General features: G+C 70.4%; 46 protein-coding genes and 3 pseudogenes. 37 read left to right on the forward strand and 12 right to left on the reverse strand.

Annotated elements, in window-relative coordinates; all coding sequences use genetic code 11:
• The first annotated feature begins 378 nt into the window (after positions 1 to 378).
• The 20 genes and pseudogenes from ACFVT1_RS07460 to ACFVT1_RS07555 all read left to right on the forward strand — a co-directional run bounded on the left by ACFVT1_RS07460 (position 379) and on the right by ACFVT1_RS07555 (position 21,738).
• Positions 379 to 1,670, forward strand: a pseudogene (locus tag ACFVT1_RS07460) (hydrolytic protein).
• A 727-nt stretch (positions 1,671 to 2,397) separates the two neighbouring features.
• Complete coding sequence (locus tag ACFVT1_RS07465) at positions 2,398 to 3,927, forward strand: phage tail sheath family protein (RefSeq protein WP_389793420.1); 1,530 nt, start codon at positions 2,398 to 2,400, stop codon at positions 3,925 to 3,927.
• Positions 3,928 to 3,966: 39 nt separating this feature from the next.
• Complete coding sequence (locus tag ACFVT1_RS07470; RefSeq protein ID WP_124720830.1) at positions 3,967 to 4,407, forward strand: phage tail protein; 441 nt, start codon at positions 3,967 to 3,969, stop codon at positions 4,405 to 4,407.
• Positions 4,404 to 4,904: a hypothetical protein gene (locus tag ACFVT1_RS07475; RefSeq protein WP_389793421.1), complete on the forward strand. Its 501-nt coding sequence runs from the start codon at positions 4,404 to 4,406 to the stop codon at positions 4,902 to 4,904. The genes ACFVT1_RS07470 and ACFVT1_RS07475 overlap by 4 nt, the downstream gene beginning before the upstream one ends.
• Entirely contained in the window at positions 4,901 to 5,059 is a 159-nt protein-coding gene (locus ACFVT1_RS07480) for a DUF6760 family protein (protein WP_003966147.1), read from the forward strand. The genes ACFVT1_RS07475 and ACFVT1_RS07480 overlap by 4 nt, the downstream gene beginning before the upstream one ends.
• A gap of 2,593 nt (positions 5,060 to 7,652) precedes the next feature.
• A complete protein-coding gene (locus ACFVT1_RS07485) occupies positions 7,653 to 8,090 on the forward strand; it encodes a hypothetical protein (RefSeq protein WP_389793422.1) in 438 nt (145 codons plus the stop codon).
• 53 nt (positions 8,091 to 8,143) lie between these two features.
• The gene (locus ACFVT1_RS07490; protein WP_362206970.1) at positions 8,144 to 8,569 is read left to right on the forward strand and encodes a phage tail protein; all 426 of its coding nucleotides are present in this window, start codon (positions 8,144 to 8,146) and stop codon (positions 8,567 to 8,569) included.
• Between the two features lie 60 nt (positions 8,570 to 8,629).
• Complete coding sequence (locus tag ACFVT1_RS07495) at positions 8,630 to 9,352, forward strand: LysM peptidoglycan-binding domain-containing protein (protein WP_389793423.1); 723 nt, start codon at positions 8,630 to 8,632, stop codon at positions 9,350 to 9,352.
• Positions 9,349 to 11,115, forward strand: coding sequence for a VgrG-related protein (locus ACFVT1_RS07500; protein ID WP_389793424.1), 1,767 nt, complete (start codon positions 9,349 to 9,351; stop codon positions 11,113 to 11,115). The genes ACFVT1_RS07495 and ACFVT1_RS07500 overlap by 4 nt, the downstream gene beginning before the upstream one ends.
• 58 nt (positions 11,116 to 11,173) lie before the next feature.
• Entirely contained in the window at positions 11,174 to 11,491 is a 318-nt protein-coding gene (locus ACFVT1_RS07505; RefSeq protein ID WP_389793425.1) for a PAAR domain-containing protein, read from the forward strand.
• Positions 11,488 to 11,913: a GPW/gp25 family protein gene (locus tag ACFVT1_RS07510; protein WP_389793426.1), complete on the forward strand. Its 426-nt coding sequence runs from the start codon at positions 11,488 to 11,490 to the stop codon at positions 11,911 to 11,913. The genes ACFVT1_RS07505 and ACFVT1_RS07510 overlap by 4 nt, the downstream gene beginning before the upstream one ends.
• A complete protein-coding gene (locus ACFVT1_RS07515; protein WP_389793427.1) occupies positions 11,913 to 13,874 on the forward strand; it encodes a putative baseplate assembly protein in 1,962 nt (653 codons plus the stop codon). Before ACFVT1_RS07510 ends, ACFVT1_RS07515 begins: the two co-directional genes overlap by 1 nt.
• Positions 13,871 to 14,434, forward strand: coding sequence for a phage tail protein (locus ACFVT1_RS07520; RefSeq protein WP_389793428.1), 564 nt, complete (start codon positions 13,871 to 13,873; stop codon positions 14,432 to 14,434). The genes ACFVT1_RS07515 and ACFVT1_RS07520 overlap by 4 nt, the downstream gene beginning before the upstream one ends.
• A gap of 4 nt (positions 14,435 to 14,438) precedes the next feature.
• Positions 14,439 to 14,498 (forward strand): annotated as a pseudogene (locus tag ACFVT1_RS07525) (zinc ribbon domain-containing protein); the annotation flags it as partial.
• Positions 14,499 to 14,825: 327 nt separating this feature from the next.
• The gene (locus ACFVT1_RS07530) at positions 14,826 to 15,599 is read left to right on the forward strand and encodes an NADase-type glycan-binding domain-containing protein (protein WP_389794047.1); all 774 of its coding nucleotides are present in this window, start codon (positions 14,826 to 14,828) and stop codon (positions 15,597 to 15,599) included.
• Positions 15,600 to 15,800: 201 nt separating this feature from the next.
• Positions 15,801 to 17,720, forward strand: a complete 1,920-nt coding sequence (locus tag ACFVT1_RS07535) for a DUF4157 domain-containing protein (RefSeq protein ID WP_389793429.1) — start codon at positions 15,801 to 15,803, stop codon at positions 17,718 to 17,720.
• A 227-nt stretch (positions 17,721 to 17,947) separates the two neighbouring features.
• The gene (locus ACFVT1_RS07540) at positions 17,948 to 18,112 is read left to right on the forward strand and encodes a hypothetical protein (RefSeq protein WP_389793430.1); all 165 of its coding nucleotides are present in this window, start codon (positions 17,948 to 17,950) and stop codon (positions 18,110 to 18,112) included.
• Between the two features lie 57 nt (positions 18,113 to 18,169).
• Positions 18,170 to 18,625 carry a PaaI family thioesterase gene (locus ACFVT1_RS07545; RefSeq protein WP_389793431.1) on the forward strand — a complete coding sequence of 152 codons (456 nt, stop codon included), beginning with the start codon at positions 18,170 to 18,172 and terminating at the stop codon, positions 18,623 to 18,625.
• A complete protein-coding gene (locus ACFVT1_RS07550; RefSeq protein ID WP_389793432.1) occupies positions 18,622 to 19,599 on the forward strand; it encodes an MBL fold metallo-hydrolase in 978 nt (325 codons plus the stop codon). Before ACFVT1_RS07545 ends, ACFVT1_RS07550 begins: the two co-directional genes overlap by 4 nt.
• Positions 19,600 to 20,475: 876 nt before the next feature.
• Positions 20,476 to 21,738 carry a ricin-type beta-trefoil lectin domain protein gene (locus ACFVT1_RS07555; RefSeq protein ID WP_389793433.1) on the forward strand — a complete coding sequence of 421 codons (1,263 nt, stop codon included), beginning with the start codon at positions 20,476 to 20,478 and terminating at the stop codon, positions 21,736 to 21,738.
• Positions 21,739 to 22,343: 605 nt separating this feature from the next.
• On the opposite strand, the gene ACFVT1_RS07560 is transcribed toward ACFVT1_RS07555, so the two are convergent.
• Positions 22,344 to 23,756, reverse strand: coding sequence for an aminopeptidase P family protein (locus ACFVT1_RS07560; protein ID WP_389793434.1), 1,413 nt, complete (start codon positions 23,754 to 23,756; stop codon positions 22,344 to 22,346).
• Between the two features lie 217 nt (positions 23,757 to 23,973).
• Between ACFVT1_RS07560 and ACFVT1_RS07565 the strand changes: the two genes are divergently transcribed.
• The 6 genes and pseudogenes from ACFVT1_RS07565 to ACFVT1_RS07590 all read left to right on the forward strand — a co-directional run bounded on the left by ACFVT1_RS07565 (position 23,974) and on the right by ACFVT1_RS07590 (position 32,016).
• Positions 23,974 to 24,957, forward strand: a complete 984-nt coding sequence (locus tag ACFVT1_RS07565) for a LuxR family transcriptional regulator (RefSeq protein WP_389793435.1) — start codon at positions 23,974 to 23,976, stop codon at positions 24,955 to 24,957.
• Between the two features lie 256 nt (positions 24,958 to 25,213).
• Positions 25,214 to 25,847: pseudogene (locus ACFVT1_RS07570) on the forward strand (IS5 family transposase); the annotation flags it as partial.
• A gap of 263 nt (positions 25,848 to 26,110) precedes the next feature.
• The gene (locus tag ACFVT1_RS07575; protein ID WP_389793436.1) at positions 26,111 to 26,614 is read left to right on the forward strand and encodes a hypothetical protein; all 504 of its coding nucleotides are present in this window, start codon (positions 26,111 to 26,113) and stop codon (positions 26,612 to 26,614) included.
• Positions 26,615 to 26,741: 127 nt separating this feature from the next.
• On the forward strand, positions 26,742 to 26,942 hold the full coding sequence (locus ACFVT1_RS07580; RefSeq protein WP_389793437.1) for a hypothetical protein: 201 nt from the start codon (positions 26,742 to 26,744) through the stop codon (positions 26,940 to 26,942).
• A gap of 222 nt (positions 26,943 to 27,164) precedes the next feature.
• Positions 27,165 to 28,193 (forward strand): helix-turn-helix domain-containing protein, encoded by a 1,029-nt coding sequence (locus ACFVT1_RS07585; RefSeq protein ID WP_389793438.1) that lies wholly within the window; start codon positions 27,165 to 27,167, stop codon positions 28,191 to 28,193.
• A gap of 439 nt (positions 28,194 to 28,632) precedes the next feature.
• Positions 28,633 to 32,016, forward strand: a complete 3,384-nt coding sequence (locus tag ACFVT1_RS07590) for a S8 family serine peptidase (protein WP_389793439.1) — start codon at positions 28,633 to 28,635, stop codon at positions 32,014 to 32,016.
• Here ACFVT1_RS07590 and ACFVT1_RS07595 read toward each other — a convergent pair.
• Positions 32,001 to 32,606, reverse strand: a complete 606-nt coding sequence (locus ACFVT1_RS07595) for a BTAD domain-containing putative transcriptional regulator (RefSeq protein ID WP_389793441.1) — start codon at positions 32,604 to 32,606, stop codon at positions 32,001 to 32,003. The two genes, ACFVT1_RS07590 and ACFVT1_RS07595, sit on opposite strands and share 16 nt — an antisense overlap.
• A gap of 677 nt (positions 32,607 to 33,283) precedes the next feature.
• Between ACFVT1_RS07595 and ACFVT1_RS07600 the strand changes: the two genes are divergently transcribed.
• Genes ACFVT1_RS07600 through ACFVT1_RS07620 form a run of 5 tightly spaced genes read left to right on the forward strand, consistent with a single transcriptional unit; the run spans position 33,284 to position 38,388 of the window.
• Positions 33,284 to 34,168, forward strand: a complete 885-nt coding sequence (locus ACFVT1_RS07600) for an ABC transporter substrate-binding protein (protein WP_389793442.1) — start codon at positions 33,284 to 33,286, stop codon at positions 34,166 to 34,168.
• An 8-nt stretch (positions 34,169 to 34,176) separates the two neighbouring features.
• Positions 34,177 to 35,151 carry an amino acid ABC transporter permease gene (locus ACFVT1_RS07605; protein WP_389793443.1) on the forward strand — a complete coding sequence of 325 codons (975 nt, stop codon included), beginning with the start codon at positions 34,177 to 34,179 and terminating at the stop codon, positions 35,149 to 35,151.
• Complete coding sequence (locus ACFVT1_RS07610) at positions 35,148 to 35,921, forward strand: amino acid ABC transporter ATP-binding protein (RefSeq protein ID WP_389793444.1); 774 nt, start codon at positions 35,148 to 35,150, stop codon at positions 35,919 to 35,921. Before ACFVT1_RS07605 ends, ACFVT1_RS07610 begins: the two co-directional genes overlap by 4 nt.
• Complete coding sequence (locus ACFVT1_RS07615) at positions 35,921 to 37,546, forward strand: amidohydrolase family protein (protein ID WP_389793445.1); 1,626 nt, start codon at positions 35,921 to 35,923, stop codon at positions 37,544 to 37,546. Before ACFVT1_RS07610 ends, ACFVT1_RS07615 begins: the two co-directional genes overlap by 1 nt.
• Positions 37,543 to 38,388 (forward strand): serine hydrolase, encoded by an 846-nt coding sequence (locus tag ACFVT1_RS07620; protein ID WP_389793446.1) that lies wholly within the window; start codon positions 37,543 to 37,545, stop codon positions 38,386 to 38,388. Before ACFVT1_RS07615 ends, ACFVT1_RS07620 begins: the two co-directional genes overlap by 4 nt.
• A gap of 185 nt (positions 38,389 to 38,573) precedes the next feature.
• On the opposite strand, the gene ACFVT1_RS07625 is transcribed toward ACFVT1_RS07620, so the two are convergent.
• The 3 genes from ACFVT1_RS07625 to ACFVT1_RS07635 form a co-directional block, all read right to left on the reverse strand.
• Entirely contained in the window at positions 38,574 to 39,497 is a 924-nt protein-coding gene (locus ACFVT1_RS07625) for a LysR family transcriptional regulator (protein ID WP_389793447.1), read from the reverse strand.
• Positions 39,498 to 39,669: 172 nt separating this feature from the next.
• Entirely contained in the window at positions 39,670 to 40,989 is a 1,320-nt protein-coding gene (gene lysA / locus ACFVT1_RS07630) for a diaminopimelate decarboxylase (RefSeq protein WP_389793448.1), read from the reverse strand.
• A 398-nt stretch (positions 40,990 to 41,387) separates the two neighbouring features.
• On the reverse strand, positions 41,388 to 41,840 hold the full coding sequence (locus ACFVT1_RS07635; RefSeq protein WP_389794049.1) for a pyridoxamine 5'-phosphate oxidase family protein: 453 nt from the start codon (positions 41,838 to 41,840) through the stop codon (positions 41,388 to 41,390).
• 297 nt (positions 41,841 to 42,137) lie between these two features.
• Here ACFVT1_RS07635 and ACFVT1_RS07640 point away from each other — a divergent pair, with 297 nt between their 5' ends.
• Both ACFVT1_RS07640 and ACFVT1_RS07645 read left to right on the forward strand, forming a co-directional pair.
• Positions 42,138 to 42,617, forward strand: a complete 480-nt coding sequence (locus ACFVT1_RS07640) for a hypothetical protein (RefSeq protein WP_389794050.1) — start codon at positions 42,138 to 42,140, stop codon at positions 42,615 to 42,617.
• Positions 42,614 to 43,294, forward strand: a complete 681-nt coding sequence (locus ACFVT1_RS07645; protein WP_389793449.1) for a vitamin K epoxide reductase family protein — start codon at positions 42,614 to 42,616, stop codon at positions 43,292 to 43,294. Before ACFVT1_RS07640 ends, ACFVT1_RS07645 begins: the two co-directional genes overlap by 4 nt.
• Here the strand turns inward: ACFVT1_RS07645 and ACFVT1_RS07650 are convergent.
• A complete protein-coding gene (locus tag ACFVT1_RS07650; RefSeq protein ID WP_389793450.1) occupies positions 43,245 to 44,579 on the reverse strand; it encodes a globin domain-containing protein in 1,335 nt (444 codons plus the stop codon). The two genes, ACFVT1_RS07645 and ACFVT1_RS07650, sit on opposite strands and share 50 nt — an antisense overlap.
• A gap of 157 nt (positions 44,580 to 44,736) precedes the next feature.
• Between ACFVT1_RS07650 and ACFVT1_RS07655 the strand changes: the two genes are divergently transcribed.
• Positions 44,737 to 45,570, forward strand: a complete 834-nt coding sequence (locus ACFVT1_RS07655) for a response regulator (protein ID WP_389793451.1) — start codon at positions 44,737 to 44,739, stop codon at positions 45,568 to 45,570.
• 13 nt (positions 45,571 to 45,583) lie between these two features.
• Here ACFVT1_RS07655 and ACFVT1_RS07660 read toward each other — a convergent pair whose 3' ends face one another.
• The gene (locus ACFVT1_RS07660) at positions 45,584 to 47,278 is read right to left on the reverse strand and encodes a GAF domain-containing protein (RefSeq protein ID WP_389793452.1); all 1,695 of its coding nucleotides are present in this window, start codon (positions 47,276 to 47,278) and stop codon (positions 45,584 to 45,586) included.
• Positions 47,279 to 47,808: 530 nt separating this feature from the next.
• Here ACFVT1_RS07660 and ctaD point away from each other — a divergent pair.
• Entirely contained in the window at positions 47,809 to 49,602 is a 1,794-nt protein-coding gene (gene ctaD / locus ACFVT1_RS07665) for a cytochrome c oxidase subunit I (protein ID WP_389793453.1), read from the forward strand.
• A gap of 47 nt (positions 49,603 to 49,649) precedes the next feature.
• Positions 49,650 to 50,012, forward strand: a complete 363-nt coding sequence (locus ACFVT1_RS07670; protein ID WP_389793454.1) for a hypothetical protein — start codon at positions 49,650 to 49,652, stop codon at positions 50,010 to 50,012.
• Positions 50,013 to 50,123: 111 nt separating this feature from the next.
• On the opposite strand, the gene ACFVT1_RS07675 is transcribed toward ACFVT1_RS07670, so the two are convergent.
• From ACFVT1_RS07675 to ACFVT1_RS07695, 5 genes are all read right to left on the reverse strand, one after another.
• Positions 50,124 to 50,672: an FABP family protein gene (locus ACFVT1_RS07675; RefSeq protein WP_389793455.1), complete on the reverse strand. Its 549-nt coding sequence runs from the start codon at positions 50,670 to 50,672 to the stop codon at positions 50,124 to 50,126.
• Positions 50,673 to 51,377: 705 nt separating this feature from the next.
• Positions 51,378 to 51,743, reverse strand: coding sequence for a hypothetical protein (locus tag ACFVT1_RS07680; RefSeq protein ID WP_389793456.1), 366 nt, complete (start codon positions 51,741 to 51,743; stop codon positions 51,378 to 51,380).
• Positions 51,744 to 51,856: 113 nt separating this feature from the next.
• A complete protein-coding gene (locus ACFVT1_RS07685) occupies positions 51,857 to 53,314 on the reverse strand; it encodes a helix-turn-helix domain-containing protein (RefSeq protein ID WP_389793457.1) in 1,458 nt (485 codons plus the stop codon).
• A gap of 348 nt (positions 53,315 to 53,662) precedes the next feature.
• Positions 53,663 to 54,595: a CPBP family intramembrane glutamic endopeptidase gene (locus ACFVT1_RS07690; protein ID WP_389793458.1), complete on the reverse strand. Its 933-nt coding sequence runs from the start codon at positions 54,593 to 54,595 to the stop codon at positions 53,663 to 53,665.
• A 642-nt stretch (positions 54,596 to 55,237) separates the two neighbouring features.
• Positions 55,238 to 56,449, reverse strand: coding sequence for a hypothetical protein (locus ACFVT1_RS07695; protein ID WP_389793459.1), 1,212 nt, complete (start codon positions 56,447 to 56,449; stop codon positions 55,238 to 55,240).
• A 691-nt stretch (positions 56,450 to 57,140) separates the two neighbouring features.
• On the opposite strand from ACFVT1_RS07695, the gene ACFVT1_RS07700 reads away from it, so the two are divergent.
• Complete coding sequence (locus ACFVT1_RS07700; protein ID WP_389793460.1) at positions 57,141 to 57,605, forward strand: GNAT family N-acetyltransferase; 465 nt, start codon at positions 57,141 to 57,143, stop codon at positions 57,603 to 57,605.
• Positions 57,606 to 57,671 lie beyond the last annotated feature (66 nt).

Here is a 57,671-nt window from a genome sequence, read left to right on the forward strand (position 1 = left end):
CCTTCACTCCGCACCGCTTCCCGCCCGCCGCCCCCGTACGTCAGGAGCAGCCCGCCAGGGCCGGCCCCCCCCGCCCGCCCCGCCCCGCGGGCGCGGCCCGGCGGTACTGGCCGCGTTCCACTGCGTTGTTCTTCATGTCTGTCGTCGTCATCGTTCCGCGCTCGTCTTCCTCAGGTGCGTCCGTCCGGTATGCCTCTTGTCCACTCTTGATCACACCGGCCTCCGGCACGGGGACCGGGCCCGGGGAGGGGGCTCGGGGAGACCGTGCGGTTGTGCCGTCGGGGCACCGGCCCTGCCCGCTCGTTGCCCTCGCGTCTCTGCTGCGGAACCGCAGGGGCGGCTTAACGTCGCATCGTGACCACATCTGCCGAACTCGAAATGTCCACGGTGACGGTGTCGCCCGGCGCTGAAGCGACGACGTCCCTGACCGTGCGCAACGACGGCGACATCGTCGAGGCCTACACGCTCGAAGTGGTCGGCGACTGTGCCGCGTGGAGCACCGTGGAGCCGGCACGCGTCTCCCTCTACCCGGGCACCTCCGAGGTGGTGACCGTGCGGCTCGCGCCGCCCCGGTCGCACGAGGTCCGGGCCGGCGAGATACCCCTGGGCGTCCGCGTTCTGCCCGCGGAGCGGCCCGAGTCGGTGGCGGTCCCCGAGGCCACGGTGGTCGTGGAGCCCTTTCACGAGCTCCGGGCGGAGCTGCACCCGCGCCGGCGTCGCGGTTGGCTGGGCGCCCGGTTCGGGGCCTCGGTGCAGAACAGGGGGAACACCCCGGTCGGCATCGGCCTCACCGGGAAGCAGGCCGGGGAGGAACTCCGCCTGTCCTTCGCTCCCGACCGACGGCACCTGGAACCGGGCGAGTCCGCCGAGGCACGCCTGCGGGTACGGATCCGGAAGCCGATCTGGTTCGGCAAGCCGGTCACCTGGCCGTTCGAGGTCGAGGCCGCCGAAAGTGCCGAACGGGACGCGGGCGGCGAGCAGCCCGGCCGGCCCGAGGTTCTGCAGGGCGAGTTCGCGCAACTGCCGATACTGCCCAAGTGGTTGCTGATCGTCCTGGCCGCGCTGATCGCGCTGCTGCTCGCATGGTTCGCGCTGGTCCGGCCCGCGGTGCGCAGCACCGCGAAGCAGGCGGCGGAGGCCGCGCAGAAGGAGACGGCCCGCAAAGAGCAGCAGGGAACGGCAGCCGGGGGCGGATCGGGTGACCCGGCCGGTGGTCAGGGGCAGGACAAGGGCCAGGGGCAGGGGCCCGTCCGGGCAAGTCGGCCGCACCCGGCGGCTCCGGCTCGACAACGGGCGGGGGCACCGGAAGCACCCAGCAGAGCTCGGCGACGATCGACGTGCAGACCGGGTCCGGGGCCGAGAAGGTGGGCAAGTACCGGGTTCCGGAAGGGAAGGTGTTCGGCATCACGGACGCCGTGGTGGCGAACTTCCAGGGCGACGAAGGAGTGCTGACCATCTCCTTCGGAGACCGGAAGATCACCACTATCGCTCTGGAGACCTTCCGCAACCAGGACTACCACTGGGTCACCCCCATCCAGATTCCGGAGAACGCCACCGTCACCGCTTCTGTGACCTGCGCCAAACCCGGCACTCCGGCTACCGGAACTCAAGCTTCCAAGTGCCATCAGGTACTCAACGTCAGCGGCATACTGAGCGATCTCGCACCGTAGGAACAACAGTGCCGGGCCTCCCGCTTCCCGTCGCGAGGGATGAGAACAGCAGAAATGCCGACTGGGGGAAACCCGGCTCGCCGGTCGTTGGCGGATCCCTTCCCTTGCGCACAGCAAAGGACCAGACCTCCGGAATCCCCGTGGGGCTGGAAGCAAGTGAAGAAAATCCGGACACTCGGATACGAACCGAACCGTCCAGAGCCGCCCCCATCGCCTTCGAGACGGACCACCAGGAGATTGATCAAGAAGGTCAAGGGCTTGTTCCGGACGCGGGAACCCGGCCGGGCGGTCAACCACACGCGGTGAATTCTGGCTGATATTCGTCGCCCCCGCACCGGTTTCTCCGACTGCCGCAGACATTCTTTCTCCGACTGCCGCGGACATTCGCGGCCTTTCCCCGCATCCCCCGGGCCGAGGAGATCACGCACGCCCGCATGCACGGGATCCGGGCATCCATGTCTGCGGCGAATCCTCCGTCCGCGGACCGGCGGACGCCTTCCGTGAACCCGGAGTCCACCGCGCCCTCATACGACCGGGCCGGGGATTACGTCGAGCCGAAGAATGCGATGACAACCGCGACCGGTCCGCGCGGGGAAGTATTTCCTGCTGTCAAGGTGCCTGGGAAGGCAGTGGGCTTGCCCCGTGTCCAGGACTTTGAGGCCTACTGCCCGCCACGCCGGCCGGGCAAGACTGAGCCGCGAGCGAATGACCACCCGAAGGAGCGAGCATGCCGTCGTACCTCACCCCCGGTGTATACGTGGAGGAGGTGCAGTCCGGAGCGCGGCCCATCGAGGGAGTCGGCACCGCGGTCGCAGCCTTCGTCGGTTTCGCGGAGGCCGGTCCCTTCCACCAGCCGATGCTGGTGACGAACTGGGACCAGTACGTCCAGACCTTCGGCACCTTCACCGCCGACACCTATCTGGCGCTCGCGGTCCACGGCTACTTCGCCAACGGCGGCGGCACGGCCTACATCGTGCGCATCGGCGGCCCCGCACAGGACTCGGCTCAGGGATCTGCGCCCGAAGCGGCCCCGCCCGTCGCCATCGGAGGGTTCCTGGTCTCCGCGCGGACCGGCGCGAACGGAGACCTCTCCGTGGAGATCGCCGACGCCGAGGGCGAGAACCCTCCGGAGGACCGGTTCCGGCTCCTGGTGCGGCAGGCCGGCAAAGTGGTGGAGACCCACGACGTCTCCACCCGCAAGAACGTCAAGGGCTATCTGGTCACCCAGGCCCGCCAGTCCAAGCTCATCGATGTCACCGAGCAGCCTGGCGCGGCCCAGAGCCGCCCCGAGAATCAGAGCTTGACCCTCTCGCCCGCAGCTGCGGCCCCGGGGACCGGCGTCGCACGGATCGACCCGGCCGAATATGTCGGCGACGCCGCGGCCCGCACGGGGTTCGCGGGCCTCGAAGCCATCGACGAGATCACCATGGTCGCCGTTCCGGACCTGATGAGCGCCCACCAGCGCGGGGACATCGATGCCGAGGGCGTCAAAGCCGTACAGCTGGCGGTGATTTCGCACTGCGAGCAGATGGGCGACCGGGTCGCCGTCCTGGACACACCGCCGGGCATGAACGCCCAGCGAGTCCGCACCTGGCGCAACGACGACGCCGCGTTCGACTCGCGCTACGCGACCGTGTACTACCCGTGGCTCAAGGTCTTCGACCCGGCGACCGGCCGCAACTCCATGGTGCCGCCGAGCGGTCACGTCGCGGGCGTCTGGGCGCGCAGCGACGGGGAGCGCGGTGTGCACAAGGCCCCCGCCAACGAGGTCATCCGCGGTGCGCTGGACCTGGAGCTCCGTCTCAGCAAGGGCGAGCAGGACCTGCTCAACCCGATCGGCGTCAACTGCGTGCGCGCCTTCCCCGGGCGCGGCATCCGGATCTGGGGCGCGCGCACACTCTCGTCCGACCCGGCCTGGCGCTACCTCAACGTACGCCGCCTCTTCAACTACCTGGAGGAGTCGATCCTCCTGGGCACCCAGTGGGTGGTGTTCGAGCCGAACGACGACCGCCTGTGGTCGAGCATCCGGCGCAACGTCACCGCCTTCCTCACCGAGGAGTGGCGCCGGGGCGCTCTCTTCGGCCGCACGGCCGAGGAGGCGTTCTACGTCAAGTGCGACCGCGACAACAATCCGCAGGAGTCGATCGATCTCGGTCAGGTCGTGTGCGAGATCGGCGTGGCTCCGGTGAAGCCCGCGGAGTTCGTGATCTTCCGCCTCGCGCAGTTCTCCGACAGCACCAGCCTCGTCAACGAGTGACCCAGCAGGGTCCGCAAACGGAACAGGTGACACAGAGTCATGGCAGAGGGCGACGCTCTTTCCACCCACGTCTTCGGCGTGCAGCTCGGCGGCTATCTCGTCGAGTCGATCCAAGAGATCAGCGGCCTGACCGTCGAGGAGGAAGTCGTCGAGGTCCGTCAAGTGACGGCCGAGGGAAAGCAGATCATCCGCAAGCAGCCCGGCGCACGTCAGGCGGGCGAGGTGACGATCACCCGCGGACTCGACAAGAGCAGCGAGTTCACCAAATGGATCAAGGAGACGCTCAACAACGGGGCGGTCGACACCGCGCGCCAGAACCTCACCATCGAGATCAAGGACTCGAAGGGTGAGACGGTCCGGCGCATCCAACTGATGCAGGGGTGGGCCAGCAAGTGGGAGGGCCCCTCGCTGAAGGCCGGCGAGTCCAGCGCCGCCACCGAGACGGTGACCATCACCTTCGAGGAGATCGTGGTCGAATGAGGCGCAGGACCGTTACGTCGGGCGGACTCGACGAAGTCCTCGACAGCCTCGCGTCCGCCCCGCCCGCCGCACCCGAGAAGGCTTCCGCGCCGTCTCCGGCCCGGGAGCGGGAGCCGGACCGCGAGCGGCTGCGTACGGAGTTCGATTTCGAGCTCCCGCGCGGCTACGTCGACGACGAGGGCCAGGTGCACCGGCGCGGCTCGATGCGGCTCGCGACGGCACGGGACGAGCTGCGCCCGCAGATCGACCTGCGCGTGAAGGAGAACCCGGCGTACCTGAGCGTGGTGCTGCTGAGCCAGGTGATCACCCAGCTCGGCACCATCACCGATGTGCACGCCGGGGTCGTCGAGCGGATGTACGCCACGGATGTGGCGTTCCTCCAGGACTTCTACCGCCGGATCAACAGCGAGGGCCACACACACGCCGCGGTGACGTGCCCGCTGTGCCACGGATCGTTCGAGGTGGACCTCTCGGGTGGGCGCCTGGGGGAATCGTGACGTACGCGCTTCCCCGGTTGCGGGAGGAGATCGCGTACGTCGCCTACCACTTCCATTGGCAGCGTGAGGACATTCTCGATCTCACCCACGGCGAGCGTCAGCAGTGGGTGCGGGAGATAGCGCGGATCAACACCCGCGTCAACGAAGGCGGTTGATCGTATGGGGATCGGGGACTGGTTCCGCCGAGGGGACCGGCAGCAGCCCGGCACGCCCTCCCTTGCCGGAGCCGGAGACCGTACCGGAAGCGGTCCGGTACCGGGGACCGACCGCAGCGACGGCCCGGCCGGCCAGGGGGACGGCAGCTGGGACGGCGGCTGGCGACAGGTGGCGCCGCCGACGGTGACCGTCGCCCGGTCCTCGATCGGCGTGAGCGACGGACTGCGGTTCAGGTCCGGCCTCGCCTCGTGGCAGAACATCGCATACGGCGGCGAACTCGGCCATGCCGTACTGCCGTCCGCACCGGTGGGGCTCATCCACGGCGTCGCCCGTCCGGGCGGCGCGCGTTCCGCGTCTCCCGGTGGGCCACTGCTCCTGCGTGCCGCCCGGACCGGTGCGGACGGGGAGGCGGAGCCCGCGACGGGCCCGGCACCTGCCGCGGCGGGCGACGCGGTCGGCAGCGGTGCCACGGGCGGGCAACCGGTCTCCGCGACCGTCCGCCGGACGAGCCGTACGACGCCGCACAGCGCTTCCGGGCGCCGGGCTCCGAGCCCGCGGGCCCGCGGGGGCGGAGCCACCGCTCCGGAAGCCACCGCTCCGGAAGCCACGGCACCGGCGGCACCGGCGAAGGGCGCGGCGTCGGCCGCGGTTCCGGGACCGGTTGCGGCACCGGCTGCCGCGCCGGCCCCACAGCATCCGGCGAACACCGGACCGCCACCGACCGGGCCGCAGCGGACCCGGCCGGCCGCCGTGTCCCTGCGGCGGACCGCCCCGCCCCTGATCGTTGCCCGGCGTCCGGCGATGGCCCTGCGGCACATCGCCGGGATCCCACCGTCCGCGGCCTCCGCACCGGCCGCTCCTGCCACCACCACCGCTGTGCCGCAGACCGCGTCCGACCGGCCGGGCAGCTCCGGCCGGGCGATCCCCGCCGCCCCGCCTGGCGCCGTACCTCCGCCGGACCGCACCACCGGCCGTCCCGCCACCGCGGTGGTACGCCCCGCCCTGGGCAAGCCCCTGCGGGAGCTGCCCGCCGGAGCCGTACCCTCCGGCCCGGCAACGCGGGGCGGGGTCGTACCGTCCGGCCCGGCGGAGCAGCAGGAAGCGGGCATGCCCGTTCTTCAACGGCAGGCATCGGACCCGGCGGCCCCTGCGGCCACCGCGCATTCGCCGGAGGCGACGAAGCCGTCGGTGCGTCAGCAGCCGTCTGCGGAGGCTCGGTCCTCGCAATCGGCCCGGACGCCCCGGCTCGCCCTGCCGGTCCAGCCGGCTCCGGCTCCGGCTCCGGGACAGTCGTCGCCGTCCAAGCCGGATCGGGGGCAACACCCCGGCGGGCACGAGCCGCCGAAGCCTTCGGGCCCCCTCGTTCCCCCACGGCCGCCGCAGTCCGAGGGGTCCGGCTCGCAGGCTCGTACCCGCAGCGGGATCGGCACCCCCCTTCCCTCGCTTCCGTCGACAGCCAGGCTCCAGAACGACACTCCCCTGCTCGGTGACCGCCATCGGGCACAGCCGGGAGCCATGAGCCCGCGACAGGGCACGACGCCGACGGGGGTGCCTGCCGCACCGCCGCCCTCCGCACCGGCCAGGCCCACGCCGGCGTCGACGCCACTGAACCCGTCCTCCGAGATGCCGGTGCGCTCGTCCCCCGTGCCCGCTCAACCCGCCGCGTCCGCACCGGAAGCCGCATCCGTCCAGCGCGCCGTGCACACCATGGGTACGCGTAGGAGCGCGCTCGTCACCGCCCCTTCCCTCTCTGCTCCCGCCGCGCCGGTACGTGTCCGGAGGACCGCCCCGGCGCGGGAGGCGGGACAGGCCGTCGGACCTGCCGCCGGTACCGACGAGCGGTCGCCCCGCGTCCAGCGGTCGCGGAGCCTGCTCGCGGGCAGGGCCCTGAAGGTGAGCACGGGCTCCGGTGAGGGATTTTCGGCGCCGCCGGCAGTCGGCACAGCCCGGCCGGTCGTGGCGGCCACCTGGCGTCGTGAGGGACAGCAACCGGGGTCAGATGTGCGGTCGCCGGGGTCCGATGTGCCGTCGCCGGGATACGGACGTTCGCGGACCGGGGAGCAGCGGAGCCCGTCGGGCGCGGCACCCCGGCAGACGGTTCCTCACACGCACCCCCGGCCCGCCGGACCCGCGTCGCCGCACCGGACCCGTGCGACCGGCTCGGAACCGGCGCCCGGCGGGCCGGGGCCCGGCGGCACCGTCCAGCGCTCCGTGCCCGGAAACCCGACGCCGGGCCCCGTCCGGAGCGGGGCGCGCTCGGATCGGGCGGCCGATGGCGGCCCCGGTCGCGTGCCGGGGGCCGGGGCCGACCGGAGGGGGCGCGGGACGACGGTCGGCGGCTCCCTCCTGCGACTCGTGCAGCGTTCGGCACGCGGCAGCGCGACAACGCCGCCGTCCCGGCTCGGCACCCGTCCGTCGGAGCAGGGGCCCGCAGAGTCGCACTCCGACCGCCTGTCCGGACCGCCGTCCCCGGCACCACGCCGCCCCGTGCCGTCCGCCCCGTACGCGTCCCCCTCCGTGCCGTCCGCCGCTCAGCCGGTTCCGGTCGTACGCCCGCATCCGCCCGCCCCGGACCGGCCCGGACCATCCCCCGTGCCCGTTCAGCGAATGGCCATGCCGGTGGTGCCCGAATCCGCCGGTCCCGCCACCACCGGACCGGCGGCCGGAGACGGAGCTCCACCGCCCGCCGGACCGCCGCGCCTTTCGGTACGGGTTCCGCAACGCGCGCCCGCTCCGGCCGTCGGAGCAGGCAGCTCCGGGACCACGGCTCAGGCGCTTCAGCGCGCGGCGGCCGACGCCGGAGTCGTCGGCGTTCCGGTGCGGGCGGCCCCGGTGAAGCCCGCCCAGTCGCCGGGAAGGACCGGATCGGACGGATCGGCCGGATCGGAAGCTCCGGCCGCGAACCGCGTCACCGGGGCGGACATCGAGGAGCTGGCCCGTCGTCTGCTCGATCCGGTGAGCCGGCTGATCCGCGCGGACATGCGCAGAGGGCGGGAGCGTACGGGGCGGTTGTACGACGGCCGCCGCTGACGACGTCCCGCCCGGCACAGCACCTGGGAAACGGCAGAGAAGAAGAGAAGCACATGACGGACAACATCTTCGCGACGAGCGTGTTCTTCAAGCTCGCCATCGGCGGCAGCGACCTGGGGGCCTTCCACACCTGCTCGGGTCTGGGCGCCGAGGTGGAGTTGGAGCAGTACGCAGAAGGCGGCAACAACGGCTTCACGTGGCAGTTGCCGGGGCGGATCACCTGGACCAACATCACGTTGACCCGCCCCGTGACCGCCGACACGCTCAAGATCGCACGGTGGCTGAACGAGACGATCCAGCGGGTCGAGCCCAAGGACGGCGAGATCGTCGCGCTCCGTCCGGACCTCAGCCGCATCATCAGCTGGCAGGTGCACGGCATCGTGCCGGTCCGCTGGCAGGGACCGTCCTTCGACCCCGCCAGTTCCCAGGCTGCGATCGAGACGCTGGAGATCGCGCACGAGGGCCTGGAACCTTCCTGATGCTTCGTCATATCCCTTGACAGGTACAGGTAGCAGAGAAGATCGGGAGGGAGGAGCGCCATGTCACCCGCTGTCCGTACGAGCCGTGCTCGCGCCCAGCTGACCATCATGGAGCCGCCGGCGACGGTCGGCGCCAAACCGGGCGGGAACCTCGCCCGGCTCACCTTGCAGTTCAACCCCGCGAAGCTGTCGCTGAGTAAGAGCACCGAGTGGCGGCGGACGCCGTCCCGGATGGCCGGGCAGTCCGCGCTGCCCGAATTCGTGGGCAGCGGGCCCCGGGCGCTGTCCCTGGAGGTCTTCCTGGACTCCACCGCCACCCACGACAACTCGGTGGAGAAAGCGGTGGAGCAGCTGATGCTGGCGTGTGTCCCCACCCCGAGCAGCCTGGCCCGCAAGACGCCGGCGAGCCCCTGGGTCCGCTTCGACTGGGGCACGTCGAAGACGACCTCGTTCGACGGCGTGCTGTCCAACCTCTCCGTCTCGTACACCCTCTTCGACGTCGACGGGAAGCCGCTGCGCGCCACCTGCGCCCTGTCGATCGAGGAGGCGAGCGTGGATCCGGCCGGCCAGAACCCCACGTCCGGCTCGCGCGAGGCACGTCGTACGCACCGGGTCGTCGCCGGAGACAGCCTGCCGCTGCTCGCCTGGCGCGAGTACGGCGACGCCACCGCGTGGCGCACGATCGCGGAGGCCAACGACGTGGACGACCCGATGCAGTTGGTCCCCGGTATGGAGCTGGTCGTTCCCGGACTGGAAGATCACGCTCCGGAGGGCGGCCGATGACCGCCCCCGGCCGCTCCTTCGCCGCGGATCCGATCGTCGAGGCCCCTGGTGAGCTGCCACCGGCCTGGGCGGCCCAGCTGGTGAGCTGCGTGGTGGACGAGAACGTCGGTCTGCCGGACACCGCCGTGCTGACGTACCGGGACCCCGATCACACACTGCTCACCGCCACCGGGCTGACCATCGGCACCCCGCTGAAGATATCCGTGGTCACCGTGCAGGAGCGGGTGCGCGAGCGGCTGTTCACCGGTGAGGTCACGGCGGTCGAGCTGGACAGCGACACCACCGGTTCGTTCACGGTGGTCCGCGCCTTCTCCAAGGCCCACCGGCTCCAGCGCGGACGGAAGGTGGTGGCGTTCCGCAACATGAAGACCGCCGACATCGTCCGCAAGGTCGCCGCGGGCGCCGGGCTGGCCTGCGGAAGGATCGAGGCCGCACCCATCATGTACAAGCAGCTGACCCAGCCCAATGTCTCGGACTGGGAGTTCCTCCAATACCTCGCGGGCGAGAGCGGGGCGCACGTGCGGGTGGACGACAAGGGCCTGCTGCAGTTCGTGAAGCCGAAGCCCGCCGCGTCGGCGCCCTCGCCCGCCACCTCCGCCGCCCGGCACCCGATGGTCCTGGAGTACGGGCGCAATCTGCTGGCCCTGCGGGCCGTGCTGACCGGTGCGGACGGGGCGGACAGTGTGGAGGTGCGCGGCTGGAACGTCGACACCAAGACTCGGCTGGTGGCCCGCGAGCAGTCCATTCGCAGCGACACGGTGTCCCCCGGGATGAGCCCGTCGCTGGCAGCCGGGGCGTTCGGCCCGAACGCCCGGATGGCGGTCACCGACACCCCGTACCGCACCCAGGCCGAGGCCACGGCCGTGGCCGGTGCGGTGGCCGCTTCGGTGAGCTCCGGATTCGGTGAGATCGAGGCGGTCGCCGAGGGCAATCCCCAGCTGCGGGCGGGCGAGCCGGTGGCCCTCGGCAACGTGGGACCGGCGTTCGCCGGGCGCTACACGGCGACCGCCGCTCACCACGTGCTCGAACCGAACGGCGGCTACCGCACCACCGTGCTGGTGAGCGCGGCGCCCGACCGCTCGCTGGCGGGACTGGCCAGCGGCTCGAACGCGCCCTCGCGCGGCCCGCGCATGCCGGGTCTCGCGATCGGCGTGGTCACCGACATCCGCGAGGGCAGGGCCGAACGCGGCTGGGTCCGGCTGAAGTTCCCCTGGCTCGACGACACCTATGTGACCGACTGGGTCCGTACGGTGCAGTGGGGCGGCCAGGGCGGCGGCGGGGTGTTCAGTCCCGAGGTCAACGACGAGGTGCTGGTCGGGTTCGAGCAGGGGCTGCTGGACAGCCCCTATGTGCTGGGCGGCCTCTACAACGGGGTCGACAAGCCCTCGCCGCACGACGTGCCGCTGGTCGATCCGACCAGCGGCAAGGTCAACCGCCGCTCGCTGGTGTCCCGTTCCGGGAACCGGCTCGAACTGCTGGACGCCCCGCGCGGACCGTCCGGTGTCCGGCTGACCACCGGCGACAAGCGGCTCGAAGTCACGCTGGACGAGCGGCGGGGCGAGATCGCGCTGACGGTGTCCGCCCCCGGCGGCACCCGGGCGCTGAGCTCCGTCACCCTCTCCGCGTCCGGTATCACGCTCGACGCCGGTACGGGTGAGGTGAACGTGAAGGGACGCTCGGTGACGGTCAACGGCAGGACGGGAGTAACCGTGGACGGCGGACTGCTCGCCGTTCTCAAGGCCAAGCTCATCCGGATCAACTGACGCCCCATGCGGTCCGACCGCGGCGGAAGTCCCTCTGACAGCAAGGAGAACAGCCAGCATGCCCCCCGCAGCCCGCACGGGCGACAGCACCGCCCACGGCGGCCTCATCGGCACCCCGCCCCCGGGTGCGGCGGCCGTCGCCACCGTGCTGATCGGCGGTCGGCCCGCGGCCGTCGCCGGGAGCCTGCACGTGTGCGTCGTCCCGCCGCACGCCGCGCTCGGGCCAGGGAATGTGATCATGCCCAACCCGGCCGCCGCGGTCACCGGTCAGGTCCTGATCGGCGGTCTGCCCGCCGCCCGGATGCGGGACACCACCACCTGCGGCGCGCCCATCATCAGCGGTGCGCCGAACGTACTGATCGGGGGCCCGATGTGAGCGGCGGCGGGTTCATCGGACGCGGCTGGGGCTTCCCGCTGCGGGTCGGCGCCACGGGCGGCATCGGCATGGTCGAGCGGGACCGGGAGATCGAGGAGGCGATCGGGCTGGTGCTCGGCACGGCGCCGGGCGAGCGGCCGATGCGCCCGGAGTTCGGCTGCGGCATTCACGACTACGTCTTCGCACCCGGTGACGGCGCCACGGCCGGGCGCATCGCGCACGAGGTCCGCACGTCGCTGGAGCGGTGGGAGCCGCGCATCGAGGTGACCGACGTGGTGATCGCGTTCGACGCCGTCGAGGAGGGCACCCTGTACATCGACGTGCACTACACCGTGCGGGCCACCAACGACCTGCGCAACCTCGTCTTCCCCTTCTACACCATCCCTTCCTCCGAAGGATCCGAAGAAGCGGGGGCGCGCTGATGGCCCTGCCCTCCCCCAACCTGGACGACCGGCGCTTCCAGCAACTCGTCGACGAGGCCAAGCGGTACGTCCAGCAGCGCGCTCCCGAGTGGACCGACCACAACGTGTCGGACCCAGGCGTCACGCTCATCGAAACGTTCGCGTACATGGTCGACCAGCTGCTCTACCGGCTGAACCGGGTACCGGACAAGAACTACTCGGCCTTCCTCGACCTGCTCGGCGTCACGTTGTTCCCGCCGTCGGTGGCGCGGGCGGAGGTCGACTTCTGGCTGTCCGCGCCGCAGCCGGAGACCGTGCGGCTCCCGGCAGGCACGGAGGTCGCCACCTCACGCGGTGAGGCCGAGGAGGCCGTGGTGTTCTCCACCTCCGACGACCTGGCGATCGTGCCGAGTTCGCTGGTCCGGCTGGTCACCGCGCCGGTGTCGGGCGACCAGACCGACCGCACCGCGCCGCTCGGCGCCGGCAAGGACATCCCGTGCTTCCAGCCCCGGCCGGAGCCCGGCGACGCCCTGCTGTTCGGGCTGCCCACCGCCGTCCCCCGGTGCATCGTCGCCGTACGCCTGGACAGCCGGGTGGAGGGCGTGGGCGTCGACCCGCGTCAGCCGCCGCTGGTGTGGGAGGCGTGGGACGGTGCCCGCTGGGTCACGTGCCAGACCGGCACCGACAGCACCGGCGGGCTGAACAGGCCCGGCGAGGTGATCGTGTTCGTCCCCGCCGGACACACCGCGTCGGTGACCGCGGGAACCCGGGCGGGATGGCTGCGCTGCCGGGTCACCGCGCCGGAACCGGGCCAGCCGTTCTACTCGGAGTCGCCGACGATCCGGGAGGCCGAGGTGTTCACCGTCGGCGGCACGATGGGCGTCGAACACGCGGAGACCGTCCTCGACGTTCCGCTCGGCGTCTCCGAGGGCGTCGCCGGGCAGCGGTTCTCCGTGAGCAGGGCGCCGCTGCTGCTGGACGGTGAGCCGCCGGTCGTCCAGGTGTCCTCCGTGGACGGCTGGCAGGTCTGGACCGCCGTGGAACACTTCGGCGCCTCCTCCCCGGACGACCGGCATGTGCGGATCGACGCCGTCTCCGGCGAGTTCGCGTTCCCGCCGGAGGTGCGCGAGCCGGACGGGACGATGCGCGCCTGCGGTGCGGTGCCCGAGAAGGGCGCACAGCTGCGGATCCCCCGCTACCGGACGGGCGGCGGGGCGGCCGGGAATGTCGCCCGGGGCGCCATCTGCGTGCTGCGCAGCTCGGTGCCGTACGTGGCGGGCGTGGACAACCGCGAGGCGGCCCGCGGCGGGGTCGACGGCGAGACGGTGGAGAACGCGAAGATCCGGGCGCCCAACATCCTCCGGGTGCAGGAGCGGGCCGTCACGGCCGACGACTACGAGGTGATCGCCCGCGAGGCGGCGCCTTCCCTGCGCAGGGTCCGGTGCCTGCCCGCCGTTGCGGGCGAGGGCGGTGCGGTACGGGTCCTGGTGGTACCCGACGCGGTCGCCGACGAGGGCGGCCAGCTGCGGTTCGAGCAGCTGATCCCGCCGGACTCCGTGCTCTCGGCGGTCGCGGCGCGGCTCGACGAACGGCGGCTGGTCGGTACCCGGCTGGTGGTGGAACCGCCCGCGTACCAGGGCGTCACCGTGGTCGCCAGGCTGGTGACAACCAATGGTGACGCGGACCGGGTCCGCACGGAGGCGCTCGCGGCGCTGTTCCGCCACATCGACCCGCTGCGGGGCGGAGCGGAGGGGACGGGGTGGCCGTTCGGCAGGCCGGTGCAGTACGGCGAGGTCTTCGCCGTACTCCAGCGCGTGCGGGGGGTGGGCCTGGTGGACGAGGTACGGCTGTTTCCCGCGGACCCGATCACCGGCCGGCGCGGGGCGGCCGTGGAGCGGATAGAGGTCGCCCCGAGCGCCTTGGTCTTCTCGCACCAGCATCAGGTCGTGGTCACCACGAGCGGGGCCGGTGACGGCTCATGACGAGGGCTGCGGTACCCGGGCTCGCCAGCCGCTGTCCGATCGGCGGGCTGCTGCCCGCACTGTACGCGGACGACGACCTGGCCCAGCGGTTCACGGCGGGCCTCGACACCGTCCTGGCGCCCGTCCTGTCCACCCTGGACAACCTCCCCGCCTACTTCGACCCGGCGCTGACCCCGGCCGACTTCCTGCCCTGGCTGTCGTCCTGGGTGGGCGCCGACATCGATCCGGCGTGGCCCGAGGAGCTGCGGCGGCTCGTCGTCGCCCGCGCCGTCGACCTGCACCGGTGGCGCGGCACCCGCCGCGGCCTGATCGAACATCTCCGGCTCTGCTTCGGCGTGCATGCCGACATCCAGGACGGCGGCGGCGTCGCGTGGTCGTCCGAGCCGGGCGCCGAGCTGCCTCCGGCTCCGACCGGAGAACTGCTGGTCCGGGTCTGGGCGGTGCGCGGGGGGCCGGTGGACGCGAGCCGCGTCCACGACGTCGTCGCGGCCTCGTGCCCCGTACACCTCACGTGCCGGGTGGAGATCCTGCCGGGCCCGCCCGACGAGTCAGGAGGCTGACGAGATGCGCTCGTGTCCGGCGTGCGGTAGCGCCAACCGCGAGGACGACGAATTCTGCGGGAACTGCGGTTCCTACCTGGGCTGGTCCTCCCGGCCACCGCGGAACCCTCCCGCCGCCGCGGAACCTGTCGGCCCGGCGGAACCGGCAGCCGGGCCCACGACCCGAGCTCCAGCCGCTCCCGAGACCGGCAGCGCCCCGGAGACCGCAGATCCTGCGGCCGGGTCCCCGCCCTCCCCGCGCCCCGAACCGCCGGTGGAACCCACGCGATTCCGCACGCCGGAGCCTGCCGGACCGCCCCCCGCTGAGCCCGCGGCGGCCCCGGAAGCGCCCCCGCGGCCGGCGCAGCCCGCCCCGGTCCCGCCGGAACCATCGGCGGAGGAGGACGTGCCCGTGGTGGCGGTGCAGCCGGCGAAGCCGATCGCCCGGCGTCCCGTCGTCAGACCCGTGGCAGCGGACGAGGAACCCGACGGGCCGCCGTGCCCGGCGTGCGGCACCCCGAACCTGCCGGAACGCCGGTTCTGCCGGCTCTGCGCCGCACCGCTGCACGCCCGGGAGCAGCCGAAGCCGCTGCCGTGGTGGCGCACGGTGTGGCCGTTCCGCCGCCGCGTGCGCGGCGGATCGGGCCGGGCGCTGCGGCGGACCCTGCTGGTACTGGCGGTCGTCGGGTTGCTGTTCGCGGGCTTCCTGCTCCTGCCGGCCAGGCGCTACCTCTTCGAGGACGTGCGGGACAAGCTCGGCGGAACGGCGGAGATCAGCCCGGCAAAGGTCACCGCGAGCTCCCAGGCTCCCGGCCATCCGGCGACCGCGGCCATCGACGGAGTGACCAACACGTACTGGGGGGCACCCACGCTCGGCTCGTCCTTGACCTGCGTGTTCGACAAGCCGTTCCGGCTGGTCGGCGTCATGGTGCACACCGGTGTGTCGAAGGAGCCCCAGGAGTTCCGGCAGGGAGCGAGGCCCACTCGGGCCGATCTGATCGTCACCACGGCGGACGGCAAGGTCCATGAGAAGGCGCTGACGCTCAACGACAAGCCGGGCCCGCAGACGGTACGGACCGGCATCAGCGATGTCGTCTCCGTCCGGCTCGTGCTGCGGGCCGCGTCGCACCAGGGCGAGGGGCGGCCCATCGCGGTCGGGGAGGTCGAGTTCTTCAAGCGCACCTGAGGCCGGGCGCCGCCGGGGAGCGGGCCGGGATCTCGCGGACGCCCTTGCACGCAGGGCCGGATCAGGGCTCCCTCGCCGGGGGCACCAGCCCTCGCACTGTGCCCGTTTGCTCTCTCTTCTCTGCCTCTTGGTACCTGGATCAGGCGGCGAGGCGCCACATATGCAGAGGGAGAAACATTTCAACGCGGGAAGAGGATCCCCTTGCACGATCACGGTCACGACCACGCGAAGACAACCGCTGCGGCGACCTGGCATGCGTCCGCCCGCAGACCCACGGCGGACGAGCGGATGCCGCCCCAGGGCGTCCTCTCGCTGCAGAGCACGGCCGGGAATGCGGCCGTCGTCCAGATGCTCCGTCAGGCCGGGCATCCTTGGGCCCGAGAACAGCATCGGAACAGGGCGGGCGGTGGGCACCAGCGGGCTGAACAGCCCGCGGTGCAGCGCTCCGCCGTCCACGACGTCCTGCGCACCGGCGGCAAGCCCCTGGACGAGGCGACCCGAACCGAGATGGAGGCACGTCTCGAAGCCGACTTCTCCGACGTCCGCATCCACAACGACGGCGCCGCCAGGGCGTCCGCCGCCGAAGTCGGCGCGCGGGCGTACACATCGGGCAGCCACGTCGTGGTCGGCGCCGGTGGCACCGACAAGCACACCCTCGCCCACGAGCTCACCCACGTGATCCAGCAGCGTCAAGGAGCCGTGGCGGGAACGGACAACGGTGCGGGGCTGTACCTCTCGCACCCGGGCGACCGCTTCGAGCGGGCGGCGGAGGCGAACGCGGCGCGCGTGATGGCCGGCCCGGCACCGGACTCACCGGCCCCGCACGGCCGTGCGGAGCGGAGCACGGCTTCCGGCACCGGTCCCGTCCTGCAACGCCGCACCGCCACCTCGCTGCACGACCAGCTCGCGAAGGACGACCTGCCGGCCGACGTGGCCGAGATCGTGAAGCGGTACGACAAGCTGACGGACTTGGAACTCAATGAGCAGGCAAGGGAACTGGGGAGGATTCAGAGCCTGCTCCCGAACGGCCCGAGCAGCATCCGCGACGTCGTGGAGAGCGAACTGAAGCACGTCACCGACGAGCTGGCGTCCCTCCAGGCAACCATGAGCACACCGGACGGCCCCTACGATCTGATGACCCGGCAGGGACTCCTCTGGACGGACGAGGACTTCCCGATGAACACGGCAGCTGTGGGCGAGACCGGCAGACCCTACTTCGAGAAGCTCTCGGCCGGGAACCTGCAGGGGCTGCGGGAAGAGAACGCGAACATCCCCAATGACCTCGAATGGTACAAGGGAATGCGGGACGAGTTGGAACGGACGCTGAATGGCTTCATGGTCCGCCACTACGCCCCGAAGGAACGGATTGAGGGCGTGCTCAGCAGCGGACTGCAGTCGAGGGCGAAGCTGGAGACGGACCACGGTGGTGGCGCGAACAATACGGACACGTACGACGTCCACGCACTGGCCAACACGGGCTTCGTGTTCTTCTACATCGAAGCACCCGAGAGCGGCTTCCGGGGTTCTCGGTTCGGAAACGAGGCCCGGATATCCCTCGGACTGAAGGAGTCGGGGCTGCTCAGCAACGGCTGGGTGATGCTCAGCGACTTCGCCGCACGGGAGTTCCCGACTCTGCTGGTGGAACGCTCCGACCCTCCCGAGGTCCAGTCCCGCACCAAGAATGTGAACCGGTTCCTCAGGGAAAACAAGAACATCACGAAATTGCGTGAGTTCAAGCGTGACCCGAAGCTACCGGCCTCCGAACCGCCGCGGCCCATGACCACCGAACGCCGCGGGGAGTTGAACAGGATTCGGACGCAGATAGCCGAGGAAACCAAATCCAGGCAGCGCTACACCGGGCCTCAGAAGTCCGTTCTGGAGCGCCCCGAGTTGCTCCACCAGAACTTGCTGGTCGGCCCGGACATCATCCCCGGCCTCGTCGAACGGCTCCTGGCAGACGTGGCCCGGATCAGTGAAGTGGATCCGCAGGCGGGAAAGACACTGCGCGGCAAGAGTGCGAAAGACCTGGCGCTCTTCCTGTTCAAGGACGTGGTCCGCCCGCAGGCCATGGTCCCGGCCTCCGTACACGTCGACGAGCAGAACGTCGAGTACGCAAATTGACCTCGGGCCTGCTTCCTCTTCCTGCGCGGCGGGACGGGCGCCGGGCTGTGGTTACGCCCGGCTGCGCGGCGGGGCGGGCGCCTCCTGGGACACCGACCAGGCCACCGGCCGCGACGACCCGCTGCGCGACGCCCTGGCCCGCGGCGGCCCCTTCCCGGACGGCCCCTGCTGGGAACTCGGCTCCGGAACGGGCCTGTTCCCCCCGGCTCGCCGGCACCTTCCCCACCGTGATCAGCATCGACCTGTCCGAGCAGCTGCTCCGCCGAGCCGCCGGACGCTCACCGGTCCGCGTTCGCGCCGATGCCCTTCCCGCCGCCGACGACTCCGACGCCTGCGGTGCCATGATGATCGTCATCGGTGGGTTCCCGCCGGCGGAACGCCTGGCCGGCTGACCGACCCGCCTCCCCCGTTCACAGACCGCGGTGTCCGTCGAAGGAGAAGGAGAACACGTGGAAGACCAGACGCAGCAGGAACAGGCGAGCCCCGAGGTGCAGGCACGCGTCCGGGCCGGCTTCGACAGCCAGGGGCTCATGGGCCATCTTGGTGCACGGATGACCCACATCGGAGCCGGATGTGTGCACATCGCGCTCCCGAGCCGCCCCGAAGTCACCCAGCAGCACGGCTACTTCCACGCCGGCGCCACCAGCGCCATCGCGGACACCGCCGGCGGCTACGCCGCCTTCACGCTGTTTCCCGAGAACACCGAGGTACTCACCGTCGAGTACAAGATCAACCTGCTGGCGCCCGCCGTGGGCGACCGTATCGAGGCGGTCGGGACCGTCCTGAAGTCCGGACGCACCCTGACCGTGTGCAAACTGGAGGTGTTCGGCGTCCAGGACGGGCGGCGCAAACTCGTCGCCAACGGACAGCAGACACTGATCCGCGTGGACAGGCCCGCTCCGTGAGCCCGCAGCCGTCGTTGCCGTCCTGGATGACGTGGCGGCAGAGGCCGTTCCCCGACGCCAATGCGCTGCTGCTGCCGGGACGTCAACCCGCCCTGGTCGACAGCGGGTTCGTCGGCCATGCCGAGGAGACGGCCGACTGGGCCCACGCCCACGCCGGGGACATCGGCCTGGTCGTGAACACCCACTGGCACTCCGATCACGTCGGCGGCAACGCCCTCCTCCAGGCGAGGGGCGCCGGCATCGCGGCCGGAGCACCGGAGGCGGAGGCGATCTCCCGCAGGGACCCGGGCTGCTGCGCGGCCGAGTACCTCGACCAGCCGGTCGCCCCCTACACGGTCGACATATCGCTCGACGACGGACAGATCCTCCGGCTCGGGGAAGCCGACTGGGAGGTCATCCGCACGCCCGGACACACCCCCGGGCATCTGGCGCTGTGGCAGCCGGAGGAGCGACTGCTGGTGGTCGGGGACGCGCTGTCGGACTACGACGTCGGTTGGGTGAACCTCGCCCTCGACGGTCTCGACGCGGCCACGACGGCGCTCGCCTCCTTGAAGCGGATGGCCGACCTCGCCCCGCGCGTACTGCTCCCCTCGCACGGGCCTGTCCCGACGGATCCCGATGCGGCGTTCGCCGGCGCCCTGCGCCGGTCCCGGCGTCTCGTGGACGACCCGGACGGAGCGGTCTGGTACGGGGCCCGGCGGATCTTCGCGTTCGCCCTGATGATCCGCGGCGGCATCCCGGCCGACGAGGTCGAGCCCTACCTGCACGCGCGGGCCTGGCTGACCGACGCCGCACGGCTCCTGGGCCGCACACCCGAGACGCTCGCCGCCGAACTGACCACCACGACGCTCCGCAGCGGCGCCGTCGTCCTGCGCGACGGACGCCTCCACGCAGCCGCCGAACACACCCCGGTCGCACCGGAGTCGCTGCGCGTGCCGTACCCGCGTGCGTGGCCGGCGACGGAGCCGCGATGACTCGCGGCGAGCATGGGCGGCAAGCAGTCGCGCAGCTGCTCGCCGCCGGCTGCGCCCCGCCTCCAGTCGTCGGAAGGTGCGCTCCGGCACCGGGAACGTTCCCGCCGTCACCTCGGCCGCGAAGTCCGGGCGGCGTCGCGCGGAACGCCCCGCCGATCACGTGGTGCGTCCCGGGTCCACGGACCAGGACGGCGAGCGGTCTCCGGTCGGGCCCACCTGGCCGGCGCGGTGGGTGCCGCCCTGTTCAGCCACGCCCCCGCGGTCGGCTGGGTCACGCGGATCGGCACGACACGCGCGCTCGATGTGTCCGCCACCGGCCACCGGGCACTGCACGACGGCTCCGGCCTGCCAGCGGCTGATCGCTGAGCCTCGGGCAGCCGCCGGCAGCGCAGAGGCCGTCGGACACCCGACACACCCGGAGCGGCATCCCCGTGGCGCGTGCCCCGGGTCGTACGGGACCGGTGCCACGGCGCCGACAGGACGGAGCGACGGCCGGACGGCGGCCGGGCCGGCCCGGCCTGAAGACGGAAGCTCCTGGAAGCTCCTGGAAGCTCCTCAGAGGCATACGGCCTACCGCGTCCGACCGCCGACCGGGTGTGCCCCCGGCGCGTCGGTTGGTTCCGTTCGCCCCACGCAGTGATCATCCGCTGGAGGAGCACGCGGCAAGGGACGAGGCCACGGATGGGCGGGAAGATGTCGAGGGACCACGGGAGTCGCCGTCGCCCGCGGCACACATTCCGCGCACTGGCTGCGGCCGTGGTCCTCTGCGCGTTGTCGGGCTCCGGCTGCTCCTCCGAACCGACCCCGCCTTCCGGCCCCGGCACGGCGGCCAACTCGCAGAAGGACCCGTCCCATTGCCGTCGCACCCTGGTGGGCGTGGCACACCCCGACGACGACCTGTTCTTCATGAACCCGGAGATCATGCGGACCATCCGGGATAGATGCCCGCTCCACACCGTCTATCTGACCGCGGGAGACGATGCCATCTCGAACCGCGTCAAGGCGCTGGAGTACGTGGACCGCAGGGAGTACGGGGTGCGGGCAGCCTATGCGGCCATGGCGGGAGCCGCCGACGACTGGCACCAGTCCGATGTGCAGGTCGGCGACGTCCGGGTCCGGTCGTTCCTGCTCGACGGCAGGGCCCGGAGCGCCGACGTCCGACTGACCTTCCTCGATCTCCACGACGGGCTTCCGCAAGGTCAGGAAGCGAACAGCGTGCTCAAGCTCTTCGACGGAAGCAAGCAGAGCGTCCACGGATTCCTGGGCGCCCCGAGCTACAGCGAGCAACGGCTGCTCGCGACCCTCTCCGCCCTGGTCACGAGCGGCCGTGCGGAGCGTGTCCTGACCATGGACCACGACAACGCGTCGTTCGCGTTCGGCCTCGGCGGTGGTGTCGACCACAGCGACCACGGCATCGCGGCCCGGTATTTCAGGAAAGTGGGCTACGCCCTCGGAGTTCCCGTGACGTCGTACCTCGCGTACACGATGTCGGCGATGAAGGCGAACCTCACGCCCGGGCAGGCTGCGGAGAAGGAGCGGGTGGCACGTTGGTACATTGCCCATCGCCGGTGCCGCGCCACCGGATGGTGCGCGAACGTGCCTCCCTACCGCGGTTCGCTGCAAGAAGACTGGAAACTGTGGCTCCATCGGCAGTACGAACAGGTCCACCGCTCTCCGCGGCCCGGTGAGATCCTCGGAGACATCGGCCGGACCACGTATTTCACCGGCCCGGATCCGGCCCAGTGCCTCGACGCGGCAGACGGTTCACCGGGGAGCCGCACCGTCCGCATCCACGCATGTGACGGATCCGCCGGGCAGCGGTGGAGGATGAGGCGGGACGGCACGATCGGGCTCCAAAACAAACCGGACTCCTGTCTCACGGCCGACGACCCGCGGGTCCGGCTCGAACCCTGCCGCGGCGGACGTCCGAACCAGAAATGGACCCGTGTGCCGTGGCAGAGCCCGACGTGGAAGCGCACGGCAGTGCGGATCGAGGGCAGCGGCAACCACTGCCTGTACCAGGACGACCGCGAGTTCCCGGCCCATTGGAACGATCGGGACCACCCCAGCCCCCGGCTGGCCCTCTCCGACTGCGCCGCGCCGGCCCAGCCCGAACAGTACTGGCAGTGGGGCGAATGAAGCCCCGTGCGTCGGCCCGGTCCCGGAGACCGGGATCCCTTCGGCCCACGAAGAGGTGGCGAAGTGAACTCACGGCCTCGGACCCCACGGTCCGGGGCCGGTCTCGGATCCGGCCGCGAGGCGGTCGCGCCGGGCTCAGCGGCCTCCGCGCTCTGTCCAGGACAGGGCCACGTGCCTGGCACGGCCACCCGGGGAGCGGCCCTCGGGCGGCCACTGCTCGATACGGACGTCAAGGTGTGCGAGGCGATCCTGGCCTGTCCGGCACCACCAACGGGGAACGGCCCGCGCAGGTCGGCGCCGGTGTCGAGTGGTCAGGCAAGGAGGCCCCCGGCCGACGGCACTCACCGTTCACCACCAACACCGAGCACAACAAGCCCTGGCACACCCTCACCGGCCGGGAGCACTTCTGTCCCGACCACGGCCGGATGGCCGAACCGGGTGAGCAACTCCCCGTCCACCGACCGCCGGTGAACATGGCCGAGCTCGGGGAGAACGGCACCGCACAGGACCCGGGCGCGGGCCGCGCGGTGACGGTTCGCTACTTCACCCCCTGCTCGAAGTGGTGTCCCCCACTCCGAGTACCGGTTGTCCGGCCCTCGACGCGCTCAACCCGCGAACCGGGCCATCCACGCCTCGACGTCGTCCGCCGATCGCGGCAGGCCCGCGGACAGGTTTTCGTGGCCGTCGTCGGTGACGACCAGGTCGTCCTCGATCCGGACGCCGATTCCGCGCCACTCCTCGGGCACGGTGAGATCGTCCGGCTGGAAGTACAGGCCGGGCTCGACCGTGAGCACCATGCCCGGCTCCAGCACACCGTCGACGTACTCCTCCTGCCGGGCCTGCGCGCAGTCATGGACGTCCAGACCGAGCATGTGACCGGTGCCCGCCATGGTGAAGCGACGCTGGAGGCCGAGTTCGTACGCGCGGTCGGCCGGGGCTTCGATGAAGCCCCACTCGACCAGCCGGGCCGCCAGATGGCGCTGGGACGCCTCGTGGAAGTCGCGGTACGCGGCGCCCGGCTTGACGGCGGCCATGCCTGCCTCCTGGGCCTCGTACACCGCGTCGTAGACCTTGCGCTGCAGGGGCGTAAAGGTCCCGCTGATCGGAAGCGTGCGGGTGACATCGGCGGTGTAGAGGGTGTGCGTCTCCACGCCGGCGTCGAGCAGGAGCAGCTCCCCCGGGCGCACCGGACCGTCGTTGTCCGTCCAGTGCATGATCGTGGCGTGCTCGCCCGCGGCGCAGATCGAGCCGTAGCCCACGGAGTTGCCCTCAAGGCGTGCGCGGCGGAAGAACGTGCCCTCGATCCATCGCTCGGACGACGCGACCGCCCCGGAGAGCTCACCGATCACATCGGTGAATCCGCGCACGGTGGAGTCCACGGCCTTGCGGAGCTCGGCGATCTCCCAGTCGTCCTTGACGAGGCGGAGATCGCCGAGTGCCTCTTCCAGTTCGGCGTCGCGCTCCTCCTCGGTGGTGACGGCGGCCTCCAGAGACGGGTCGAGACCTCGGACGATCCGGGTCGGCGCACCGGAGGCGCCGGCCAGGTCACGGGCCGCCGAGCGGACGTCGCGGCAGGGCAGGCCGAGCACGGTCTCCGACTCGGCGAGGGAGCGGCGCCGGCCCATCCACAGCTCCGCCGTGGCACCGGTCCAGAACTCGTCGGTGTCCCTGCTGTCCCGCGGAAGCTGGTAGCAGTAGGCGTCGTGGCCGCCGTCCGCGCGGGGTTCGAGGACGAGCGCGCCGTCCCGGGCCCGGTCTCCGGTCATGTGCACGTAGCCCGAGTACGGGCGGAACGGGTAGGTGTCGTCGTTCGAACGGGTCTTGAGGTTCCCCGAGGGGATCACCAGGCGTTCGCCGGGGAAGCGGGCGGAGAGCGCGGCGCGGCGGCGGGCCGCGTACGGAGCCTGCTCGTCGAGCCCCAGGTCGTGCCGCTCGGTGTCCGCCCACCCCGCCCGCATCAGAGCGGACAGTTCCTCGGAGATCCCTGAGTAGAGACCGTTCTTTCGGCCCTTGGCCACGTCATGCACCTTCTTCTGGGTGAGTTCCTCGTCGGCGAGAGGCAGAGAGGCCCTGCGGACAGGCCGGGCTTCCTCCCGGTGCGGCCGGGGCGCCCTCGCTGCCGCCGGTCGTCGGCGGCTCCCGGACGGTATCCGGCCCCGCGCGCGTTCGGTGCCGAAGACTGCCACTGGCACAGATCGGCCACAGCCCCGACAGGAGCCGTCGATAATGCACCGTATGACGAACGCGAAACTCGGCGAGGCCCTCCGGCTTCTGGGAATCGGTCACGCGGCGGGCCAGGTCTATCGGGCGCTGCTGGAGCTGGCCCCCGCTCCGCTCAGTGCGATCGCAACCGCGACCGGTCTGGGCGGTGCGGAACTCGCCGCGGCGTACACCGCACTCGTCGACGCAGGCCTGGCCAGTGCCGTCGAGGCGGACGGGGACGTGGTGGCCCCGGTTCCGCCCACCGCGGGCCTGGAGATCCTCGCCCGGCACCGGGCGGCCGAGGTCGAGGAGTCGCGCATCACCGTCGGGGGCGCGTTCGACTCCTTCCGGCGACAGCGGCTCGCCGCGTACAACGACAACCTCGTCGAGGTCGTCACCGGCGACGCCATCGGCCCCAGGATTCGTCACGCCTGGGCGAGCGCCCGCGATCAGATCCGGCAGTTCGAGTCGCCTCCGTATTTCCCCTTGTCCGGGGCCACGGACGACGCGCTGGCCACGCTCGCCCGCGGTGTGACGCAGCGTGTCGTGTACTCGCGGGAGTCGCTGGAGCATCCGGGGCACCTGAAGGAAGTCGTCGAACCGTGCGTCAAGGCCGGCGAACAGGCCAGGGTGCTGCCGTCGGTGCCGGTCAAACTCGTGATCATCGACGAGGCGTACGCACTCGTGTCGTTGTCGATCAAAGAGGCCGACGTGCACAACACCATGCTGGTCGTACAGCCGTGCGGCCTGCTCTCCGCGCTCGTGGCACTGTTCGAGCAGTCCTGGCTGAGCGCCCTGCCGTTCCACGGCCGCACCGCCCGCCCGGGTGGTCTGCCACCCGCGGACCGTCGCCTGCTGTGGCTCCTCGCGGGCGGCGCGAGCGACGACGTCATCGCCCGCGAGTTGGGCATCAGCCGCCGCACGCTGTTCCGCCGCGTGCAGATCCTGATGGCCCGGCTGGGCGCCGCGAACCGCTTTCAGATGGCCCTCCAGGCACAGCGCTGCGGATGGCTGTGACCGGCACACTGCCCAGCGAATCGGACGCGAGCGGCTCGCTCGTTGCGGGCGGACGCTTCGAGGGCTCGGTCAAATTCCGAGATGAGAAGGGAACTCCCTCCAGCCGCAGCGCCCTCGCCCTCGCCCGAACTGACCTTGGGTCAAGAGGTCACGCAGATAGGTGTCGGGGGTAGGTGGAACAGGCACAGGTTCCGTGATCATGGAGTTGCCACGCTCTGTGATCACCGGGGGACCTGTGCCTGTACTGCCAGCATGACTGGCCGAGCCGCTATGGGACCAGTTCGCCGCTCTGCTGCCCCAACGGCCCGAGTTCGATCAAGGCCACCCGCTGGGCTGCCACCGGCGGCGCATCGGTGACCGCACTGTCTTCGACAGGCTGTTGCAGGTCCTGCGGTTCGGCTGCTCATACGAGGCGATTTGCGGACGCCACCTGCTCGGCGACGACCATCCGCAACCGTCGGGACGAGTGGATAGGCCTGGGCGTCTTCGCCCGTCTCAAGCAGATCGCCCTCGACGCCTACGACCGCATCGTCGGTCTCGTCCTGGACCAGATCGCCGTGGACGGCTCCATCACGAAGTCACCTGGTGGCGGGGAGGCGGCTGGACGCTCCCCGGTGGATCGTGGCAAGCAGGGCCTGAAGCGCTCGGGGATGACCGACGGCGACGGCATCCCTCTCGGCCGAGTCCCGACCGGAGCCAACCGCCACAACTCGCCACTGCCGGCCCCGACCCTCGATCTCCTGAAGGATCTCGGGCCGCTGCCCGACGAGATCACCGTGCACCTCGACGCCGGCTACGACTCCGCACAGTCCCGCACTCTGCTCGCCGAACGCGGCCTGGCCGGCCAGATCACGCACAAGGGCGAGAAGGCACCGGTCCAGGCCATGGGTGCTGTCCGCCTCGTGGCTGCGCGACAACTGGACGGCAAAGGTATACAGGGAGACCGACCTTGAGAAGATTCTGGTCTGTACCAACTACTCGCCGTCACAGCAGCACGGGTAGTCATGAGCGGCCGACAGGTCTCCCCGGTGATCACAGAACGTGGCAACTCCGTGATCACGGAACCTGCGCCTGCCCCATCTGCCCACCAGCCCACCCCCGGCACCTGTCTGCGCGACCTCTTAGACATCCCTCGACTCAGAATTCGCGTGACTTGCGGGCGCAGTATCAGGCGAGCGCTCCGAAGCTGTCCCTAACGCATGGTGACATTTTCGCCACTTGTTGTGAATCGGTCTACGCGGGCCTCCTCCACGAGACCGAGGCCACCAGCGGCGGCCCCCGCCGCATCTGCGACCTGTTCGGACTGTCCGTCGGCGCGGCCCTGCGCTACACCGGCACCATCGACCAGAGCCCGCCGGAGTCGAACGCCTCGCCCGGATCGGTGCATCCACTTCTGGAGATCAGGGGTGTACCGCTTTCGGGTTTCGGCTGCGGTGATTCCGAGGTAGGTCGCGATCTGTTCCCAGGAGCTGCCGCGTTCCACTTCGTAGCTGACGGCCGAGGTCAGGGTCTGCTGCGCCATTTCGATGAGTTGCTGGGCTTGGCTGACCCGACCCGCGATTCCGGTGTCTGTGTCGTGGCGGGTCCCCACGAGCCCAGCGGCGCTGTCAGCCACGTCCTTGGCGTGATCGGAGAGCGCAAGACGGGCGAGCCGTGATCTCCCCACGTGGCTCTACCAGTTCGACTGGACCGCGACCGCACCCGCGGTCGAGGGTCTGGCCCACCACTGCGCCGGCCTTCCCTTCGCGCTCGACCTTCTGGGTGCCGAGGGGGTCGACACGGCCTTGGGAGAGGCACCCCCGCAGCGGCTCGCCGACGCCGTGCACGCGGCCTGGGTCGCCTTCGTCCGCGACCTCGATCCCGGCGCGGCCTGGCCCGCGTACTCCACCGAGCGGCGCGAGACCCGTACGTGGAACACGGACTCCCGCACGGAGTTCGACCCACTCCGCTCCGTACGGAAGACCTGGCTGGCCGCGGAGACCTGACCACGGTCCCCGCGCCCCGTCTCCGTACACTCCGAAGGCTGCCAAGGTGACTGCCGCTGAGCCGAGTCGGGCTGCTGGTCGGTCCCGTGCCCGGGGTACGGGCCAGGCGAACAGCCAAGGGCGACAACCTGACAGAGGGATAGGGTTCGGCTGAGAAGAATCCGCTCGGTGCACAGGCGCTGCGCCGGGGCCGAACACGGTGGCTGCCCGAGGAGGAACCGGATGCTCCAGGCGCTGGGATTGGGCCCGGCCGAAGAGGCCATCTACACGGCACTGCTGTCCCTCCCGACAGCCTCCGCGCAGGACCTCGCCCGGCAAACCGGACTCGACAAGGCCGAGAGCATGCACATCCTGCTCGACCTGGCGGCGCGCGGCCTCGTGGCCGTCGCCACCGAGGTCGAGAGCGGGGCACCCGACTCGGCCGATCGCGATGCCGGTCTCCGGCCTGCCCACTACCGGCTCACACCGCCCTCGGTCGCCCTGGCCCCGCTCCTCGTCGAGCAGCGCAACGCGCTGCACCAGGCCGAGACCGCGTTCTCGATGCTGACCGAGCAGTACCGCAGCACCGCCTCACACACTGCGGGCGGTGTCGTGGAGGTGGTCGTCGGTGTGGAGCAGGTCGCACACCGGTTCCACCAACTGCAGCGCGGCGCTCAGCGGGAGTTGCTCGTCTTCCTCGTCGGCGCGCCCATCGCGGTCCCGCGCGAGGACACCGACACGTCGGAGAGCTCCGCGCTGGACCGCGGGGTCGACTTCCGGGTCGTGGCTGACAAGAACTATCTCGACAGTCACGACGTCGTGCGGGACGTGCGGGCGGCCGTCACGGCAGGCATCGAGCTTCGCATGGTCGATTCGCTGCCGCTGAAGATGGTCGTGTCGGACCGGGAACGCGCCATGGTGCCACTGGACATGGCGGACTCAGGTGGTGAGCCGAGCGCAATCGTTGTGCACCGCAGCGGCCTGCTGACGGCCCTGGTCCATCTCTTCGAGAGGGAATGGGCCCAGGCCCGACCGATGTACACCACTGCCGCGGGCGTGCGCGAGGAGCAGGCAGCCGATCAGCAGCCGACCGAGGAGGAACTGGAGGTCCTGGCCCTGCTGCTGGCAGGGATCTCGGACCGGCGGGCGGCATCCCAACTCGGTCTCTCCATACGCACCGTGGAGCGGCGGATACGCCGTCTGATGGACCTTGCCGGGGTGGAGTCGCGTCTGCAACTCGGATGGCACGCTGCACGTGCGGGCTGGCTTTGACCTCCTCCTCGGCCTGACAGCCAAGGATATTCCGTCTGTCGGTGGCCCCTGAGAGGGGGCCGCCGACTCCTGACGGGTTCTGCATCACCGCCGACGGGCCCGTTCCCCGGCGGCGGATCGGAGTCCGCACGGATCCGGAGGAATCGGCGTCACGTAAGGAGCTTGAGGCAGGCCGGGGTTTGCTGCTGGTCAAGGAGCGGGTGAGTATACCCCCGCTCCCCCTTCGGCGAGATCATCCGGGGCGAGCGTCGGCCCGGTGAAGCGTGCCCCCATCTGCCGGGCCCGAAGATCCACCGAGCTGACGAACCAATTGATGTGACCGCGTGACGGAATACCGCCACGTGGGAAACCCGTCACGCGCGGCATCCCCACTCAACCCACACGTCTGCCAGGCTACAGCCGCAGTTTGCATATGTTCATGGCTCACATAGGGAGATTCATGCGTTCCATAACGCGTATGGCCTTGGGCACGGCGACCGCCGCCGTCCTGGCCGTCACGGCGGTCGCGCCTTCCGGGGCGGCGGACACCCCGCCTGACGGTGCCTCGGGGAAGAGGCCCGTCATCGGCAGCAAGACCGCAGGTGGCAAGCAGGTGACGGTCACGCTCGTCACCGGCGACAAGGTATTGGTGACCACGGACACGTCGGGTCACAGCTCGGCGGCGGTGCTGCCCCGCAAGGACGGCACACAGCCGATGGTGCAGACCTATCAGAGGGGCAAGGACCTCTACGTCTACCCGGAGGGCGCCTCTCAGGCGATCGCCGAGGGCAAGGTCGACGAGCAGCTGTTCAACGTCACCGGGCTCATCCGTCAGGGATACGACGACACACATACCGACACGCTGCCGCTTATTGCCACTTACCAGAACAGTGTGAACGTTGCCGACAGCGCGCCGGCGGCTCCGCGCGGAGCCGAGCGGGGTCTGAGCCTCCCGGCTGTGGACGGCGTCGCGCTCAAGGCCGGCAAGGACACTGCCGCCACCTTCTGGCAGGACGTCACCAACCCGCACTCTCGTTCTGGTTCCACGCTGAAGAAGCTGTGGCTGGACGGCAAGGTCGAGGCCACACTGGACCAGTCCACCAAGCAGGTGCACGCGCCGGAGGCCTGGGCGGCCGGCTACGACGGCAAGGGCACCAAGGTCGCCGTGCTGGACACGGGCGCGGATGCCGAGCACCCAGACCTGGTGAACCGGATCTCCGAGGCCAAGAACTTCACGGACTCCAAGACCACCGACGACCGGCAGGGTCACGGCACTCACACCGCCTCCACGGTCGGCGGGTCCGGAGCGGCCAGTGATGGCCGCAAGAAGGGTGTCGCCCCCGGTTCCTCCCTGCTCATCGGCAAGGTCCTCAACGACGGAGGCTCTGGCCTGGACTCCTGGATCATCGCGGGTATGCAGTGGGCCGTCGACCAGAAGGCCGACGTCGTCTCCATGAGCCTGGGCAACCCCGCGATCGGCGACTGCGCCGACCCGATGGCCCAGGCCACGCAGGAGCTGTCGAAGAACACGCACACCCTGTTCGTCGTCGCCGCCGGCAACTCCGGCCCGGGCGCCGAGACCGTTTCCTCACCCGGGTGTGTGCCCGGCGTGCTGACCGTGGGCGCCGTCGACCGCGACGACACCACCGCGCAGTTCTCCAGCCGCGGTCCGGTGGCCGTCACCCACACCCTCAAGCCCGAGATCGCCGCCCCCGGCGTGGGCATCTCGGCGGCCAGCGCGGGCGGACGCGGCGTCTACGCCTACCGGACGATGTCCGGCACCTCCATGGCCACCCCGCATGTCGCGGGCGCCGCGGCCGTCGTCCGCCAGGCGCACCCGGACTGGACCGCGCAGCAGATCAAGGCTGCCCTGGTCTCCTCCGCCCGTACCGGCGGCAAGGTCGCCGGCGCCGACCAGACCGGCGGCGGGGTGCTTGACGTGTTCGGCGCGGTGAACCAGAAGGCGCTCTCCGCGCCGGCTGTCCAGGCCGGCAGCTACAACTGGCCGCAGGACGCGTCGGACTGCACCACCGTGCAGGTGCCCTTCACCAACACCAGCGACAGCGACCTGACGCTCCATCTGAAGCTCAGCGGTGTGCACGGCAACGACGGCAGCGACGTCACCTCCGGAATCATCAAGCCGGAGGAGAACAAGGTGACGGTTCCGGCGGGGGCCACCGCTCAGGTGCCGCTGCGGATCGATCCCACCGCCCGTCTGAAGCCCGCCCAGTACGGTGCGGTCACCGGCCGGATCCTGGCCACCGGCGGCGATGTGCACGTCTCCGTGCCCGTCACGCTCTACGTCCAGCCGGAGACGGTCACCCTCCGGGTCAAGGTCGTCGACCGCAACGGCAAGCCCGCGACCGGCCCCTCCTCCCTGGACGTTGCCAGCCTCGACTCCGACGAGGGCGAGCGCCGCACCAACGCGGGTGCGCCCGAGCAGACCTACCGTGTGCGCCCGGGCGACTACGCCCTCAGCAGCTTCGTGGCGACGTCCGACGCGAGCAACACGCCCGAATCGGTCAGCTACCTCGCCCGCCCGCAGATGCGGATCACCAAGGACACCACCGTCGTCCTCGACGCCCGCAAGGCCCACCGGCTGAGCGTGCACACCAACCGCCCCTCGACGCTGCAGGGCACCACGTTGAACTACGCCCGCACGTGGGACGACACCTGGCAGCTCAGCGGAACACTCACGGCCGGCAGCGACGTGCAGAAGTTCTACGCAGACATCGACGGGCGCGCTCGGACGGGCACCTTCGAGTTCCGGCCCACCTGGCGCGCGACCGGCTCCGAGGACGGCTCGTCCTACGTCTACAACCTGTCGTTCCCGACCGAGGGCCCGCTGCACTCCGACCAGGCCTACCGGCCGAATGACTCCCGGTTGGCCCAGGTCACCGAGACGTGGCATGCCATGGGCAAGGAGGCCGACTACATCGACGCGCTGTTCCTGCGTCCCTCCGGGAGCAGCGCCGCCCAGATCCCCGTGAGCCTTTACCAGACGGTCCACGTGCCCGGTACTCGCACCGCGTACTACACGACCGGCGACGACGCCTGGTACCACGGCGCGATGACCAGCTTCCCGTTTGCCGCGTTCATGAGCGACCACGATCGCACCTACAAGGCCGGACAGCGGAGCGCCGAGGAATGGTACGGCGGCCCCCTGCGGCCGGGCGCGGCGCGCGACGCCGACGGCAACCTGATGCTGGCCGCCGAGCGGCAGGGCAACCTGTTCGGCATCCAGAACGCGCTCTGGGTCGACGGCTCCGGCGACCACTGGACCTACGGCGGGTCCTTCGGCGACATCGGCAAGATGTCGCTGAAGCGCAACGGTGAGGAGATCGGCAGACTCGCCTATCCGTACGGCGTGTTCGAGGTACCGGACGAGGACTCCGCGTACGAGCTCACCCAGCACTTGGAGAAGATCTACACCGGGGACCGCAACTGGCTGCGTTCCACCGCTGTCGACACCACCTGGAGCTTCCGCTCGCACCGGGAGCCGGACGTCTACTCGCGCGGCCTGCCGCTCCTTCACCCGGCGTACGACCTGCCGTTGGACGGCATGAACACCCTGCCCGCGCGCAGCGGCATCAAGGTCGTCCTGTCGGTCGAGGGCCACGCCGGGTACACCCCGGGCGCGATCACGGCGGCCTCGCTGTCCTACTCCTACGACGGCGGCACCACCTGGACCCAGGCGCCGACCGAGCAGCAGGACGGCAAGTGGACGGCCGTCCTCGACCACACCGGAGCCTCCGGCAAGCAGGTCATGACGAAGGCCACCTTCACTGACGCCAACGGCAACGCGGTCACCCAGACCGTCACCCGCGCCTACGACGTCCGGTAGCCACACAGTCCGGCCGGGCGGTCCCCCGTAGACAGGGGGCCCGCTCGGCCAATGCCGACTTCCCGTCTTCTCCAAAGTGCCGCGGCCCACATCAGTACGGTGATGCGGCTGCAGGCCCCTCGTCGAACCGGCTTGGGGGAAGAACCCACCGTGCCACGGCCAGTTCGATCGCCAGAGGCAGGCCGCCCAGACGGCGGCAGATCTCGACCACCGCCGTCCGGCGTGCCGCCCCCCGCGGCGAAGCCGGGACGGACCGCGGCGGCCCGGTCGTAGAACAGCTGGATCGCCGCGCAGGCGCGGGCCTGCCGGACCGTGGAGCCCGGTTCCGGCAGTGCCAGGGAAACCACCGGGTCAGGGTCGGCTCCCAGAGCGAGGTCGGCCTCGATCCGGTCCCCCAGGGCAGCCAACCGTGCCCGTTCGAGCCGCTCGGCCTCGACGCCGGCGAACGGTGCCTCGCGCACGTCCGCCAGGGCGGGGCCGCGCCACAGGCTCAGGGCCTCCCGCAAGGTGGCGGCAGCCTCGGCAGGCCGGGCCTGAGCGTGCAGGCGCCGACCCGCGCGGGCCAACTTCTCGAACCGGACGGCGTCCACCGCATCCGCTTCGACGGCCGGCCGGTCCGCAGGTGAGCAGCACGGGGCCGCCCAAGACGCGCCTCAACCGGGACACCAGCGACTGCAGAGCATTCGCCTGGTCGGCGGGCGGCGCCTCAGCCCACAGCGCCTCGGCCAGGACCTCCGGCCGCACAGCGCGCCCGGCGTCCATCACCAGCCTGGCCGGCAGCGCCCGCAGCCGCGGGCCACCGACCGGCATCGGGCCGGTTCCGGTGTCCATCACCAGGGGTCCGAGGAGGCCGATACGCACGCGCCGACTATCGCAGCACCACCTGCTTGATTGTCAAGTCAGTGGCGCACGCGCCTCAGGCAGCCGACATCCTCTTCTGCAAGACCGGCCGTGTCCCGGCCGGCCGCAACCGGCAGTCCCAGCTCGGGGCCCCGGAGCGTCGTTCGGCGGTTCCCGTCCAGGCCGGCACGGTGCCGAGCACGTACCGCACCGGCCGGGTCCGTCGCCGCCCTGGCCGTCAGGGCGGAAGAGGCCCGCACGGAGCGGCTGTCGCATCGGATTCCCCGACCCCGTTCGGGGCCCTCTCCCACGGGGCCCGCACCCGTACAGATTTCGATGGTCAGGCATGAATAGCTTCATCATCTTCCGTTCACCCGGGCGCGGCTGCCAGCATCGGCGCACCGCCACCCCGTAAGGGAGAAATCCTATGAATCGTCCCCGTTCTCTGCGCTGTCTGGCAGCCCTGGCCGTGGTGGTCCTCGCGGCCACCGCCTGCGGGCGCTCCGGCCAGGGCGATGCCCCGTCCGGCAGTTCCTCGCAGGCCACCGCAGGCCGGACCGCGGCCGAGCTGGTCCCCGCGCAGTACCGGCAGAAGGGTGTGCTGCGTGTGGCCACCGCGGTCGGCTATCCGCCGATGGAGATGTACGAGTCCGGGACCACACGGCTCACCGGTGTCGACCCCGGGCTGGCCAAGGCCATCGCCCAGCGGCTCAAGCTGAAGCTCGAACTCAGCAATGCCGCCTTCGACGGGCTGATCCCCGGTCTGGAATCGGGACGCTTCGACCTGGTCATGTCGTCCATGACGGACAGCGCCGAGCGGCGCCGGGCGGTCGACTTCGTCGACTACTTCCGCACCGGTGGCGTCATCATGACGAAGAAGGGCAATCCGCAGGGGATCACATCCCTCGCGGACCTGTGCGGAAAGTCCGTCGTCCTCGCCAAGGGCAGTTCGAACCTGCACATCGGCGAGGAGCAGAACGCCAAGTGCCAGGAGAGGATGCGCATCTCGCAGAGCGAGGACGCGCCGACCGGGCTGCTCCAGTTGGACAGCGGGCGGGCGGTCGCGACCATCGTCGACTACCCCGTCGCCAAGATGTTCACCAAGAAGAACAGCGCGTACGAGGTCCTGCCGAAGCAGTACGGCACCGCACCGTGGGGAATCGCTGTCGCGAAGAGCCAGGGCGGGCTGCGCGACGCCGTCCAGAAGGCCCTCCAGGAGCTGATCGACGACGGCGGTTACAGGAAGATTCTCGACACCTGGGGCGTCGGCGGCAGCGCCGTTTCCGAGGCCACCGTCAACGACGGGCGGTGAGTACCGACATGACCGATCAGAAGATGTCCGGCGCCGCCCCCGGTCCGGCCCCGGCGGGCACCACCGAAGCGGTACCACTGGACGAGGACCTCACCCTCCAGGTGAGCCGGCGCCCCCGTCCCGGCCGCTGGCTGGCTGTCCTCGCCGCCGCGCTGTTCGCGGTCTGGCTCGCCTACACGATCATCGTCAATCCCAACCTGCACTGGGACATCGTCGCCAAGTACCAGTTCGACAGCGTGATCCTCAACGGTCTCGCGGTGACCATTCAGCTCACCCTCGTCTCGATGGCCGTCGGCATCGCCATCGGAGTCGTCGTCGCGGTGATGCAGCTCTCGGACAGCCCGGTTCTGCGTCTCACCGCCAGTGCGTACACCTGGTTCTTCCGAGGCACCCCGCTGCTTGTCCAGCTCATCTTCTGGTTCAACCTGGCCCTGTTGTTCCCGGTGATCAGCATCGGTGTCCCGTTCGACGGGCCGAAACTCATCAGCTGGCAGTCCAACCAGGTCATCACCGGGTTCGTGGCTGCGCTGCTCGGCCTCTCCATCAACGAGGGTGCCTACATGGCCGAGATCGTGCGGGCGGGCATGCAGAGCGTGGACCCCGGGCAGCGTGAAGCGGGTGCGTCCATCGGCATGTCGAACCGTCAGATCCTGTCCCGGGTCATCCTTCCGCAGGCGATGCGGGTGATCATCCCGCCCTTCGGCAACCAGTTCATCTCCATGCTCAAGACGACCTCGCTGGTCTCGGTCATCGCGGGCGCCGATCTGATGACCGTCTCCCAGCACCTGTATCTCGCCAACTTCGAGGTGGTGGCGCTGCTGATGGTGGCTTCCCTCTGGTATCTGGTCCTCACGACGATCGCCAGCATCGGCCAGCACGCCGTCGAACGCCGCTACAGCCCCGGCGCCGCCCCGCCGCTGCGGCGCAGAGTCCTGGCGAATCTCGTACCCGGTCGTGGCACCAGGAAGGGGGCAGCGGCATGAACGACGTGATCCTCAGGGCCCGTGGGGTCCGCAAGCGATTCGGTGACACCGAGGTGCTGAAGGGCATCGATCTCGATGTCCGCAGCGGTGAGGTGCTGTGTGTCATAGGCCCTTCCGGGTCCGGCAAGTCGACGCTGCTGCGCTGCTTCAACCACCTTGAGCAGATCGACGCGGGACGGGTGTGGATGGACGGTGAACTGATCGGCTACGAACAGCACGGCCCGTCCGGCCGCGTCCTGCGTGAGAGGCGCCCCCGTGACGTCCGACGCCAGCGCGAGCGGATCGGGATGGTGTTCCAGCGGTTCCATCTGTTCCCGCACCGCACAGCGGTGCAGAACGTGATGGAGGGGCCCGTCGCCGTCAAGGGCCGCTCCCGTGCGCAGGCCGAGAAGCAGGGCCGGGAGCTGCTGGACAGCGTCGGTCTCGCGGACCGGGCGGACCACTACCCGGGGCAGCTGTCCGGCGGGCAGCAGCAGCGTGTGGCGATCGCCCGCGCACTGGCCATGGAGCCGGCGCTCATGCTCTTCGACGAACCCACCTCCGCTCTCGATCCCGAACTCGTCGGCGAAGTCCTGGGCGTCATGCGCGACCTGGCCGGCAGCGGTATGACGATGGTCGTCGTCACTCACGAGATGGGCTTCGCCCGCGAGGTCGCCGACCGTGTCCTGTTCATGGATCAGGGTGCCGTCGTCGAAGCCGGGAGCCCGGACGTCCTGTTCACCGACCCGCGGCACGAACGCACGCGGGCCTTCCTTGCGACGGTGCTGTGATGGGCCGCCCGCTGGATCTGCTGCTGCGCGGCGGCACGCTCGTCGACGGAACCGGCGCACCCGCCAGGGAGGCGGACATCGCGGTGGCGGACGGACGGATCACCGTACTCCCCGCCGGTACCCCGGCCTCGGCCGCCGAGAGCCTGGACGTGACCGGCCAGGTCGTCACTCCCGGCTTCATCGATGTGCACACGCACTCCGACGCCCTCGCGGCGCCCCATGGCGCCGACGGCACCGCCACAGCGGAGCCGGTCGACGAACTCCGCCTCGCACCGCTGCTCCAGGGCGTCACCACGGAGATCTCCGGCAACTGCGGGACGAGCCTGTTCCCCTCGCTTCCGGAGCGGCTGCCGGTACTGGCCGAGCATCTCAGGGTGACGTTCGGGCTCGGACCGGTACGGCCCGCGGTGGACTTCGACGCGTTCGCCGCCGGACAGGACCTCGCGCTGCGCCGCACCCACATCGCCTCGCTCGTCGGCCACGGAACGCTGCGCGCCGGGGTGATGGGCTTCGAGGCCCGTCCGCCGCGGCCCGGCGAACTGGACACCATGTGCGCGCTGCTGGACCGGGCGCTGCGCCAGGGCGCGGCCGGCCTGTCCACCGGGCTGATCTACCCTCCCGGCACCTACGCCGACACCGAGGAGATCGTCGCGCTGGCCAGGGTCGCCGCGCGTCACGGCAAGCCCTACGTCACTCATCTGCGCGACGAGATGTCACAGGTGGAATCCGCCCTGGAGGAAGCACTGGAGATCGCGGTGCGCTCCGGCGCCCCCCTGCAGATCTCCCATCACAAGACCGCCGGCCGGCACGCCTGGGGCGCCACGCTGCGCACCCTGCCCCGGCTGGAGCAGGCCCGCGCCGAAGGCGTGGACGTCCTGTGCGACGTCTATCCGTACACCGCGGGAAGCACCGTCCTGCACGCCATGCTGCCACCGTGGACGAGCGAGGGGGGCGTCGGGGCCCTGCTGGAACGGCTGAGCCGGGCCGATGCGCGCGACCGGATCCGGACGGACATCGCTCAGGGCGTCAGGGGGTGGGAGAACACCGTGGGCAACGGCGGCTGGGACCTCATCACGGTGGCCGCCGCCCAGGCGCACCCGGAGGCCGAGGGCCGCAGCATCGCCGACCTCGCCGCCGAGCGCGGTGTCCACCCGGTCGACTACGCGTGCGACCTGCTGCTGGCCGAGCAGGGCGAGGTGACCATCATCAGCCACTCCATGCGCGAGGACGACGTCCGTCGGGTGATCGCCAGTCCGCTGTCGATGATCGGCTCGGACGGTGTTCCCAAACCCGGTCGGCCGCACCCCCGTTGGGCGGGGAGTTTCGCCCGCGTGCTCGGCCACTACGGCCGTGACCAGCGACTGGTGCCGCTGGAGACCGCGGTGCACAAGATGACCGGTCTGCCGGCCCGGCGGTTCGGGCTCAGCGGCCGCGGAGTGGTCCGCGACGGTGCCATGGCCGATCTGGTCGTCCTCGACCCGGAATCGGTACGCGACAGGGCCACGTTCGACCAACCGCTGCTGGCCCCCGAAGGCATCGATACCGTTGTGGTGGCGGGACGGGTGGCCGTGCGGAGCGGCTGCCCGACCGCGCGGCGGGCGGGGGAAGTGGTGAGGATCCGATGAGTCTGGCCCAGGTGGCAGCGGCGGCGCGGCGCTCGGCCGCGCTGCCGCTCACCCTGGCCGTCGCCGCCGTCGACATCGACGGCGGCGAGACGGTGGGGGTCGACGAACACACGGTGCTGCCGGTCGCCTCCGCCTCGAAGCTGCTGCTGCTCGCCGAGGTCTCACGCCGGCTGGACACCGGCGAACTGCTCGCCGACCGGACCGTCGAAATCCTCGCCGAGGACGTGGCGCAGGGTACCGGCCTGCTGCACCGGATGAGCGGACGCGGCTGGACCGTCGAGGACCTGGCCTGGCTGACCGCCTCGGTCAGCGACAACAGCGCCACCAACGCGCTGCTCCGCCTGGTGGGCCGCGAGTCCACGGCCCGGCTGGCGGAGCAGCTCGGGCTCGAACGCCTCACGCTCCACGACAAGGTCCGCGACATCCGGGGCCCGGATGTGCCGCCCGTCTTCGCCACCGGCACCGCGAAGGACCTGGCACGGCTGGTGACACATGCGGTACGCGGCACGATGAGCTCCCCGGCGGCCTCCGCACGGCTGCTGCACTGGATGCGCGCCAACACCGACCACGGTCTGGTCCCCGCGCTGGTGGACCACGACCCCTACGCCCCCGGTTTCCCGGACCCGTTGCCCGACGGGCTTCTGGTGGCCAACAAGACGGGCACCGACACCGGAGTGCGCGCCGATGCCGGGGTCATCGTCGGGGCACGTCGGCTGGCGTACGCGGTGGTGGCGCACTGGGAGCAGGCGCTGGGCCCCAGCACCGAGCGGGCCGCGGTGCAGGCCATCCGGGACGTCGGCCGCATTCTCGCGGCCTGTGCCCGGCGTCGGACCGCCGTATGAGGGGCGGGCCCCCGAATTCGCCGGGGCGGGGGGGCCCGCACGGCAAACGCGCCCGGAGGCCGGCCCGGACACGGGCCGGCCTCCGGTCCGTCCACCGGAACCACGTAGCAGCACGCCCCCACCGGAACCACCCAGCAGCACGCCCCCCATCACCACCGGAACCACGCGGCGGCACGCCCCGCCGGTCAGGACCACTGCATCTCCAACAGCGACCGGATCTCCTCGGCGGCCGACCGCAGCTCCGCGAGGAAGATCCGCAGCAGGGGGTTGCGGTTGGTCGGCCGGGTGGCGACCCCGATCCTCCGGTGCAGTTGGGGGTGGTCCAGTCGGCAGACGTGCACTCCTGCCGTGTCGCCGATCCCGAGGGCCGGGACGAGTGCGATGCCCATTCCGGCGCGCGCCAGGTTGATCGTGACCTGGTAGTGATCGCTGCGGCAGTGGACCCGCGGCCGGAACCCCTCGGCCGCACAGGCGCGTTCCAGGACCGGTTCGCCGGTATGACCGCCGTGTGTACCGATCCAGCTCTCCCCCTCCAGGGCGGACAGCCGCACCTCGGTGCGCCGCCCGAGGGGGTGCCGCAGCGGAAGGATCACCAGCTGGGGCTCGTCGAAGAACATCTCCACATCCACGGTCGCCTGTCGGCACCAGGGGTCCAGCGGATGTTCGAAGACGACCACCGCATCCAGCCGTCCCGCCTCCAGATCGGGCACCAGCTCGTGCGGCTGTCCCAGGATCAGCTCCAGCTCGACCTGGGGCCGCTCGGCCGCGAAGGCCGACAGCGCCCGGGGCAGCAGCTCCAGGCCCGAGGAAGCGAAGAAGCCCAGCCGCAGGACCCCGGCCTCTCCCCCGGAGTGCGCCCGCAGGTCGTCCTGGGCGACTGCCATCAGGTCGGCGACGGCCTGCGCGTGCTCGGCCAGTCGCGCACCGGCTGCCGTCAGCCGCAGGCTCTGCGGCTGACGTTCCACCAATGCCACCCCCAGCTCCTGCTCCAGCCGGGCGAGTTGGTGCGAGATCGCGGACGGACTCAGATGCAGAGCCTGGGCCGCGGCCACGATGGTGCCCGTGCGGGCTATGTGCAGCAGGACGAGCAGTCGGGCACTGTTCAGCATCGGGTCAGACTAAGGGCTTCACGTCATCCCTGGTGGATCGGCGTGCGGCGTCGGATGCGGTGCGTCGCCAGGCGGAGGGACGCCCGAACACTGGGTGTGTTCGGGCGTCCCGACAACGCGGCGAGGCGCCGTAGCCGACGCCGCACGCCCGCCAGGGTTCACGCCGCAGCCCTCAGGCCGTGGCGGCGCACTGCGGCGCCACGGGCCGGGCGGGCTCGTCCACGTCCAGGCGCAACAGGTCCTCCTCGGTCTCCCGGCGCACCACGGTGCGGGCACGGCCGTCGGACACGAAGACGACAGCCGGGCGCGGCAGCTTGTTGTAGTTGGACGCCATGGCATACCCGTAGGCGCCCGTGACGGGCGTGGCCAGGAGGTCGCCCACTCCGACTCCGGCGGGCAGGGCGGCTTCGTCGACGATCACGTCGCCGCTCTCGCAGTGCTTGCCGACCAGCCGTGCCCGCAGCGGCCTCGGTGCGTGCGGACAGCGCGGCAGGAACACCTCGTAGCGGCTGCCGTAAAGGGCAGGGCGCAGGTTGTCGCTCATTCCGCCGTCGACGCTGACATACGTCCGCACGCCCTCGATCCGCTTGATCGTGCCCACCCGGTACAGGGTCAGCCCCGCGCGGGCGGCAATGGATCTGCCGGGCTCCACCGTCACTTCGCCGCCCCAGCCCGCATCGCGCACCGCGGTGCGTACCCGGGCCGCCCAGTCGGCGAACGAGGGTACGGTCTGCTCCGCCTCGTAGGCGACACCGAGGCCGCCGCCGACGGTGAGCCGGTGTACCCGTTCCTCCGCCGCGAACCGCGCCACGGCAGCGGCGCCCGCCGCGAGCTCCGCCGTGTCCAGCACCTGGGAGCCCACATGCGCGTGAACGCCTTCCAGGATCATCGCCGGGGAACCGGCGGCCCGCCGCACGGCGGCCGCGGCGGTTCCGCGGGCGAGGCCGAACCCGAACTTCGAATCGTCACCCCCGGTCCTGATCGCCTCGTGCGCACCTGCGGCAACACCCGGCGCCACTCGCAACTGAATGCGGACCGGCGGCAGTTCTTCCTTGGCGTGCAGGTACTCGATGCGGTCCATCTCGTCGAAGCTGTCGACCACCACGTGCCGCAGCCCGGCCGACATCGCCGTGCGCAGCTCCGACTCGTCCTTGTTGTTGCCGTGCAGCACGATCCGCCCGGCCGGGACACCGGCGTGCAGCGCCACCCGCAGCTCGCCGCCGGAGGCGACATCGAGCAACAGCCCCTCCTCATGGGCCAGTCGCGCCATGGCCGTGCACAGGAACGCCTTGGAGGCGTAGGCGACATTGTCCGGGCCGAAGGCGGCGACCGCCTCGCGGCAGCGTCGGCGCAGGTGTTCCTCGTCGTAGACGAAGAGCGGCGTTCCGAAGCGCTGAGCGAGGTCGGAGAGCAGGACCCCTCCGACAGCGAGCCCTTCGGGACGGACCTCTGATGTGAAGGGCAGCAGACCCGTTTCGATGGCTGACGACATGATTCCTCCCCAGTTGGCCGGCTCCCGGCCATCCTGCGGCCTGCACGAGGGATCGGAAAAGCGCATTCTTCCGTGGCTGAGCCTCATGATTTTCGATGCTCATGTGCGAATCCCCTGCGCCCCTGGCCGTCCACCGCGAGCAGCGCAGGCCCCGTTCCCGTACGTGGATGAGGCGTCCGGGTCGGCGGGGTGCTGCCGACGGCGTGGGCGACGCGTGTGTGCGGCCGCGCATGCGCAGCCGGCCGGGCAGAGGCTCGCGCGCCCGGCCGGACGCCGTGCGGCAGACGCTTCGGCGCCCGTGCCCTGCGGAGCCTGCCTCGCTCCGGGCCACGGCTGCTCGGATCCGCGGTCGCGGTCCACAGCGCTCGTGCGCCGGCGCTCCGCAGGGGAGTACCGCGTCAGGCGACCAGCCGGATCCCGGTGACCAGATGGGGACGGATGCGTACCGCACGGTCCATCACCTGGTCCGACCAGGGGCGGAGCCGTCGCTGATAGCGCGCCAGAGCGTCCGGATCGGTGACCGGACGGCAGTACCCCGTGGCGACGGCGCTCCAGCCCAGGTGGGTCAGCGGATCGATGTCGTCGGCCTGGTAGGCGACCACGACTCCCCGCTCGCCGTGATCACGGGCCTGCGCGAACAGATCCGAGTCCTGATGGGTCAGGATGACGATCTGGCCGCGGTCCAGCAGATGGTTCACCGGTCGGACTGCGGGCAGCGCCCGCTGGGTGAAGACGATCCGCCCGAGCGGCGCCCGGCCGAGCAGGCTCAGGGCCTGGGTGCCTGTCAACTCGACCGTGCGGCGCGGCATGGTGGCCGCCGAACCGCGAAGCGGTGCCGCGTCCGACGGCATGGTCGCGTCCGTGCACACGGACGGCTGGGGCGACTGATGGCATGAGTGGTTCATGGGGGCTGCCTCGTCTCCTGGTCTGCTCACCTGCCGCACGAGTACATCGAGTGGCGCCGCCCCCGCACCAGGGCCGAACGGCCCCAGGGCCGAACGGCCCTAGTGGCGTGCGGCCTCCGATGGGTTCACTGCGGTGCATCGCATGCCACCGGCCGGTCCGACAGCGGCTCCGGGACCGGCCCGTGGCATGCGGGAGCGTGCGGTCGGATCGGACCGTACTGAAGTGTGCGGGAGGGGAACGTGGTGATCGCAGTCGTCGGGCACAGAGACCTGGGCAACGGGACTCTGGAACTGGTGGAAGCAGAACTGGGAGCGCGGCTGAAACAGCTGGCGGAAGGTGCGGCCGCTCTGGTGCGGGTCGGGTCGGGACTGCCACTGGTCTTCGGGCGCGCGGCACGGGAGGCCGGGCGGAAGCTGACGGTGATGCTGCCGGTCCAGGGTTCTGTTCCCAGTGTGCTGCCCGAGCGGGACCGGCGGGCCGCGGGCGAACTGCTGGTCCTGGCCGAGCAGGTGCGGCTTCTGCCTTTTGACCCGGCCGACCGCGACGCGTGTGTCGGCGCCGATGAACGTCTGGTGGAGACGTGCCGGACCCTGCTCGCCGTATGGGACGGATCACCGTCGGACGGCCGGGACGCCACCGCCCATCTGGTTGCCTTCGCGCGGGCGCGGGGGATCCGGGTGGAGGTCATCTGGCCGGACGGTTCCGTACGGGGGCGGCCATGACGGTGTCGGAGCGCGGAGCGGTGGGCGTGGTGGAAGGGTCCGAGGCCGATGGCCCGGTCTGCGCCGTCGCGTCCGGAACGGGCCACGACCGGGAGTGCGCCGGGGCGAGGCCGGGGTTCGGGTGGCTGCTGGTGATCACCGCCGCGCTCGGGCTGCTCGGCTCGTTCATGATCACGATCGACAAGTTCGAACTGCTCGCGGACCCCGGTTTCGTGCCCGCCTGCTCGCTGAGCCCCGTGGTGTCCTGCGCCAATGTGATGCGCAGCGAGCAGGCGTCGGTGTTCGGCTTTCCGAACCCGATCATCGGGCTGATCGCCTTCGGAGTGGTGATGGGAACCGGCGCGGGTCTGTTGGCGGGCGCGCGCTACCGGCGCTGGTACTGGCTGGGGCTGAACCTCGGCACGCTGCTCGGCGTCGGCTTCTGCATGTGGCTGATGACGCAGGCGCTGTACGACATCGGCGCCCTCTGCCTGTGGTGCGTGCTCGTATGGGTGGCCACCATCTTCATGTTCTGGCACACGACGGTGCACAACCTGCGCCATGGCGTCCTGCCCGTGCCACGTGCCCTGGTCGCGGCGGTACTGGAGTTCCCTCTCGTGGTACCGGTGACCTGGTGCCTGGTCATCGTCATGCTGATAGCAACCCGGTTCTGGTCGTACTGGCAGACATTTCTGTGACCTCGACGATGCCGGTGGCCTCGTGATGGATGTGCGCGGCCGGCACTCCGGCGGCGGCCAGCCTCGCGGAGACGGCCCGGTTCGGCTCCGTCATGGATGCCTCGGGGGCCAGGGCCAGAAAGGCGTGCTGCCGGGCGGCGGCCCCGGGACGCGGGGACAGTATCCCGTTCAGGGCCTGCAGCCCGGCACCCGCGGAGTGAGCAGCCGAGGCAGCGGCGATGACGGTCAGCCACGGGCGTCCGGGACGGAAGGCCTCCAGGTACGCCGCGTCGTACATCTCTTCGGGCGCGCCCCTCTCCTCCGGCGCGGCGGGACCCAGCAGCAGTCGCACCCGGTGCGCGCGGGAGCGTTCGGCGTCGATCCGCTGGAGCAGCGCCTTCATCGGAGCCCAGCCCGTACCGGAGGCGATCAGCAGAATGTCGGCGGTCGGAGATTGATCGGGCAGGACCAGTGCGCCGCGCGGTGCGCTGAGGCGGACAGCGCCGCCCTCGCGCGTACCGTGCACCAGGGCGTCGCTCACCCCGCCGGCGCCCCGCGCCCGTACATGGAACTCCAGCTCGCCGTCCGGATGCGGCGCGCGGGCCAGGTAGTAGGGGCGCCATGCCTGTTCCAGCTGCGGCGACTCCAAGGACGCGTACTGCCCGGCCTCGAAGGCGTAGGGCTGGTGGGGCCGTACCCGCAGCACCGCGAGATCGGGCGTGCGCAGTTCGTGCGAGGTCACTGTCGCGTCCCAGCTGGGCGGTTCTGCGATCGCCTCGTCCGCGCCCCTGACCATCGCCGAAACGGCCAGCCGCAGCATCCGCAGCCAGGCGTCCTCCAGCGCGCCGGTCCACCGGGCGCCCGCACGCATGCGCAGCGCCTCGATCAGCGCCGCCTCGAATGCCTCGAAGTGCGCGGGGCGCACACCGAGCTTGCGATGGTCGCGCCCCAACTGCGCGAAAACGCCGATCATCTCGTCCGTGCGGTGCAGGTTGCCGATCAGGTAGCGGAAGACCCCTACGAGATGGACCTGCTGGAACGCCATCGACTCGGGGAACAACGACCGCAGATACGGATGCCGCTCGAACAGAAGCCGGTACAGCTCGGCGATCAGCTCCTCCAGCGGGCTCACCAGTGGCAGGAAGTCGCTGATCAGCAGTTGGTCGGCCCTTCCGTCGTACGCCTGTGGGGCCTTGGCGCTCCACGGTTCGGAACGGCTGCCGGACGGGGCCAGGATGCGTCGTCGCAGCCGCATCGCGTCGTGCCGTGCGAGCAGTGCGTGGTAGTCCTCGCTCGGGGTGTTCATGGGCCGGTGACTCCTCGGAGCAGCGCAGTGGGGGGCAGGGAAACAGAGATGTCCGTAGCGCCCGGACGATCTTGGCGGCGTCAGTATGGCACCGCGTCCAGCCCGCTGACCGGCCCCGGCCACAGGGCCTTTCGGCCCTGTTCACGGACCGTTCACCATGCTGTGGCACCCCGGCGGGACCAGGCCCGCGGACGGGCACATACTGGTTCCCGCCCACCCCTTCCCCGAACCGATCGAGCATGGTGTGAACGAGTCCGCGAAGTCCCCCCTGAGCACGCCCCCGTCGCAGTCCGCTGCCCCCGTACGCGTCTTCATCCTCGACGACCACGAGGTCGTACGACGCGGCGTACGCGATCTGCTGGAGGCCGAGGACGGCATCGAGGTCGTCGGTGAGGCGTCCAACGCCCGGGAGGCGCTGGCCCGCGTACCGGCCAGCAGGCCGCAGGTCGCCGTGCTGGACGTACGCCTCGGCGACGACCAGGGCGGTGACCACGCCGGTATCGAGGTGTGCCGGGAACTGCGTGCCCTGATGCCCGAACTCGCCTGTCTGATGCTGACGTCGTTCGATGACGACGAGGCGCTGTTCGACGCCATCATGGCGGGCGCCGCGGGATATGTGCTGAAGCAGATCAACGGGGCCGACCTGATCGCCGCCGTACGCACGGTCGCATCAGGCACGTCGATGCTCGATCCACGGACGACCGCCCGCGTGATGTCACGGCTGCGGGGCACTCAGCGCACCCCTGCCGAGGAGTCCGAGACGTCGGAACTGGACCGGCTCACACCCAGGGAGCGGCAGATCCTGGATCTCATCGGCGAGGGCCTCACCAACCGTGAGATCGCAGAACGTCTCTTCCTGGCCGAGAAGACCGTCAAGAACCGCATCTCCTCGATTCTCGCCAAACTGGGCGTGGGCCGTCGGATCCAGGCCGCGATGCTCGTCGGCCGGCTCAAGGACCGTCAGGGGCGGCCCCCGGTCCCGGGAATCTGACAGGCCTCCGGCCTCAGTCGTGGAGCGGCACGCGCCAGACGATCTGCGTTCCGCCGTCCGCCGGCTGTTCGATGGCCAGCGTGCCGCCGCACAGCTCCGCCCGCGTACGCATATTGGCCAGCCCTCCCAGTCGCCCGGCTGCCGGATCGCCGGCATCGGCCTCTGCCCCGGTCGTGCTCGCGCGCGCGACACCGTCCGGGATCCCGATGCCGTTGTCGGTGACGGTCAGGGTCACCGCGTCGTCGGCCGACAGCACGATGCCGATACGAGTCGCGCGGGCATGGCGAGAGGCGTTGGACACCGCCTCGGCGGCGACCGCCACCACGTGTTCGGCCAGTTCGTCCGGCACCATGGTGTCCACCGGCCCGTCGATCCGCATGGAGGGCCGGAAACCAAGGGCGTGTGCCGCCGTGCGAGCAGTCTCCGTCATCCGGTGCCGCAGCCCGCCGCGGCCCGAACCGTCCGCCGTCCGCAGGTCGAAGATGGTGGAACGGATGATCCGGATCGTGGTGTCCAGATCGTCCACCGCCCGGCTGACCCGCTCGGCCGCGTCCGGCCGGTCCGCGATGACACGCGTGGTGCTCTGGAGCGTCATCCCGGTCGCGAACAGCCGCTGAATGGCGAGATCGTGCAGATCTCGGGCGATCCGGTCCCGGTCGTGCATGACGGCGAGCTCCTCGGACTCGGCCCGCCTACGGGCCAGTTCCAGGGCGATGGCCGCCTGGTCGGCGAAACCCGAGACGAGCGCGACCTCGGTGTCGTCGAACGGCGGGCGGTCCACCGGACGCCCCAGGCGCAGCGCGCCCCGTGCGCCCGTGTCGACCTGCAGAGGCACCGTCACCACCGGCCCGAGACCGTCCTCGGCACCGTCGCCGAACGGATGAGCCCGGGGATCCGTTCGGACATCGGCGCAGTGCACCGGTGTCCCGGTACGGGCGGCGAGTCCGGCCAGTGATCCCCGCGCGGGTACGGACAGCCCAGTCACGCGTTCGGAATCCCTGCCGTGGGCGACGGCAACGGTGAGGCGGGCCTCGACCCCGGACGCCTCCGACGCACCGGAGGGGGACGCGGGCGGCGTCGGCAGCAGAATCGCGGCCCGGTCGGCCCCCGCCACCTCCATCGCCCGCTCGGCGATCAGTTGCAGCACCTCGTCGGCGTCCGTCCCCGAGAGCAGGGTGCGGGTGATCTCCCCCAGTGCCTCCAGGCGCCGCTCCCGGCGGCGGCTCTCGTCGTACATGCGGGCGTTGTCGATGGCGACCCCGGCCGCGATCGACAGGGTGGTCAGCACCGCCTCGTCATCGGCGTCGAAACTCACCCCGCCCCGTTTCTCGGTGAGATAGAGGTTGCCGAACACCTCGTCGCGAACCCGCACCGGCACCCCGAGGAAGGTGCGCATGGGGGGATGATGGGGCGGAAATCCGAAGCTGCGCGGATGGCTGCTCAGATCGGTGAGCCGCAGGGGTTCCGGGTGATGGATCAGCTCACCGAGGATGCCGCGCCCGCACGGCGTCTGGCCGATCACCGCGGCGAGCGGCTCCGATATGCCGACCGGCAGGAACTCCAGCAGCTTCTGCCCGTCCCCGACGATACCGAGCGCTCCGTACTCCGCGTCGGTCAGGGTCACCGCGGCCTCCACGATCCCGCGCAGCACCTCGGGCAGTTCCAGGCCCCGCCCCAGACTCATCACGGCGTCCAGCAGGCTGTGCATCCTGTCCGGCCGGCTGGGCTGGGGCCAGGGCGCCGGCCGGGGGCAGGAGGCTCCGGCCGAGTCGGGAGCGGAGGAGGCCGAGCCGGGCGAAGGGACTCCGGAGGGAGAACCGGACGCGGTGGGTGCTGTCTCTGTCATCGGGGTGCCGCTCTCTGGGTCCATCCGTGTGCCGTCTGCCGTCTGCCGGGAATCTGCTCACCGGATCACCTCAGGGCTGGGACCGGTCCACGGACGATCAGCCTACGACAGCCACGGGGGCCGGTGGTCCGTCGGTGCGTGCGCTCCCGTCGCGGGGACCGGCCCGGATCGGGCCGGTCGGCTGCCTGAGGGACCGGCAGTAGGGCCGTTCGGCCCCGCGGAAGGTGCCTGTCGGTCCCTGGAGGGCTTCGAGGGCCACGGCGAGCATGGTGCGGCCGGGAAGGTCCGGTCCGTCCCCTCGTGATCCGCCGGACCTTCCCGACCGCTCCCCGGATCCGCCCGTGCGGCCGGGGAGTGCCCGAAGAACCGCAAGAGCTGGAGGACACGGTCCGGTGGACGCAATGGAATCGCACGGCAATCAGGCCGCCCCCGCGCAGGGGCCCAAGCCCCCCGACCCCGGGGCCGCGGCCGCCGACGCGCACTCCACCAGGAACGGTCGCCCGGCCTCTCCGGCCGGCGCGGAGGAGAGGGCGACGCAACCCGGCACCGGGCTGCCGGGCCGTTCGTCCCGCGGGCGGATCGTCGTCTCGTGGCTCACCACGACCGACCACAAGCAGATCGGCACGCTCTATCTCGTCACCGCCTTCGTCTTCTTCCTGATCGGCGGCGCGATGGCACTCGTGATGCGTGCCGAGCTCGCCCGTCCCGGGACGCAGATCATCTCCAACGAGCAGTTCAATCAGGCATTCACCATGCATGGGTCGGTGATGCTGCTGCTGTTCGCGATGCCACTGTTCACGGGATTCGCCAATTGGCTCATGCCGCTTCAGATAGGTGCGCCCGATGTGGCGTTTCCGCGGCTGAACATGCTGGCGTACTGGTTGTTCCTCTTCGGTTCCCTGATCGCCGCCGCGGGTTTCCTCACTCCCCAGGGCGCCGCAGACTTCGGGTGGTTCGCCTATGCGCCGCTGTCCGACGCCACGCATTCCCCGGGCATCGGTGCCGACATGTGGATCATGGGCGTGGCGCTTTCCGGCTTCGGTTCCATTCTCGGAGCGGTGAACTTCATCACCACGATCATCTGCATGCGCGCCCCGGGAATGACCATGTTCCGCATGTCCATCTTCACCTGGAACGTGCTGCTGACCGCTGTACTCATCCTCCTGGTCTTCCCTGTCCTCGCCGCGGCGCTCTTCGCGCTGGAGATGGACCGCAAGTTCGGCTCGCACATCTTCGACCCCGCCAATGGGGGCGCGCTTCTGTGGCAGCACCTCTTCTGGTTCTTCGGTCACCCAGAGGTCTATGTACTGGCTCTGCCGTTCTTCGGCATCGTTTCCGAGATCGTTCCGGTCTTCTCCCGGAAGCCGATGTTCGGCTATATCGGTCTCGTCGCCGCGACGATCGCCATCGCCGGGCTGTCCGTCACCGTCTGGGCCCACCACATGTATGTCACCGGTGGTGTGCTCCTGCCCTTCTTCGCCTTCATGACCTTCCTGATCGCCGTGCCGACGGGAGTGAAGTTCTTCAACTGGATCGGCACGATGTGGAAGGGATCGCTGTCCTTCGAGGCGCCGATGCTGTGGACCACCGGATTCCTGATCACTTTCGTCTTCGGTGGACTGACGGGAGTCATCCTGGCCTCACCGCCCCTGGACTTCCATGTCTCCGACTCGTACTTCGTGGTCGCCCACTTCCACTACACGCTCTTCGGCACGGTGGTGTACGCGATGTTCGCCGGATTCCACTTCTGGTGGCCGAAGTTCACCGGCAAGATGCTCGACGAGCGCCTGGGCAAGATCACGTTCTGGGTGCTGACGGTCGGCTTCCACCTCACGTTCCTCGTGCAGCACTGGCTCGGGGCCGAGGGAATGCCGCGCCGGTATGCCGACTATCTCGCCGCTGACGGTTTCACCGCCCTCAACACCCTTTCCACCATCGGCTCATTCCTTCTCGGACTGTCGTTCCTGCCCTTCTTCTACAACGTCTGGAAGACCAGCCAGTACGGCAGGAAGGTCACCGTCGACGACCCCTGGGGATATGGCCGCTCCCTCGAATGGGCCACGTCCTGTCCTCCGCCGCGGCACAACTTCGTCGCCCTCCCCCGCATCCGCAGCGAGTCCCCGGCCTTCGACCTGCACCATCCGGAGATCGCCGCGCTCGAACTCGAACCCGCCGTACCGCACTGACCCCTCCGTCTCCCCCGCAAACCCCACCTTCAGGAGAGTGCTGTCCGATGTCCCACGGTGTTCTGGCGGTCGGTGTCGTCGCGTTCTTCGCATCAGGCAACGTCTGGTACCTGCCTGCCTATGTCGACTTGCGGGCGGGCCGCGACCGGCCTCGCTCCCGGCGTCTGGCCGCGGCCGCGGTGCTGGCCGGGTGGGGATCGGCGACCCTCACCATGCTCCTGCTGCTCGTGCCGGTCGCCCCGGCCGCGGTCGCGCTGGTGGCGGTCGCGGGCACCACCGCCGTGGTGTCCCTGGCCGTCCAGGCGTGGCTGCGGCGGGGCAAGGAGCAGCGAGAGGTGGAAGCCTGCTGGTCCGCGCTCTTTCCGGTGCGGACAGCCGGCCCGGTCGGGACCGGCGAGGACGAGCAGTGAGCCACCCCCGGTACACCGGAACACCTCACCGGCCTCGGCCCCGACCTACTCCGACTCGCCCCCGCCATCGTCTGCTTGAGGCGGCTCCCGGCCTCGTTCCGATTCGACCGGTCAGTCTCCGCGCCCGCGCCGAAGCTGTACCGACAGGTGGTGTTGCAGCGGCCGGCCGACCGCCGCGAGGTCGTGGACGAAGTCGAGCGTGTCGTCGTCCGTCAGGGTGTAGCGGCGGCGGGTGGCGCTGACCTCCTTGGCGGTGGGAGTGAGAGCGACCTGATGGGTGGTGAGGTCGACCGCGCCGTTGCTCGCACGGCCGGTCAGGATCTCCGCGACACCGGTGGGCTGAGTGATCAATGCCTCCACGCCCCCGTCCGGCTGCATCCGCCACCAGCCGCTCTCCCGAGCCGACGGGCGCAGCGGTTCACCGTCCGCGTCGAGGAGCCAGGCGCGCGCCTCGTAGTGGAGGAAAGGCCGCCCGTCGTGGCTGAAGGTGACCTCCTGCGCGTACACGAATTCCTCGGCGAGCGTCGGGTACCCGCCGCGGCCCCGGCCGGCCCAGGTGCCCAGGAACCCGATCAGCGGCACGAGCAGTGCATGCGGCGCAGGTGCTTCGTCCGGGCGCAGGGCGTCGGGATACGGGTGCTTGTGGACGGGGTCGGACATGAGGTGCGCTCCTGGGTCGAGGCCGGTGCCGAGTGGCAGCCTAAGCCTCGATCCACCGACGTGCTGTGAAGGTGATTTCTTGATTGTTTGGTGAGTGGGTTTCGGTCGGTGGTCGTGGGTGGGCAGGTTGTTTCCGCTGGTCTGCCCAGCTTTTCCACGGGTTCGGTTCCGGTCGAGCCTCTGGCGGGCGGGTTGGTCAGGGACGGTCAGGCGGGTGCGGGTGGGTCGTGGACGGTGTCGAAGAGGTGTGTCCAGGTCACGGACCCGTCGCACGATCAGCCGGGCGGTGACCCGCTCCGCTTTCCCTCGGCTCGCGAAGGCGGTGTACTGGGGTGTCTCGGCGACTTCGGCGTCCGAGATGAGTTCACCGGTCTCGGGGCGGGCACCGCGGTCGGGTAGGTGATGGGTTGCCAGGCGTCCTCGGGAATGCTGTGGACGGCTCGTTTGATGGAGGGGTTCATGCCGGTGGTGATCGAGAAGTGGGCTCCGGCCCGGCGGCAGGCCGCGATGACCCCGGCGTTGCAGAACTGCGAGTCCGCTCGCAGGATCCGGGTCCCGGTGGGGCGCCGTTTCCGTCCTGTCGTACTCAGGACCGGCCCGGGTCCTGCCGAAGGGCATGCGGCCACGCCGTTACGGATGGCAGCCCGAAGGCCCGTACCGAGCAGACTTCTGCCACCCGATACAGGCCCTCGTGGTTATGCGGGATCAGTCGTTCCAGACGTCGCCCTTGAAGTCGCCGCCGGTACCCCGCTCGTAGTAGTGCTGCCCGTACAGGCCGCCCACGCAGGTCTGCTGGTAGCGATATGCGTTGGTGGCGATGGAGCCGACCATCACGCCCGTGTCGGCGTCCCACAGCTCGGCCCGGCCCCAGTAGCTGAGGGCCTTGTGCGTGCCGCCGAAGCAGACCTGGTGGTTGCCGTTGGCCGGGATGCTGCCGCTGGTGCACACGTTGCCGCCCCAGCTCTCGCAGGTCGCACTCGCCGCGCTCGCAGGCGAGGCAACGATCCCGATGGTCACAGCGGCCATGGTGGAGGCCATCAGGCCGAGTCGGGCGAATCGATTCTTCTTCATGTTCGTTCCTCCGTTCGGCGAGCCGGCCGGCGCCGGCCTCGACGAGCTCAACCTATGAACGAACGCCTTCCCTCCGGTATCTCATCGGTGCACGGTTGCCGGGCAGGCGACAGTTACGCATGCACGGTCGGGCTCTCCAGAGCGAGGAAGGCCAGCACGGCCTCGTACACGTCCGGGCCGCCCGCCGTCAGCTCCCTCCCCAGCAATGCCTCGGCGCTCCGCAGGTGCTCGCGGACCGTCTGGGGGTGGAGGCCGAGCCTCCCCGCAGTCGCCTCGACCCCGCAGTCGGCGCAGATCCAGGCTCTGAGCGTCCGGTGCAAGTCGCGGGCGTCGGTGTCGAGCGGGCCCAGGAAGTCCCGGGCCCACGCCCGTCCGGTATCCGTCCCTATCAGCGCCGGCAGGTCCGGGACCGGGCCGCAGCATCCCGGTGCGGTGGGCCGGTCCCCCAGTTGCAGGGCAACATACAGAGCGGTGCGTACATGTACGTCGTGCGGGTTCACGCCCAGGAGTTCACCTGCCCGCTCCATTCGCGACCGGACGGTGTTGCGGCTGACCCCCATGATCTTCGCTGTCCGCACGGCGGTGAATCTCAGCGCCAGGCCCATCGTCGACAGCATCTGGGCCCTGGCCCGCTCCGGCAGTGCGTCCAGCGGCCGCAGCAGGTGCGATGCCCAGCGTGCTGCCTCGGCAGTGGGCAGCAGATCCATCGGCTCCGTACGGGCAGTGTGGCCCGCGCGGCGGGCGGGCAGGTGCCGGGCGGCAACCAGGTTGCGGTAGGCGTCGTCGTAGGCCGTCGCCACGTGCGCCAGCGCGTGGTGGTGGCTGCGTCCCAGGATCACCCGCGGATGGCGGACGACGTAGTCGGACAAGTCGCGTCCAACGCAGTCGGGAGCCCTCATATCAGCGACGGGCACCACCACGATCACATGGTTGTCGAAAGCGGGACACGGGACTACGAGGGCCCGGTCGGCGGTCAACTCCGCACAGTCGCTGGCAACCCGGGCCCGTTCGGCCACCGGCATCTCCAGCAGGGCCATCCAGGCCCAGTCCGCGTCCAGCAGTCCCGGATTCATCCCGGCCGCAGTGCGCTGGGCCAGGACCACGTCCCCGCCCATCAGCAACTGCAGCACAGCGGAGCGCAACTGGAGCGAACGCACCTCCCATTCCCGTCGCTCCGCTTCGGCCTCCGCCACTCGCAGCACCAAGTCGAGGACTACTGCGGCATGGCCCGCCAGCGCAGCATCCTCCCCGTCCAACGGGCAGGACCGGGTGATGACGAGGACGCGGTACGGTGGCTCACCGCCCAAGGCAACCACCCGGGTGTGGCCTTCCGGTCCGGAAACCACGGCCGACCCCAATTCCCCCTTGACCACAGCCCGCACCTCGGGTCTGCGGTCCGCCTCGCCGGCGCGGACGACCTCGGTGGTGCCCCCGAGTGTCCGGGCCAGCCAGGTCGTGGTGCGGCGCGCCGCCGCCTCCGCTCCGTCGGCCCCGACACGCGCGTGCCGCAGGAGTTCCGTCAACCGTACGGTCGACAGTTTCGCGCCGCCTGCCGCCTTCGCCAAACCCATTCTGTGTCCATCTCCCCCCGAAGAATTGCGCCGCACCGCACTGAGCCCCCGCCAACTTGAAGTCACAGGTCAAAGGGCTGGTGTGACGATCTTCCGGAGTACTCGCGCTGGTCGTGGGCGGCAGTCTGCGGAGTAGATCGTTTGCCAGCGTGTTTTCGACATGGACGTTCAGGATGGGAACACCCATGTCCGTTTGCGTGGCTCCGCCCCTGGACGGGTGCGGTGCGTGGGGCGTACGTCAACGGGTTCACGCCATGTGGATGAGCACCTGGCCGTGGACTCTCAGCCCGCACCGCCTTGCCCGGGCCTTGGTGGCTCGGACCGGGGTCGGCCCCGCAGCACACGCACTCACGGTCTGCGGGCCGATGCGGGGTGAGGGACGGTCCGGGCCGCGTAGAAGGACGGCTGGAGTCGGCCGGTCAGCGCCAGGAAGGCGACGAACGCGCCTGTGGCGATCCAGCCGGGCCATCCGGCCATGCTCATGTGCAGGGGATCCAGCGCCGCCTTGGAATCGGCGAACTCCGTGACCATACCGACACTCACCGAACTCACGAACGCATGGCCGATGACGGCGGGTACGACCGAGTCGGAGCGCAGCCGCAGCCAGGTGAAGACGGGCAGGATGAGGAGGCAGCTCACCAGCATGGCGGGCACCGACACATACCAGGGCCGCCCCGGGTACTGGCCGCCCATCAGCAGCGTGGGCAGGTGCCACAGGGCGAAGGCCGCGCCGGTGATCGCGTACGCCCGTATCAGGCTCCGGCGGTCACCGTCCTGTGCGAGGCGCGGGAAAAGGTAGCCCTGCCAGCCCAGTTCCTCGCCGAAGAACAGCGGAAGCGACACCAGCATGTTCAGCACCGCTGCGGCCGCCCACGCGCCGAGCCCGGTCCAGTGCACTCCACCGAACGGGTAGCGGCCGGCGACGGTGCTGATGACAAGAGCAGCCGTGGTGAGGCCGGCGGGGACGACGAAAGCCATCAGGCACGCCCGTGCGGCACGCCCCCAGGGCTTCGTCCAGCGCAGGGCGAGCGTGTCCCGCACCCGGCCGCTGCGCTCGACCCAGCGGACGACGAGGATTGCGGCGAGGGCAGGCGCCAACATCGCGGCCGCGATGCACACCTGTTCCAGTGCACCGGTCTCCTCGCGTGCGTCACCGCGCTGGTAACCGCTGGCCAGGAGTGGCGACATGGCCGCCCACATACCGATGTATGCGACACCGAGGAAGATGAACAGCCCACGTCGCCGGTTGACGAGCGGTAAGTGCCTGGTTGAAAGCGTCATGACGTGAAACCTACGGATCCGCGCAGCAGCGAGGAATCGAGCCAGAGCCCATATCGGCAGTGGAGCTGACTCCCCTTCCTGCCTGGAGCGCGCTCCACCCCTCGAAGACAGTCAGCGGCTGACTTCAAGGTCCGTCGGGGCCGGCAGAGCGCGCAGGAAGCGGGTGGCACGAGCGGGGTCGGTGCGGAGTTTGGTGAGGGTCCGCCAGTTCTTGAGGTGGGCGAAGCCGTGTTCGGCTGGTGCGCGTCCGGGGCAAGGACGCGGTTGGCGTCCTTCTGGCCGGGTGTGAGCTTGCGGGCGCGGGGCGCGGTAAACGGTAACGATCACGGGGTCACGTACGTCGTTGTCCAGGCCGCGGAAGCCGAGGTCCGCGAGGGCCCCCGAGGCCGGCGGCGCGCAGGTGAGCCAGGACCTGATCGTGGCGGGCGGCAGGGCCCGCCACCTGGACCGTATCGCCTTCAGGTGACGGCGCAGCACGTCGGCAAGGTGGCTGGCGGTGCTCGTGCACAGTGGCAGACGGCACTGGTAGACAAGCGGGCAGAAGTCCTCGCCCCCTGCGCGAGGGCCGGGAACGGACCGTCGAGTGGTTCCGGACCCACTCCCGGTAGCGCCTCCGCCCCTCTGCGTCGAAGTCAGTCGAAGTCAGGTGTACAGAAAGATGTCAAGGGCTGAAAGCACGCGGTCGATCTTGTTGGCGAACACGATGCCGGAGCTACCGCTCCCCGCGAAGAGCAAGCCGATCGGGCTGATGCTGCTGTCCCAGGTCCAGACCACGGCCCCCGAGTCTCCTTGAACGGCGAAGTTGCTACCCGCGGAGCTCTGAATGCCGATCTGGTCCTGGAAGAGCGCGGAGCTTCCGTCCGGAAAGCCGACCACGCACGAGTTGTACAGGCAGTTCACAGAGCCCAGGGTCATTCCGGAGAGGCGGCCGGTCATTCCCACTGCCATATTGCAGACCGGCTGCACCGTGGTATTACTCATGCGGAAGTACGACGGCCCGGTGGGAGTCATGTAGAGGAGTTCCGGCCGTACTCGGTCGGGGAAGCACCATCCGGTGGCACAATCCACGTAGTTCACGGCCCCCGAGAAATCGATGGGGTAGAAGCGCTCCAGCACCGCTATCTCGTCGGACGGACAAGAACCGTTGTCCTCCAGGCCCGGCTGGCTAATACACTCGCCGATGCTGCCACCGTTCGAGCTCGCCAGTACATGGTTGCAGCTGAGCATCAGAGCCCGCCCGTCCCTCGGTGGCGTGCGCCCGTAAGCGAGGCAGCCAAAGGAACCGGTCGACACGATGAGGTCGTCGGGGGAAACCGATGTGCCCCCGGAAGCCGGCCTCAACCGGAAGGTCTGGGCCAGCGTTTCGATGGTTCCTGTCACGATGACGTCGACGGGCAGGTCCTCCACTGTGGCCGCCCGGACGCCCAACGCGTCCACGAGCAACGACTTCGCCTGGTCCGGAGAGATCGCATCGGCCACGTAGATGGTCAGCGTCGGTGTTCCGGGCGGCGCGACACGTGCCCCGGAACTACCGATACCTGCTCCTTGGATGTTGTCGGTGCCGTGGAGGGACGAAGCCGTCCTGGGCGCGCCGTTCCGTGTCACCACCTGCTGTGCGAGAGCCTGCTCGATCGCGGCTTTGGCTTCGAGCAGCCTCGGGTCCACTGCGCCGAAGGGCGGCATCACTGCGAAGGTTTCGGGTTCCTCGCCGATGACTGCTCCTTCTTCGCGGACCGTCGCGTCAGGGGAACGGAACCGTGAGCCGATGCCCTCGTCGCCACCAGATGTTCCGGCCTCTCCGGTGACGGGTTCCTCGTCGGGTCCGTCCCTGCCGGGTCCCGTCTCATCAGGCATGATCTATTTCTCCAGACCTCCGCCCCCGAAATGCGATGCCCGTGCATGTTCGAATGCGATGCCCGTGCAGTGCCTCTTTCTGCCGGCGCAGCTACAGATCCAGAAGAAACAGGATCTCCGTGCGCAATCCAGGCACTCCCCCGGCTTCTGGCTTCGATGAATTCCGGGGACGCCGTCCCTCAACTGCCCCTCGTGGACGTCCATGTGCCGATATGACGGCGGCACATCGCAACGACAGGCCCCCAGCCACCCGACCGCTTCGCCGTCGTTGACAACCGGATCCGGGACTCTTTCTCCATGGTGAGACCGTTGATGCCTTGCCGCAAGTGGAGCAATCCGTCCATCATTTGGTCCCACGTGCCACGGCCCGAACAGGGGAAGGGCTTGCGGCGTGGAAAGTGACCGCAGGGTCCGCCCATCGGACCGCAGCGCCCGCCCGTCGGACGGCCGACACCTGGTCCGGTTCGGCAGAGCGAAGAGGGAATCGCCGCCCAAGCACCGCAGCGTGCCACGGCCCCACCGGTCGCAGGGGCGCCACCGGCACCATGCCCGCGCCCGCCACTGCCACTGTCGATGTCGGGCAGCCACCCAGCCGCGAGCATCGCGACCTGTCGTTGCAGCACCCACGACGTGGTCCGCGACAACCGACCGGATTGGTGAGGAGGTGAGGTGGGCTGAGAGCATGGGCGTCATGGACGCAGAGGATCTTGAGGAGTTCGCCGTGCGTCGCGCGACCGAGTCGGATGCGGACGCACTGGTCGGGATCGACTCGGTCGCGGCGGAGGCCGACGACGAGCGGGGCACGAGCATCCGGCGGTGGTGCCGGCAGGGCCTGGTGGCCATGGCTGAGGATGCGTCCGGGCCCCTGGGCTACTGCGTGGTGGAGTACACGTTCTTCGAGCAGGGCTTTGTCACGATGCTGATGGTGGCGCACACCGCTCGCGGCCGAGGTGTGGGTGCGCGTCTGCTGGCGGACGCCGCGGCCTCCCGCATCACCCCGAAGCTGTTCACCTCGACGAACGTGTCCAACCAGCCGATGCAGCGGCTGCTGCGTCGTGCGGGATGGAGCCCGGTCGGCCTGCTCCACGGCCTGGACGAGGGCGACCCGGAACTCTTCTACCTCTGCCCGCAGGAACCGGCGGCGGCCCGCCTGTGACGGGAACCGGGCCGCACGTGTTCCGCTGACAGGCCCGGCCGGACGTACGACCGGACCGCCAGGCGC

This window comes from Streptomyces sp. NPDC057963 (assembly GCF_042887155.1).
Lineage (GTDB): Bacteria > Actinomycetota > Actinomycetes > Streptomycetales > Streptomycetaceae > Streptomyces.

Bases quoted from the DNA above. Each gene is read 5' to 3' on its own strand.
- ACFVT1_RS07470 (WP_124720830.1), top strand. From the start codon at position 3,967: ATGGCAGAGGGCGACGCTCTTTCCACCCACGTCTTCGGCGTGCAGCTC.
- ACFVT1_RS07645 (WP_389793449.1), top strand. From the start codon at position 42,614: ATGACGGTGTCGGAGCGCGGAGCGGTGGGCGTGGTGGAAGGGTCCGAG.
- ACFVT1_RS07520 (WP_389793428.1), top strand. From the start codon at position 13,871: ATGACGAGGGCTGCGGTACCCGGGCTCGCCAGCCGCTGTCCGATCGGC.
- ACFVT1_RS07695 (WP_389793459.1), bottom strand. From the start codon at position 56,449: ATGCCTGATGAGACGGGACCCGGCAGGGACGGACCCGACGAGGAACCC.
- ACFVT1_RS07590 (WP_389793439.1), top strand. From the start codon at position 28,633: ATGCGTTCCATAACGCGTATGGCCTTGGGCACGGCGACCGCCGCCGTC.
- ACFVT1_RS07620 (WP_389793446.1), top strand. From the start codon at position 37,543: ATGAGTCTGGCCCAGGTGGCAGCGGCGGCGCGGCGCTCGGCCGCGCTG.
- ACFVT1_RS07625 (WP_389793447.1), bottom strand. From the start codon at position 39,497: ATGCTGAACAGTGCCCGACTGCTCGTCCTGCTGCACATAGCCCGCACG.
- ACFVT1_RS07600 (WP_389793442.1), top strand. From the start codon at position 33,284: ATGAATCGTCCCCGTTCTCTGCGCTGTCTGGCAGCCCTGGCCGTGGTG.
- ACFVT1_RS07490 (WP_362206970.1), top strand. From the start codon at position 8,144: ATGACGGACAACATCTTCGCGACGAGCGTGTTCTTCAAGCTCGCCATC.
- ACFVT1_RS07475 (WP_389793421.1), top strand. From the start codon at position 4,404: ATGAGGCGCAGGACCGTTACGTCGGGCGGACTCGACGAAGTCCTCGAC.
- ACFVT1_RS07700 (WP_389793460.1), top strand. From the start codon at position 57,141: ATGGACGCAGAGGATCTTGAGGAGTTCGCCGTGCGTCGCGCGACCGAG.
- ACFVT1_RS07495 (WP_389793423.1), top strand. From the start codon at position 8,630: ATGTCACCCGCTGTCCGTACGAGCCGTGCTCGCGCCCAGCTGACCATC.
- ACFVT1_RS07690 (WP_389793458.1), bottom strand. From the start codon at position 54,595: ATGACGCTTTCAACCAGGCACTTACCGCTCGTCAACCGGCGACGTGGG.
- ACFVT1_RS07635 (WP_389794049.1), bottom strand. From the start codon at position 41,840: ATGCCGTCGGACGCGGCACCGCTTCGCGGTTCGGCGGCCACCATGCCG.
- ACFVT1_RS07685 (WP_389793457.1), bottom strand. From the start codon at position 53,314: ATGGGTTTGGCGAAGGCGGCAGGCGGCGCGAAACTGTCGACCGTACGG.
- ACFVT1_RS07660 (WP_389793452.1), bottom strand. From the start codon at position 47,278: ATGCACAGCCTGCTGGACGCCGTGATGAGTCTGGGGCGGGGCCTGGAA.
- ACFVT1_RS07610 (WP_389793444.1), top strand. From the start codon at position 35,148: ATGAACGACGTGATCCTCAGGGCCCGTGGGGTCCGCAAGCGATTCGGT.
- ACFVT1_RS07515 (WP_389793427.1), top strand. From the start codon at position 11,913: ATGGCCCTGCCCTCCCCCAACCTGGACGACCGGCGCTTCCAGCAACTC.
- ACFVT1_RS07505 (WP_389793425.1), top strand. From the start codon at position 11,174: ATGCCCCCCGCAGCCCGCACGGGCGACAGCACCGCCCACGGCGGCCTC.
- ACFVT1_RS07650 (WP_389793450.1), bottom strand. From the start codon at position 44,579: ATGAACACCCCGAGCGAGGACTACCACGCACTGCTCGCACGGCACGAC.
- ACFVT1_RS07585 (WP_389793438.1), top strand. From the start codon at position 27,165: ATGCTCCAGGCGCTGGGATTGGGCCCGGCCGAAGAGGCCATCTACACG.
- ACFVT1_RS07655 (WP_389793451.1), top strand. From the start codon at position 44,737: ATGCTGTGGCACCCCGGCGGGACCAGGCCCGCGGACGGGCACATACTG.
- ACFVT1_RS07565 (WP_389793435.1), top strand. From the start codon at position 23,974: ATGACGAACGCGAAACTCGGCGAGGCCCTCCGGCTTCTGGGAATCGGT.
- ACFVT1_RS07675 (WP_389793455.1), bottom strand. From the start codon at position 50,672: ATGTCCGACCCCGTCCACAAGCACCCGTATCCCGACGCCCTGCGCCCG.
- ACFVT1_RS07465 (WP_389793420.1), top strand. From the start codon at position 2,398: ATGCCGTCGTACCTCACCCCCGGTGTATACGTGGAGGAGGTGCAGTCC.
- ACFVT1_RS07615 (WP_389793445.1), top strand. From the start codon at position 35,921: ATGGGCCGCCCGCTGGATCTGCTGCTGCGCGGCGGCACGCTCGTCGAC.
- ACFVT1_RS07500 (WP_389793424.1), top strand. From the start codon at position 9,349: ATGACCGCCCCCGGCCGCTCCTTCGCCGCGGATCCGATCGTCGAGGCC.
- ACFVT1_RS07605 (WP_389793443.1), top strand. From the start codon at position 34,177: ATGACCGATCAGAAGATGTCCGGCGCCGCCCCCGGTCCGGCCCCGGCG.
- lysA (WP_389793448.1), bottom strand. From the start codon at position 40,989: ATGTCGTCAGCCATCGAAACGGGTCTGCTGCCCTTCACATCAGAGGTC.
- ACFVT1_RS07680 (WP_389793456.1), bottom strand. From the start codon at position 51,743: ATGAAGAAGAATCGATTCGCCCGACTCGGCCTGATGGCCTCCACCATG.
- ACFVT1_RS07670 (WP_389793454.1), top strand. From the start codon at position 49,650: ATGTCCCACGGTGTTCTGGCGGTCGGTGTCGTCGCGTTCTTCGCATCA.